This is a genomic window from Psychrobacter sp. H25 (assembly GCF_059076335.1).
The window spans coordinates 3056590-3114260 of record NZ_JCACRV010000001.1; the positions used below are offsets into that span (position 1 = coordinate 3056590).

Here is a 57671-nt window from a genome sequence, read left to right on the forward strand (position 1 = left end):
TTTTGTCACTTAAGTCATCTTTTGCCGTTAAAAACAGCACGGGAGTACGCTTACCTGCCGCTCGGTAATTGCGCACCAGCTCAAAGCCACTAACATCAGGTAGCATGACATCCATCAGTATCACGCTAAACTCTTCCGTCATCAATGCGTGATAGCCATCTAAACCTGTTATGTGATGATCCACAATAAACCCAGCTTCCGTTAAGCCTTTTTTTATGTACTCGCCAAGCTTCAACTCATCTTCTACCAGCAGTACTTTCATGGTAATTCCTCAGTACGATTATAATTATTTAACGTTTTAACCCACACAGATGACAAAATTGACTGCTAGCTGACAAAGATGTCATCTGTTCGTAATCAGATTGTCAGTCTTCATTTGCTAATCTGTATGAATGAAACATAGTTGTTCATACCTAGCGACTATGAATTATTTTCACAGGTAATCAATTCAAATATCTAACAACTTACAAAAGAGGTTTTACATGAAAACATATGGTTCATTCAAAAAAGCAGTACTGCTATCGGCTTCTGTACTTATTGGTATTACTGCGGCTAATGCGCACACTACCGAGCTAAGTACTTCAGTCATCAATAACTGTGATGCGGTTACTGACTTTGCAAAAAACTTGGATCACAACGATGCTCAAGTTTCTAGTACGCAAATGAAGCGCTATAATGATGCACGAGTGGCTTGTGAGATCGAACACAAAGATCAGCATCTACAGTCTGAAAAGTATTTCGTAGATAAGTATGGACGTGATCGTGATTCTAATGCTGCCTCAATACTAAATGAATACAAGCAACATTAAAAACTAAAAACAGCAAGATGACAATATTGTAATCTTGCTGTCATCTCTCTGTCAGAATCAATGAAGTATGCTTTAAAATAACTTAACACCCCAAAGATTTTTTGACTTTATACCAAATCAAATAAGGATTTACCATGTCATTATTCAAATCAATGCCACTATCTAAATCAATCGTAGCCACTGCTATAGCCTTAGTTGTTTCAACGTCAGCTTTGGCACATGACCCAAAAATGCATGCGCAGAAAGATCAGATGAACTGCGAAAAGATGGAAAAACACATGGATATGATGGGAAAAATGGATCATAGCAAAATGGATATGAACGATCCTGCTATGAAAGCCATGATGACCAACATGAGCAAAATGAAAGCGATGTATCAAAAGCACTGTGTTACTAGTAAAAGTGACTCTTAGGCATTGATCTTATAGAAGTGGATCGTAGAAATTCAATATTATTGTTAGATGGTTTTGTCGAGCAGTAATTGGATATTAACAAAAATGGATTTTTAGGACAAACCTATGAAGTTTTTACTAGGAATACTGTTTACCGTCTTTGTCGCGATTGTGGGTATTTTTATTGTAGTGACTAGTGGTGTGATAAATATCGGCGCTGATCAAGCCCATAGTCCGCTAGTTTACAATTTTTTAGAGACTGCCCGCACGCGTTCAATAGCGAATGCTAGTAAGGACATTACGGTTCCCAACTTAGAAAAGACAGAAATGATCAGCTCGGGCGGTGCCGATTACAAAGATATGTGTGCAGGGTGTCACTTGTCTCCTGGGGTGGAAAGCACTGATTTTAGCGCCAGTTTATATCCTAAGCCGCCAAGTTTTACCAATGTTGACTTGGTTAAACGCTATAAGACCGATGCCGGTGCTCAGCAAGCTTTTTGGGCCATCAAACACGGCATTATGGCATCAGGTATGCCAGCATGGGGCGCTTCGCACGATGACGATAGAATGTGGGCAATGGTTGCTTTTATCAGATCGTTACCTGACTTAGATGAAAATCAGTACACCATGCTAACGACTAGGATAGACGATGATGTGTTGGACATGTCATTTGATGGTGAGATGGATATGTCTGGTGATGGATCCGGCATGCAACATTGATTATTCGTAAGAAATGCAGTACTCAAGAGTGCTGCCTTTTGCGATTTGAGTTTTAAGCTTTACCAATACCACTTTGGTCAGTGTTACGGCTTTAATTTTTATAAATTTGATCGTCAGATAAATGCTCAGGAGTGATTTTATGAGACGCTATACCAATATATTTTCTAGTGAACACAACCGGTTATCTGGTCGTGTTCTTTTAGTGATGATGACATCTTCACTATTATTAGCGGCTTGTAGTCAACCTAACGCTGCTGCTGACTCAACACCAGCGACTGAGCCAACTACCGCTACGCAAACCGCGCAAACAGAGCAACCAAAAGCGGAAATAATGCCTGTCAGTGCTCATTCAGACACCCAGCCAACTATCCTAAAAAATATCTCAGTCACCGTTTATAAAGATGCCAATTGTGGCTGCTGTAAAGAATGGGTCGGTTATGCCGAAGGTCATGGCCTAAATGCAACCGCACAGAACGTCGAAGATTTGTCCTTGTTTAAAGAGCGCTACAGCGTACCGCAGCAGATGCGCTCTTGTCATACCGCTGTCACTACTGACGGCTACGTATTTGAAGGTCATGTCCCTGCCAAATATATGGCACAGTTCCTAAAAAACCCACCAAGTGATGCGATCGGTCTTGCCGTACCTGGGATGCCAGTTGGTAGCCCTGGTATGGAATATCAAGATAAATTTATGCCGTATAAAGTGATGCAGCTTAACAAAGATGGCTCAACAGCCATTTATGCAACCATTGAGTCACCGCAGCAGCAATTATAGTTTGAGTGACGTTTAAATAGCTTATCCAGCTCTACTAATGGGCTGTCGAAGACATAAGCTTGACTGATAAATATATAGACTCAACTCCCATTTCATGGATTAAGTTAGGTAAATAATTATGAACAAGAATATGCTTAACCGCAGGCGTTTTTTGACAGGGTCCTCTACTCTATTAGGGGCATCCATGCTATCCACACTGCCATCTATTGCCAATAGTGCGCTCGGTAAAGGTCAACAAAACGTAGCCGTCAACAGTGATAAATCTGACCATATCGTACCTATCCTAACCGGTAATGAGTTTGACCTGTATGTCAGCAAAAAGCCCGTTACTGTCAATGGCAAGTCGAGTATGGCAACCCTCATCAATGACTCACTGCCAGCGCCAACGCTAAAGATGCAAGAAGGCGATACCGTGACCATCCGTGTCCATAACCAGATGAATGAGTCGACCTCTATTCACTGGCATGGCTTGCTCGTCCCATTTGAAATGGATGGTGTGCCAGGTATCAGCTTTGATGGTATTCCTGCGAACAGTACCTTTACCTATAAATTCAAACTGATTCAATCGGGTACGTATTGGTATCACTCCCATACTGGCTTTCAAGAGCAAACTGGAATGCGCGGCGCTATCGTCATTGAGCCTAAAGGCCGCGAACGCCATCCAGTCGCCGAAGATCACGTGATTTTATTGAGTGATTGGACACACCGCGATCCGCATAACTTGCTAAAGCTATTGAAGCAGCGTGCTGACTTTGATAACTACCACTTGCCAGATTTTAAAAAGCTGCTGTCTGATATTGCCGCAACAGATCTAGAAGCCGCTTATGACAAGCGCAAAATGTGGAATAAGATGCGCATGATGCCGACAGATTTCACCGATCTGTCTGGTGAAAAAACCTTTACCTACCTTATGAATGGTAAAACCACCGCAGCCAATTGGACACAGCTAGTGAAAGCGGGACAGCCCGTCAAACTGCGCTTTATCAATGGCTCAGCACAGACGATATTCGATGTGCGTATACCGGGTCTGAAAATGACCGTCGTCTCAACGGATGGCAATGATGTCGCGCCCGTTGCGATTGATGATTTCCGTATTGGGGTGGCTGAGACTTATGATGTCATCGTCACGCCGACCAAAGATGCACATACGATATTTGCCCAAAACATCGATCGTTCGGGCTATGTCGCGACCACGCTTGCGACCAAAAAAGGCGCTCGTGCTGCAATACCTGCTATGGATAAGATCGAGTGGCTGACCATGGCTGATATGATGGGTGCGATGGGTGATAAAGGCTACAAAGCAAAGCACGCCAAGACCGAGTATGACTTTAAATCTGATATGCGTGTCGACAGCCCACGTATGAACCTCGATGACCCCGGTATTAACCTGCGTGAGATTGATAGAAAGGTTTTAACTTATGACCAATTACGCTCCGTGGATGAGCAAGTATTGGCAGAGCAGCGCAAGCCTACTAGAGAGATCGAATTACATCTGACTGGCAATATGGAACGCTATATTTGGGCGTTAGATGGTGTGATGTTTAAGGATGCAACGCCTGTTAATATTAAACCTAACGAGCGCGTGCGCATCACCTTAGTCAATGACACCATGATGAACCATCCGATGCATTTGCATGGTATGTGGAGTGATTTGCGCACCCCATCTGGAGACTTTCAGGTACGTAAACATACGATTGTGGTGCAGCCAGCGCAAAAGATTAGCTTCGATGTGACGGGTGAAGTTGGACGATGGGCGTGGCATTGCCATCTGCTTTATCACATGGAAGCCGGTATGTTCAGAGAAGTTGCCGTCGTTTAACAAACCTTCGAATATGAGGCTTATTATGAAAGTATCTAAGAAAAATCTGCCATTCATTGGTTTGTCATCGCTAGTCTTGCTCACATCATCGTTTGCAACGGCTGCTGATATGTCTGGTATGGATCATAGCGGTATGGATATGTCAGGCGATATGTCTGGTATGGACCACAGTGGCATTGACATGTCAGGCGATATGTCTGATATGGATCACAGCGGCATGGATATGTCGGGCGATATGTCTGGTATGGATCACAGTGGCATGGACATGTCGGGCGATATGTCTGATATGGATCATAGCGGTATGAGTATGTCGGGCGACATGTCTGGTATGGATCACAGTGGCATGGACATGTCGGGCGATATGTCTGGTATGGATCACAGCGGTATGGATATGTCAGGCATGGATCACAGCGGTATGGATATGTCAGGCATGGATCACAGCGGCATGGATATGTCAGGCATGGATCACAGCGGTATGGATATGTCAGGCATGGATCACAGCGGCATGGATATGTCTGGGATGCAAGGCGGGCAGCCGCCAGCCGATGCTCGTAGTCCAGACTATTCAAATGGGGTTCCCTACGGGCAGTATGGTAAGCCAATGATGATGGGCAGCATGCCATTATGGGGAGTATCAGTAGACGACTTGGGCTATCAGTTTGATGAGGATCAAATCAACTTCGAGGCGACGGGTTGGTATGGTACTGACAGTAATCGTATCAGGCTACGCACGGAAGGTAGTGCTCAGACTAAAGATGATAAAGAAATCGATAGCTTGAGCTCGCTTGCTTATTGGAAACCACTGAGCATTTTCTGGAATGGTGAAGCTGGTGTCGCTTACGATACTGAAAACGATAACGCTGCCCTTATGGCAGGTATTGTCGGTACCGCGCCGTATTTTATCGAAACAGATGCGAGAGCCTATTTATATACCGATGGTCAACTTCGTCTTGATTTAGGCGCAGAGTACGAATGGCGTTTGGATCAGCATTGGGTGGTCATACCGGAGGTGGGACTGACTGCCTTTAGTAAAGATGACCATGATAATGGCATTACCAAGGGCTTTAATGAAATGGAAGCCGAGGTTAGGCTGACTTATGAGACGTTCAGTCGCCAGCTAGCCCCTTATGTGGGTGTGAGTTATGAGACAGCGCTTGGCAAGGCTCGTGGTCAACGACGTCAAGAAAATGAATCGGTTGATAGCAGTAGTTTGACTGCGGGGGTCAAATTCTGGTTCTAATATTATTAAAATAATAGGGGATATACTATGAATGCTTCAGATCAAAACACCATGGATCATCAACAGGGCATGAACCCTTATGTAAAGTTCACTCTGATGATTGTGACGTCTACGATTGTGATGTACATCATGATGTATTTCAATACTTATGAATGGGATCATATTTATTTTAGTGAAACCCGAGCTTATATGGCGCTATACATGGGTGCCGGTATGGCAGTCGTCATGTTGGCATTTATGACCACTATGTATAAGAAGACCAAGATTAACTTGATGATTTACGGTCTGAGCGTATTGATGTTTGCTGTCGGCATTTGGGGCGTGAGGTCGCAAGCAACGGTTAATCAAGTTGATTGGATGCAAGCCATGATACCGCATCACTCGATTGCCATTCTCACCAGTAGTCGTGCTGATATTGAAGATCCGCGTGTACAACAGCTTGCTGACGATATTATAAAAGCACAAGAGCGTGAAATCGCTGAGATGCAAGCGCTCATTCAAGAGCTTGAATGAAGCATAAAGGGTTTAAAAGGTAGGATTTAGAGGTTAGAAATTAGGTAGGAGTGTGTATTATGAAAACAGCCGTGGTTTATCGTATGGTCAAACCTGATCATGTTTGTCCATTTGGTTTAAAAGCACTCGATCTTTTAGAGCGTCATAGTTATCAGATCGAAGACAAGCATTTGACTAATGATACTGAAACTCAAGCGCTTAAAGATAAGTTTAATGTCAAAACTACACCACAGATTTTTATCGATGGCGAGCGCATAGGCGGGTATGACGATCTGCAAGCGTTTTTTGGCAAAGAGGTTTCTCAGAGTACTGAGGTCAGCTATACGCCAGTGATCGCAATATTCGCAACTACAGCACTCGCTAGTATTGCACTGACTTGGAGGTTTAGCAGCACATTATTTTCGGTACAAACTATCATCTGGTTTGTTGCCTTATCTATGATTGTACTCGCTATTCAAAAGTTGCAAGATTTAGAGAGTTTTACCAATCAATTTTTGGGATATGATTTGTTAGCACGTAAGGTGGTCCGTTACGCCTACGTTTATCCTTTCGCCGAGGCGTTTGTCGGTATCGCAATGTTGGCTAGTATTGCATGGCTTAATGTCATAGCGGCTATCGTGGCTATATTTATAGGTGGTATCAATGGCCTCTCAGTGTTTAAGGCCGTCTATATAGACAAGCGTGAGCTGAAATGTGCCTGTGTTGGTGGTAACTCAAATGTACCGCTTGGTTTTGTATCTTTGACCGAAAACATTATGATGGTCGGTATGGGAATATATATGCTGATTAGATTTTCAGGCGCATCATAGTTCTTACGGTGATTAAGCTTGGGCCTGACTCTAAAAATCTGTGAATAATTTAGAAAAATCAACTCACAATAGATAGTTTCTCATCTGTGATTAGCATCATATGCACAAAAAACCGTAGTAGCGGTGAGTATTGCCACTTGTTAGTCCGTTCCCTATGGTCTTGACTAGCAATACCGATATGGAGAGCATTTTTCGACTCATTAGATTGCTGCTTAATGTCTTGATAGTCAGTAGATGACATAGTTTTCATCAACAAATCTTCGTTGCTACTCACCAGCCAACGCTTCAAAGGCAGTAGTTTTTCAGCAATATCAATGAAACGCTGCAACTCCTTCTCATTTTCTTTTCTAAATGGTAGGTATGCTCGGCTATTAGACAGTCTTTCACGACATATCTCAATAAACCAAATCCAGTCAGCCCCTGAATTTTCTCGTAGACGATAGGCACTACTTAACAAAAACGATAGCAACCTTAAATCACTTTGGTATTGAATGTTCAGTGGACTCAGTACAGGGGTGTTTGAATCTGATAGCTTAACAAAGCGAGGTTTGCTGCGTTTGGTAGTGATGTTGGCAACCTCGCTCGCACGTTCTATTAGAACCTTTGCATCGTGAATAGAAATATTTGCCAACTGGGCTGCTTTACTTAAAGGCATCTTTTTATCATAGGTCTGTAATAGCAGTTGTACTCGGTTTAGACCATAACGACCAAACAGCTCATTATTGGCTTGCGTATTGGTACTCAAGAGAAAATGTTTATCACAGCTCTCGATCGTAAATTTCGGTGACTTGCGTTTGCCCTCTACGATATTTTTAAATAACAGCGTACGAATACTAGGTATGCTGACGCTACTATTATGGACAGTCGCATTATTCTCCTTAAGCTTTTTATTCGTAAAACCTGTTACGTTATACAGCGTCCGCTCTAGCAATGTTATATCTGCTTTACTAAGCGCGTAGGTCGCCATCAACGTGGCAAAATGGTTGTAATACTCAAAGCTACGCTCAGGCGATAAGTGCCCCATAATACCTGATAGAGCGTACCAGCGATCTTGTGCATCGATATGCTCGCCGAGTAGGCCTTCCTTTATACGCAGTATGTCGCTTTCATCATAATCGGTGAGGGCTTCTACGAGATCTGAATGTCCTACTAGCGCCAGAGATAGGTTACTCACTGCCGTATGCCTAAACCCATGAAAGGTATGCTCTGTAACATTATCATCTACCGAAATGTCTTTTAAGACTCGTTTGAGTAATTGTAAAGGAACATGGTCATCAATAGGACGTTGATCCGATGATAAGGTAAAGATAAATTTGTTTGAACTATCACCCATATTACTCTGCACAAAGTTAATAAAAAAATTCAGCTCATCAGGTTTGAGGAGGGCAAATAAGGGAACGCGGCGAATACTACTTTGAGTCTTGGTTGGACGATAGCTATTCGGCCTTATTACCACTGAGGGGGTAGCTGCCTTTAGACCTTCGATATCATTATACTTAAGCCCCAACAGCTCTTTTTTGCGCATCCCAGTACGATAGACTAAGATAAATAAAAGTGCGAACATCTCTCGCTCCAATATATCTACAGAACCCAGTATCTGTATGATAATGGCTTGGTACGCTTGCGGTGATATCAGCTCTGCACGTACACGCCGACCATTTTTGGTATGTTGGAAGTTCACGGAGGGTAGGTTGTATTTGCTCTTAGCAAAGTTGTGCATACTCTTCAATAAATTGGCAGAATATACAATGTCAGTATTATTACGTACGACAGCTTTATACTCTAAAATATCTTCATAGAGCTCTTCAAACTCTTCCTCTGACCAAATATCAAGCGGCTGCGCTGTTGTGAAATATAACCATTCATAGCCTATAGTTCTAATATATTTCAAAATAGTCACGTTGTTCGGTGGTCCTTCTCGGCTTAGCAGACTTAATACCCAATCTAATAAAATCTTTTCACTTAAGTCATCGTATTGTTTATAACGTTTTTGTACTCTTTCGATAAGGGTAGGTGGCTTTTTACTGGTTTTTTGATTTTTCTGTTTTTCATCCATTTTGAAGTCTTTAGTGAGATTTACAATCAAATCAGACTTTCTAACCTCTATATTTTTGGTAGAAATGTCAGTCTTTTCTTTTTGATTAGTAGAGTTTTTGCTGATAGACAGCGTTAAAATATGTTCTAGATTATAAGGTTCATTTGTATGTTGATATTTCTGATTCAGAAACCGATCAAAGTTCTGAGTACTCAGTCCTGCAGTGTTATGCATACCTCGCAGCACTCCAACTGAAGCATGATCAATATCAGAGCCATCGAGACCCTCCCAGTAATAACTGGCGTAACGTAAAAACTTTGAAAAGGGAAGTGGCTTAATACCCAAAGGCTTGATCACGTCAGACAAAACCATGGTCAAGTATTGTTTGATCTTATCTTCTGACAGCTTGGTAATGATATGTGTGGTCTCTGCTTGACTGCTGTTTCTATGGTAATGCATCAGCCAACACTGACTGACCATATCTACAACAATTTGCTTGGTGTTATAAAGCTGGTCACTTTCTTCTTCGCGCTCGTTACCAAAGCGCTTTTGCACAAAACGCGGCGAGACCATTATCCTGTCTTTGATGAATGGCTGATACTCTTTTGCAAGCAATGAGGTAAGCCACCCTTCAAGCATTTGAACCTCATTGATACCGCCATATACAATTCCTGAGAATATCAGCCAACCTATAATCTGATCTTGGCTGTAATCGGCTGTTTGCTCCCAATTATGCTCTACTGCGCGAACAATTTTGACCAGTACCTTACCGTTTTTAACCCAGCTTTTATTAGTAACTAATGGGTTGAACTTTATGGGCTGCGGCGCGATTATCTTGGGATAGTGATGCTCAGCAAGCATGTAACACTGATTTTGATAATCGATAAACTGACTAACGGTTTGCCATGCTTGTTTTAGTGTTTTGGTAGTTTTATAGGCTTGAGAAATTTTATTCTGAACAATCGCTTGAAACTTATCGAACCCTTCGCCCGATAAAGGCTTTCGCTTATTAGTAAAATTACGCTGAAACTGACCTAGCATTTGACTTTCTGGCAACCATAACTCATCAGTAAAACTTACAGGCCTCGGCATAGCTAAAAAGGTGCGATTATCTGGCCAAAGCATTTGCTTGTAATGTTTATTAAAAGATTGGACGAACCTAACGTTGCCAGGATATATCTCAAGTAGGAGTTCCCATTCGGTCTGTAAGTCGGCGAGTAGCTGTATCTCACGTGTTCTTGCTGTGTCACTGTCCTTGAGTATAGATGAGTAAGGCACGTAGCGCTTTTTCCTACCATCAAATTTTGCTAAACCATCAATAATTTTTGGCAGATGGATATTATCTATTAGCATGATCTACCCCTATATGTCTTCTCTGTATACGACTGAGTTTAGAATAGCTTTTTATTTCTACAAGGTTTAACCCTAAATACTCAGCCATCTGCTCAAATATAGGTGAAACACGTCTGATATCTGCTTTACTACTTGATGAGAAACGTCCCAGTACTTCTTGACGAGCTTTTTCATGACCAATAATGGTGTTGATGAGTGGAAGCTGAACGCCACGTTTCTCAAGCTGAGTACGTACGAAATGACGTGTCCAATAAGGGTTGGCATCAATAATATCTTTTGTCATATGATAGGCATCGCCTCGCTTGATATCTTTTAGATTATTTACACTTGCAGATAAGAGCTTCAACAGTGCTTCATCGTTACCTAAGCCGATTTTCTTGATAGTCTCACTGATTTTTTGGTTTGATGGATATCTAGTTTTATAGTCACTCAAATAGTCTCTATATTCTATTAGAAGGCGTACAACAGTAGGGCACAATGGAATTAGTCGATCAGTTTGCACTTTTTTAACGGGTTTATCATTGATAACAAGCCAGCCCATATCGAGATCGATATCGCACATTTTTCCAAGACCGTTATTTGGTCGCACGCCGGTTAAAAGGCAAAATACAAACCATACAAAGATACTGGTTCTATTAAAGTGCTTTTCATCGTTTGAACTTTGATCGGTCCAGTACCTCATCTCATTCAAGATGTCGCAAACTGTTTCAATCTTCAGCGCAAACGCTGAGCCCACCATATATTTGTGCCAAGGGGTGATATAAGTTAAGTCAAAGTCACTATGACTATTAAATACGCTCAGTGCTGATTTATAGTGTGTAAGAACTTCCTCACTGGTATGGCTGCTATAGTACATTGCTGGAGCGTGAGGCGCGGCCGTGCGGCAAATAATATCGGCGATATGTGCATGGCAATTTGGCGTATAGCGAGAGAGTACGACGTGTAATGCCGTTTCTATTCGATTGATTGAAAGGTAAGACAAACCAAGACTACTACGTAAGTCAGCGAGATAAGCTATAAAGTCCGCTTTCACAGGCAATTTGCAAGCAATCAGGTTATCAATTAGCCATAAAGGTAGTGGGATTTTGATGTCATCAGAGTGGTTTTCGTAATCTTGCTTCGTTAATGTCTGACTAACAGAGCGTTTAGTAATACCAAGGCTGTGTTTGATGTAAGCTCTTTTATCGTAGATACCAAAAATACTAGGATGACCGATATAACCTGATATGAGTAACGATTTAACTGGGAGACCAGTCAGCATTGAGAGCAATAGAATACCAGCGCAGACTTTATTCGTTTCTGCTTCTGGTAAAGATTTGGCATCTTGGTGTAGAGCGGCAAATAACGATTGGTAACCGACAAGAGGGAGCAGTCGTGTATTAGAATTGAGCGCAAGATTGCGCTGGGACATATAGTTTTGCTGCAGTGACAAATCAATAGTTTGTAGTGGTATAGACTGTTGTATGAGAGGGTCAGGATAGTTGTCGTAGCTAATATATGGTGCTCCATTGTGATCGACATACTCTTCGAAACTCGTCGTCAACCCTTCGTGAGTTTCGGTATGGGCGTCCAAAAATTCCAGATCTACAGCAGTAGTATTATGCTCGATATCATCCGGTGTACTGCTCCAGTTGTTATCGCTATGTGTACTACCCCAGTTATGAGTCAATGTATTGGGACCAGCCAAATATATCGGAGTATCATCGGATAATTTTATAGGCTTGATACTGTTGTTTTTTGGTGGTTTTTTACGCTTAGGTTTTGCTGCCTGTAAATTGTATGCGTGCTGGTAGGCAATTGTTATCTTATCTATTTGGCCAAGCTTAGCCTTTGCTATAGATTCTTCGTTTTTTGCTTTGACTGAGTCACTAATAGGGTTGTTAGTTAATGCTTCAAGCTCACTTTTTTTCTGCTCTAATAGATTATTGAGAAGGGTAGATATGTACTCCACACTTATGATCATCTGAGACAAGTCGGGTAGTTCACGCCAAATCCACGTTCGTCTTATAGAGCTTGAAAACTGAGCCTGCTTAAACTGCATTAATATATTATCAGTGTGCTTTTTTATACCATTCGGCATCAGCAGTACGCTGGTGTGCATTGCTATAGCTAGCCAAATCAGATTTCTTCTTAGAAAATCATGGGGGACTCTGTTTATAGGGTTCTGCATGAGAATGAGTAGCTGCATCATCAGCGGCTTTTGTGCCAGTGCTGATTTGCTAGTCTCCATATAGCGGCGAGCCACTGGTTCTGTTTGTAATATCTGTACGATACGCTCGAACAAATTTTGAACAGAGTCATCCGGATATACATAGCTATCATTTACGGCAATAACAATGGCAGATATGGCAGCTAAAACTTCTTCTGGATATGTAAATGTCTCATCATCGTTAAGTGTATTAACAATATCTGTCATTGCTTGAGTGCTAAGACACTCTAGCTGTTTATCAATACTTTCAGTATTTTCCATCATAAAACACTCTCAGAAGGACGTCTATGATAGGTTTGCTCATTGATGTTTATGAGTTGACAAAATGTAGTGATGGGAAAGGTATTCTTGTTAAATAATTCTTGATTGATACTCGTAGTTAAAATCTCGTTTAAGCAACTATAGATAAGTTTTATATCTAAGCTCTTTTTATACCGTGCGATGATGTCAATTAATTCATAAAAAGGTATGCCAAACACCAACTGATCTTCACTTATACTACCTATACTCACATCCTTTCTGGCTGTTTCCTGATCTATTTTAAACGGTTTTAAGAAGTGGAGTTCGAAATTATTGACCATCGACCATACTGTCTTTTCTTTAATAAATAATGTAGGTCTGAAGAAGACTCGGTTCTGCTCCATTTCTATATTATGGCTACTCATTGAAGGTCGAATATGATTAACGTAAATATCGAACAAACTAACGATATCTGGATGTATCGTCACTGTGTTTTTTTGAAGCTTAGCTATTGATATCCTATCCATATCTTCCTCAATTATTCAGTGTCTTGTAAATGAACTACTCTTTACATATACCTTTCAAATGACCTCCACTAATACTTTACGAGGACCAACTAATAATTGAAAGCCAATTTATGAGGTTTTAAGTCAAACACTTGAATTAAGCGACAGCTGATGACGCCTTGCTGCGCTCTGAGCTTTTGTAGACAAAGCTGATGACAACTCTGTTAATAGACCGAAAATCTCAATGTTAAGAATCTAAAAGGTGCTTATGATGAGATAAGAAAGCTAGGAGGTTTTACTAAACTGGTAAGAAAAGTGTGTTATGTGGCTTTGAGACAACATGTATCTTTGATTTTTGTGATGCTATTTGCCAGCTATCAAGTGATAGTGCGTGCTATTCATTAGTACTTATTGATAGAGCTTTATCGAAAAGAGCAGTTGTAGCTAAGACGTATGGTAAACGTCCATAGATACAGCACGAACGAAATATGACTAATACAACTGCTATAACAATGTGATGTGCGAACACCGACGGGCTAGCCACTGTTTAAATACAGCTATATATAAAATGATACATTATGTATCGAGTTAAAATCTAACAGAGATGTAAACAAATATCAACTGTTAAACTTAACAGTCATTAGAGAGTCTCAGTGGTTTACGCTGAAAAAGAAGACGGTACTATATTGAAGCGATCGTAGAGACAAATTCAATCTTTTGAGCAATTACAAACTTGCTTTGATAAACTAAAGGCCCAATATCCTCATGTAGATACGTTGTCAATGGGTATGAGTGGAGATGTTGAAGCTGCCATCAGTGCAGGTTCGATTATGGTGAGGATCGGCACAGACATTTTTGGAACGCGAACTTAAAAGGTAATAACAGACATATGTCATATAAAAAAATCGCATTTATAGGCACAGGCAACATGAGCTATGCCATTATTGGTGGCATGATAAAAAACGGTTTTAATGCAAACAACATCATTGCTACAAACCGCAACCAAGAAAAGCTTGCAAAGGTAGCAGACGATTTTAAGGTAAAAACCACCAGTGACAATAACGAAGCCCTACGCGATGCTGATGTTATTGTATTATCTGTTAAGCCTCAAATGATGGGCGATTTATGTAAATCGTTTCAAGAATCAGGCGTAGATTTTAGTGATAAATTATTTATATCGGTTGCCGCAGGTTTAACCGTTAAGCGTTTACGTGAAATGCTCGGCCAAGACGTTAAGATGGTGCGTTGCATGCCAAACACACCATCGCTACTAGGGCGTGGCGTGTCAGGTTTATTTGGTGCAAACGAAACAGCCGATGAACACGAGTTTGTACAACAAGTCTTTGAATGTACTGGTATTGCTGTATGGGTTGAGCAAGAGTCGCAAATAAACGATATTATTGCTGTGACTGGCTCATCGCCAGCTTACTTTTTCTTATTTATGGAAGCCATTGAAGAAAAAGCGAAAGCACTTGGTTTTAACGATGAAGATGCCCGTCGCTTAGTACAACAAACAGCACTTGGCGCTACCGAAATGGCACTTAGCCAGCCTGATATTAGTATTTCGCAATTACGCTCAAACGTAACAACTAAAGGCGGTCCTACTCACGAAGCTGTTGAGCACTTAAAAGATGAAGGCTTAACTAAAACCGTTGGCGATGCTATGGATGCGTGTATTGCACGTGCGGAGCAAATGGAAAAAGAACTTTAAAATTATACTGTATGCATCAGATAATGCTTCTTATAAACAGAATTTAGTCTGGTTATTATTAAATAACACTTTCTAGAGTCTTCTCAGTATTTGATATTTAGACGGTGAAATATCGTCATGAATGTCGAATAAATAAAAGTAGCTTATGTCATCGCGTAAAGGGTCACTGATAGCTAACCATTTCGTAGATAGAGTATTAGAGTTAATGCCTAGTATTTTCAGTGCCGCCGCTTTGATAAAGTCTAATAATTAAAAGCCCATCATTTTAAGATATCGACTATATACCCTTATATCATTACCTCACTATAACAACCAGCAATTTTCCAGCGCGTTAAGGAATAATAAATGCCTGCCAGTACCACTAATAATATTAGCAAAATCAATCAAGACGACATCAATAAAGCAGTATGGAATGCCTGTGACACGTTTCGCGGGGTCATCAGCGCCGATACCTATAAAGACTTTATCTTAACCATGCTGTTCCTAAAGTACCTATCTGATGTATATCGCGATGAGTACAACAAACTGGTTGAGCAGTTTGGCGACAACCCTGAGCTGATCCACGCGATGATGTCCAAGCAGCGTTTTGTGTTGCCTGAAGGCGCAAGCTTCTGGGACTTGTACGAGCAGCGTCATCAGCCGGGTAATGGTCAACGTATTGACGAGGCGCTACACGCTATCGAAGAAGCCAACGGCACCAAGCTCAAAAACGTCTTCCAAGACATTAGCTTCAACACTGATAAACTTGGTCAAGAAAAGCAAAAGAATGAGCTACTACGCCATTTGTTAGAAGATTTTGGCAAAGACATCCTTAATTTAAGCGCTGAGCGTGTCGGTAGCTTGGACGTAATTGGTAATGCTTACGAGTATTTGATCAAGCATTTTGCTGCCAGTAGTGGGGCGACAGCTGGTGAGTTCTATACACCGCCTGAAGTATCGAATTTGTTAGCGACTATCCTTGAGCCTGTCGAAGGCGATGAAATCTGTGATCCAGCCTGTGGTTCAGGGTCGCTCCTCATTAAATGTGGGGCGATGGTACGCAAAAACTCAAATTCTAAGAAGTATGCGCTATACGGTCAAGAAGCCATTGGCTCGACATGGGCACTGGCCAAGATGAATATGTTCCTCCACGGTGAGGACAACCACCGTATCGAGTGGGGCGATACCATCCGTAATCCGCTGCTACTCGATAAGGACGGCAAGCACTTATTACAGTTCGATGTGGTGACCGCCAATCCGCCGTTTTCACTGGATAAATGGGGTCATGAAGATGCCAGTAGCGATCCCTATGGTCGCTTCCATCGCGGTGTACCGCCCAAGACTAAGGGCGACTATGCGTTTATCAGTCATATGATCGAAACGCTTAAACCAAGCACTGGTCGCATGGGTGTGGTCGTGCCACATGGCGTGCTGTTCCGTGCGTCAAGTGAAGGTAAAATCCGTCAACAACTTATTGAAGAAAACTTACTTGATACGGTGATTGGCTTGCCAGAAAAACTGTTCTTTGGGACGGGTATTCCAGCGGCTATTTTGCTGTTTAAGAAGAACAAAAATGATGACACGGTGTTATTTATCGATGCCAGCAATGAGTTTAAATCAGGTAAGAACCAAAACCAGCTGACTGAAGACAATATTGCTAAAGTCATTGAGACCTATAAAGCGCGGGAAAGCGTCGATAAATACGCGTATCTAGCCACCTTTGATGAAATTAAAGAAAACGACTTTAACCTAAACATTCCGCGCTATGTCGATACCTTTGAGGAAGAGGCAGAGATTGATCTGGACGCGGTACGTGCTGAGCGTCTTGAGTTAAAAGCTGAATTGGATACGCTAGAAGCTGAGATGGCAGGGTTTTTAAAGGAGTTGGGTTATGGTGCCTAAGGGATGGGAGCGTAAGCCTATAAAGGAACTTTGCGAGTCTATAATTGATTGTGTTAATAAAACTGCCAAGCATGTGGACTATATAACTCCTTATAAGATGATAAGGACTACTAATGTTCGGCACGGTAAAGTTGATACAGAAAATGTGCGCTATGTAGATGAAGACGTTTATCAACAGTGGATTCGTAGAGGTGCGCCACAAGACGGAGATATTATCTTTACCCGTGAAGCACCTGTTGGTGAGGCTGGCATATTAGAAAATAGCGGAGGGATTTTTTTAGGTCAACGTACAATGATGTATAGAGTAAATCCTAAAGTCGCTAACAACAGGTTTGTTTTCTACTCATTAATGAGTGGGTATTGCCAAAAGCAAATAGAAGATCTCAGCAATGGTGGAACAGTTGCTCATATGAGGGTTCCAGACTGTGGAGAAATAATAATAAACTCTCCACCTTTCCCAGAACAACAAAAAATCGCCAAAATTCTATCCACGTGGGATAAAGCGATTGGCGCGACTGAGCGTTTGATTGAGAATAGTACCCAGCAGAAAAAAGCGTTGATGCAGCAATTGCTGACGGGTAAAAAGCGTTTGCTTGATGAGTCGGGGAAAAGGTTTGAGAGTGAATGGAAGGAAAGAGCAGTTTCAAGCTTGGGCAAGATTTATTCAGGAGGTACGCCTAGTACATCCAATACTGAATATTGGGATGGTGATATAAACTGGATTACACCCACTGATATTACCAAACAAGATAGTCGTTATATAAACTCTAGTCTAAGAAAAATCACGCTAGAAGGGCTAAAAAATAGCTCAGCTAAACTAGTGCCAGCAGGTTCGTTGCTTATTTGTACCCGTGCAACAATTGGTGCAATGGCAATTACTTCTCATGAGATGTGTACGAACCAAGGCTTTAAAAATATCGTTCCTAATAGCAAAACCAATATTGAGTTTGTGTATTACCTCCTAACGTATAACAAACACAGAATGATAAGCAAAGCGAGTGGCTCAACCTTCTTAGAGCTTTCAAAAACTTCATTCGAAAGTATGAAATTTAGAATGCCACCTCTCAAAGAACAACAAAAAATCGCCACCGTGTTAACCAATGCTGATAAAGAGATTGAACTGCTTGAGCAGCAATTGGCTGATTTACAGCAAGAGAAGAAGGCGCTCATGCAGGTGTTGTTGACGGGTAAGAAAAGGGTGGTGGTTGATGAATGCTAAAAATACAGGAAAAGTATCGCCTTCGATTATCTCGGAAAGCTTAGAAAAATCTATGTATTTAGGACTGAATGGTATTCCATTAGAAACCATGCCAACTGATCATACTAACTTCCTGTTCCATAATCCCACAGGTTATTGGTCATTTCCAAATCAAACCATTATTAATTCTCTAGAGTCTCAGTATTTACTGCTATATGAGCTAGTCGTAACAAAGTTGTGGGGTAGTTCTCAAGCGTATGTGGATGCAGAAGGCTCAATTAATGCGGATTGGAAAGATATGCTTACTGATACAGGTCTTAACGCTGAAAGTACACTAAGTAAAAGCGACTTTGACAAAATATTAGGAAAGATAACTGATGCCGATGATAAGAAATTTTTACATAAATATCTTTATACCATAGATGTTTTTAGCTTAATTTCTAATATTCAAGAATTATCCAAAGAACTAATTTATTTGAGCGGGGATTTTTATTACATTCTAAACTTTGAATCAGAGTTTTCAGGCTTACCTAATAGCAATAAGCAGAATTTTAGGACTACCAAGTCTCCCGTAGCTAATAAGCTAATTGGTTTAATGGCATTGATTTACATAAGACTTCATAGCTTGCTAGATTATTATACGAAGCTTGCATACGAGATTGAGAAAATCAAAACTAGCTTTGAGAAATATCCTAAATTAGCATCAAATAATAAACTTTACAGTGATAAGAAAAAGCTTAAGATTAACGAAAGCATAGGAACTCTTTTTGAAAAGGATGCTTTTATTAATGCGATAGAGTCTTATCGCAACGAGTTAATTCACAACAGTTTATTAGATGATACTCCAAGAATATATGAAAAATATGAAAATTATGAGTTAGTTGAGCGATATATTCTTCTGCCTGACACAGATAAAAACGGTAGGATAGAAGGTTATGTTAATCGAAAGTTCTTTTATTCTCAGGAAGTGAAGTTTAATCTAATTTTACCAGACATACTTCGAACTTTCCAAGCAAGACAGCTTAAAACTTTAGAGGTATTATCGCAAAGTGCGTAGCCGTAGGGAACGTTTCATAAACCTATAAATCACTATAGAAAACTGATTATAAGAAGATATAGCCTCATGTTGAAAAAAGCTTTAGTGCTATTTTCCATACTACCTGTGACGGCGATGGCTGCTCCTGTAATGGAAGGTGTCTATGTTAGCGGTACGAATAAACGAATACATCTAAGCAGTTTTGAATATGAGGGCGCTAAACACTACGAGCTGTTTCTCGCCAATATGATTGGCGACTCTAGCTTTGTCACTGCTAGTAAAGCCAAGCCCATTCAAGACAATAGCACTGTTGTTTTTACGGTACCGGAGAGTGGTTATCTAGACTATCAGTCTAACTTAGGTTGCCAAGTTGAAGCGAGATTTTCACCCAATGAAATTCAGTTAAAGAACTTAAGCAATTGCACTTCTACTGAAAGGGCATTTAATGGCTCTTACGTCTATTCCCAGCAATCCAGTGTTGTTCCTAAAAAGTACCAAGGCGCTTGGGGAGACTGCGATCTCCCTAAAAAAATTCGTGAGCCAGCATTTTTGAGTGCAAATAGAGGCTCTTCAAATGGTGTTCAACGATTCGACGTTATCAAAGTAGACCCCATATCTTCAACCGAATTGAATGTCATGGGTGCCTTTTATTATGAAGCAGATCCTGTCGTATCCACGATAAATTATAAATATCTACCAGATAAAAGTGTACGCATTAAAGCTGATTGGAACGATGCTTCATTAACTTATAAAAAGTGTCGTGACTAGTTTCACACTTATTACGCAATAATGATAAGAATACTAATATGACCAACCACAGCATCAATTTCGCTGAAGAATTCAGCTCAAAGATTCCTGCCTTAACCTTACTTACTACACTCGGCTATGAGTTTATTCCGCCAAGCCAATGCAACGCCATGCGTAGCAATAAGCTAATAGCTAATCAGGCTAACGCTAACAAAGCCACTAACCAAGTGGTGTTATTGCCTATCATGCGAGCGTTCTTAGCTAAGCAAACCTTTATGTTTGAAGGCACGCAGCATCATTTATCCGACAGTGCCATTGATAAGATCATGCATGAGCTAAACCCAGCTATGAACTTAGGCTTGCAGCTCGCCAATGAAAAGCTCTATAACGCCATGCTATATGGCGTGACCGTGACCGAATTTATCGATGGTAAAAAAACCTCGCAAACCATCAATCTGATAGATTGGAATCATATCGATAATAATAGCTTTCACTTTACCGAAGAGCTGGTAGTACAGAATGCTGAAGGGACAGGTAATATCATTCCTGATATCGTCTGCTTCGTAAATGGTCTACCGTTGGCAGTGATTGAAGCCAAACGTCCTGACTCGAGTAGAGAGTGGCAATCAACCAACACGCAAGCCGTCTCCCAGCATATTCGCAATCAAAAGCCAAAAGAAATCCCGCATCTGTTTGCCTACAGCCAGTTATTGCTCGCGGTCAATGGTAATGACGGTTTATACGGGACTTGCAAAACGCCTGAGAAGTTTTGGGCAAAATGGGTCGAAGAAGACATACAAGAGGCTGAGTTTAATCGTCTAAAAAACCAAAGGCTCAGTGATGAGCAGCTTAGTCGTCTATTTGATCATCGTCCTGCCTCTGCTAAAAAAGAATACTTATCACTGATTAATGCTGGTGATTTAGTGATCACCGATCAAGACCGCTTAATCATTAGCTTATTGCAACCTGAGCGTTTGCTTGAGATGACGCGCATGTTTACCTTGTTTGATAAAAAGGCGGGGAAAATTGTTGCCCGTTATCAGCAAGTATTTGGTATCAAAGCCTTGATTGAACGTATCAGTACCTTTGATGAAAGGGGTAGTCGTGAGGGCGGTGTGATTTGGCATACCACAGGTAGTGGTAAATCCTTTACGATGGTGTTTTTCTCTAAAGCACTTATTTGGTTAGAGGAGCTCGCTAAGTGTCGCATTATTGTCGTCACGGATCGTGTTGATCTTGAAACCCAGTTGAGCAATACCTTTAAGTCGGGTGGTGTAATAACTAGTAAACGTGATAGTCGTGACGCCATGGCAACTTCTGGTCGCCGTCTGGCGCAGCAAATCGGTCATGGTAACGAACGCGTTATTTTCTCCATTATTAATAAGTTTGGTTCAGCCGTTAAGTATGATGAATGTTATAACGACAGCCCAAACATCATCGTCATGGTCGATGAAGGTCACCGTAGCCAAAACGGTGAGAATAATATCCGTATGGCGCAAGCCCTGCCAAACGCTGCCTTTATTGCCTTTACGGGTACGCCACTGCTCAAGGATGACAAGACTGAGAATAAATTTGGTAGGATCATTCACTCTTATACCATGCAGCAAGCGGTCAAAGACAAAACGGTCACGCCACTCTTATACGAAGAGCGTATCCCTGAATTGAATACCAATGATCAAGCCATTGATGCATGGTTTGACCGTATCACCCAAAAGCTCACCGATGATCAAAAGACTGATCTCAAGCGTAAGTTCTCACAAAAAGGTCAAATCTATCAGGTTGAAGGTCGTATTGAGCTGATCGCTCATGACATCTCTGATCACTTCCAAAACTTTAAACAGCAGCACCTTAAAGGTCAACTGGCCTGTGACTCTAAAGCCTCAGCTATCCGCTATAAGATGGCCTTAGACAAGATTGGCAAAGTGACCTCAGTGGTTGCCATGTCGCCACCTGATACCCGTGAGGGGCATGACACTGTTGATGGTGAATCAAAAGACATCGTACAAAACTGGTGGCAAGATAATGTCGCCAATCAATATGGTGGTGATGAAAAAGCCTATACCAAAGCTATCATAGAAGCCTTTAGTCAGGATGATGGTCCTGACATTATGATTGTCGTTGATAAGCTACTAACGGGCTTTGATGAACCAAAAAATACCGTACTGTATATTGATAAGCCTTTAAAACAGCATAACCTGATTCAGGCGATTGCTCGCGTTAACCGCTTGCATGAGAAAAAGCGTTTTGGTTATCTGATTGATTATCGTGGCATCTTAAAAGAGCTGGATATCACCATTGAGAAATATCAAGACTTAGCAGAACGTACGCAAGGTGGCTTTGATATCGAAGATCTTAAGGGTCTGTATAACGCGATGGATACCGAGTATAAGCAGCTACCAAGACTGCATAGTGATTTATGGGCTATCTTCTCATCAGTGAAGAACAAACAGGATGGTCAAGCGTTAAGACAAGTACTTGCACCAAAAATGCAGGAAATAGAAGGTAGGGTAGTCGATACCAAGCTCAAAGAACGTGACGACTTTTATGCAGCTTTGACTACGTTTTCTAATGCTATGAAAATTGCGTTGCAATCAGCGTCTTTCTTTGAAGACAAATCATTCGATAGTAAACGTGATCGCTACAAAGCCGATCTAAAAGCCTTTATCAATCTACGTAAGCAAGTACGCGAAGATGCTGATGAAACCATTGATTACGATGAGTATGAAGCGGACATTCGTAGCTTACTTGATAAGCATATCGCAGGGCTTGAAGTTCGTGAGGCAAAAGGTGCTTACTTGGTTGGTAACTTAGGTAAGGATGTTAAGCCTGAAGAATTAAGCGATGATGAAGCGCGCAACCAAACCGATAAAATCACTGGTCGTGTCACCAAGATGATTGAACAAGATTTGGCTGATGACCCTTATGCCCAAGAGTATTTTTCTAAATTGCTCAAGCAAGCTATTGCGGATGCCAAGGCAATGTTCGATGCACCCGTGAAGCAGTACATGATGTTTGCTGATTTTGAGCAAGCTGTCAAAGACCGCGATGTCGCTGATGTACCGAATGCGTTTATCGATGATAGTGGTAAATTGAACAAACATGCTCAGGCGTACTTTGGTTTGTTTAAACACTTATTTGATATTGATTTCTTAGCGGATAAAGAGCTAGATAATGACAAGCTGGTCGCTTACGCCTTTGAGATTGATAGTATCGTTAAGACAGCAGTTGCTGAGTATTCTATTAACCCAGCAGAGATCGAAAATGCTATTAGTGTCAAATTGCTACCGATGTTATTTATGGATTTGGGTATCGACAAAGCGCAACAGCTCATCGAGGAAGTGCTAAAGATTACCCGTCTTGGACTTTCAAGAGACAAGTAGCCTAAGAGCAGCAAGAGGGTAGTAGGTAATGACTGAGAATGGCGTATTTTATTATGGTCAATATAAGATTGACTATGAAGTCGTGCGTAAAGAAGTAACTTATAAAGAGAAGATAAAGAAACCTGAAAGCGACAAGCTGATTGCTAAAAAGACCAAGCCTCGAAAAGTGGTTATCAAAGTACATCCTGATCAGCGTGTGGTTGCCACCGCACCTGTCGATGCCAGCGAAGAAGCAATCCATGATGCGGTGATGAAGCGTGCTCGCTGGATATGGCAAAGCCTACAGGACTTTGCCAAGCAACAAGATCATGTATTGCCCAAGCGCTATGTCAGCGGTGAGACCCAGTTTTATCTAGGCCGTCGTTATGTGTTAAAAGTGATAGCCGATGCAGCTGCTGATGAGATACACAGAAGGGTGAAGCTTAGTCGCGGTAAGCTGAATGTAGAATTATCTCAAAGTGATTCTGAGTTGGACGCTGAAAAACGAGCTGTCTTAGTTAAACGTCTTATTGATGAATGGTATAAAAATAAATTTAGGTCGATCTCTAGAGAGAGGCTTGAAGCCTTGATATATAAGGCTTCATGGGTTAAAAATAGTCCTTCAATAAAATTAATGACTATGAAAAAGCAGTGGGGAAGCTGCTCAACTAAAGGCAATTTAATACTCAATCCGCATTTAGCAAAAGCACCAAAGGAATGCATTGATTACGTGATACTGCATGAGCTGTGTCATATTGCAGAGCATAATCACAGTGAGCGTTTTTGGCGCTTATTAACGCAGGTGATGCCGAACTGGAAAGAGGTAAAAGCCAAACTTGATGGGATGGCTGAGCTTTATTTGAATGAGTAAATCATAATACCTTTATCGCAATTAACATAAAAACCACCTTCAAAAAGTAGCTAGCTATTAACTAAAACAACCCGCATCAGGCGGGTTGTTTTAAGTTCAGTTCTGAGAAGCTTTTTAATTATGGCGTACCTGCATGCCCTACTTCAACCTGTACAGCTAGCATACGTCCTTTGGTTTCTGCCTTACGAGAGGCCTCATCCCAGTCTGGTGCCGCGCACATAAATAGTGTCTTGCCATCTTGTCCGCCAAGTGCAACTGCAAAGATACCATCAGGTGCAGTATCGATAGTTTCTAAAATCTCACCACCCTCTGCTATACGTACAGCTCGCTGATTTAAAGTATCTGCGATCCACACGGCACCTTCTGCATCCAAGGCTAAACCATCCGGTAATATGCTGGCATTCTCTATACATAGACCAAGATTTGGCTCATCACCTAATTCTCCAAAATTAGCAAAGTCACGCTTTCCTCCAAGGCTACCATCTTCTTTGATATCAAATTGCGTGATTTTATTGCCAAACAGCTCGTTAACGATTAATGTTTTCTGATCCGCAGAGATAACCATGCCATTTGGAAATGCCAATCCTTCAGCGACAACCTGTGAGGTTCCATCAGGCTTGACCAATATAAGCCCTGTGTTTTCATGGTCAGCGCCACTCATCAAGTCAAAACCAAAGTTCCCTACATAAGCGTTGCCATTAGATGAAACAACCATGTCATTGGCATGACCACCGCAATGCTCCCAGATATCAGCGTGAACGACCAAGTTACCGTCATTTTCTAGTCGTAAGACTTTGCGGTCTTTCATCGATACAACCAGCAAACGCCCATCAGGCAACCATCCTAAACCGGAAGGTTGCTGTTCAACATGGATGATTTTCTCCGCTACTCCTTCGTCGTTAACTCGATAAACGCCTTGAGTATAGAAATCGACAAACCATAGCGCATTTTGATACCAGCGAGGCCCTTCTAAATAGTGAAAGCCATCAACGACAACTTCTAATTCATATTTCGACATAATCATCTTCCTTGATTGATAGACAAAATTATTTAAACAATATTTATTATCAGGCTATTTCTTCATATATTGCAGTGACTTCCTCTAAAGTCATATCTTTGGGATTGGTTGCGATTAGTCGTGCATAGGTATTGATAACTATGTCGGCTAGGGCAGGAATATCGTTCTTTGTAATATCCAATTCACTCAAACGGTATTTAAGACCACTGTTTTCCAAAAACATTTTTAGTTGACTAATAAATGAATTCGCTGCGTCTAAATCTGTCATTCCAGCTGTTTGAGTAGGCATGACAGCACGAGCAAGCTCTGCGTATAGAGGAGCAGCTTCTGATAAGTTAAATGTAAAAACACCGCACATGACGAGTGCATTAGCATGTCCATGTGGAATGTGGAAGTTAATACTAAGGGGATAGGAGAGTCCATGAACGGCGGCTACAGAGGCATTGACGAAGGCTATGCCTGCCAGTGTGGAACCTAACAGCATATCGGCACGAGCATCAATATTGTCACCTTGGTTTAATACTTTTCCAAAATTACTCCAAAGCATCTGTAAGCCTTTTAGTGCTAGCGCATCTGAAATAGGATTCTTTTTAGTGCGACTCGTGTAGGCTTCAATACAATGCACCATGGCATCAAGCGCGGTTGCTGCAGTGATATGACGAGGTAGTTTTAGTGTTAATGTTGCATCTAAAATGGCGACGTCAGGTAGGATTTTAGGAGTATAAATAGCCTTTTTACTGCCATCCTTTGCGGTAATCACGGAGACAAAAGTAGACTCTGCGCCCGTACCAGCAGTGGTCGGTATCGCAAACAGTGGTAGTTTTTTGAAACCGCTAATATCTTTATCCAAAATATCGTTAACGGACTGAAAGTCGTTTGGATATAAGGCGACAATCTTTGCTGTATCAATAGAGCTTCCACCACCTAAGCCAATGATCAAGTCACATTGATTGTCTCTTGCACGCTCAATAGCGCTTTCAACAATTTCAATGGGCGGGTCTGCAACGACACTATCGAACACAACGACATTAATACCGGCTTCCTGTAAGGATTGCTGGGCGATATCGACATAGCCTAGTTCGGAGATACCAGCATCTGTAATAATGATGGCTGATGTTGCAGAATATTGTTTCGCTAAGACCCCTAGCTTTTGGCGCATGCTGTCAGCTTCGCTGACAATATGACCGTTAGTATAAAATTCAATCCCTGTCATTCTGTTCTTCCTTGTATATATATACTCACTTGTTGAGATCAAACGATGCAAAAGTAAGAGTGCTTTTATATCGATTAGACTCTTATAAGGCGTCAATGCTTTTCAAGAGTATTAGGTAACTACTTATCTTATTAACATTTTTACTTTCAATACATTTTTACAAAATCATTGCGGACAGTGAGCTGCAAAAAAAACGTATTAAAAAATTCTAGGTACCAGAAAAGCAAGCAATATCTGAATTTCTTAGCATGCTTAACTAGCCGATGTTTGTAAGGTGTTACATTATCACAAACGTTAGAGAATAGTCATTAAATGATTTGACAGATATCATTTTAGTTGCTAATTTCAGATGAATGTTTAGGCGTACGTTAAGTATATATTGACCTAGTTATCTATAACTACTGCTAATGGCGTATTTAACTTACCTGTCAAATATTATACAAACATAAATTAAATTAATGAACTTATGACTACTATCAAAAGGAATTGATAATGAAATTAGCACCCATTTTTTCGATAAGTGTGCTAGCCGCGATGAGCCTTTTAGGTTGTTCAAACCAATCCAGTAATGGTACGACTTCCTCAGAAGAAGCCACTGTTTTACGTTTCTCACATTTCTATCCTGCAACATCTGATATTAATAAAGAGATTTTTGAACCTTGGGCAAAGAAAGTCGAAGCTGATTCGGGCGGGCGTCTTAAAGTTGAGGTATATCCTTCGGCCACTATCAGTAAAGCGGATACAGCTTATGAGTCTGCTGTAAAAGGAACCATTGATATTGGCTCACAAGTACAAGGTTATACAAGTGGTCGATTCCCACTATCTCAGATTGCAGAGCTTCCAGGGTTATCTAACTCATCAACACAAACAGGCTGTATGCTACAAACCTTATATGACAATGGTACGATTGCTAACGAGTATGAAGATTCACACTTGCTCTTTATGTTTGCCACAGGACCTGGAACCTTGCACAGTACTAACAAATTAATCAGAACTCCTGAGGATATGAGAGGTATGCGTATTCGTAGGCCCTCAGCAGTTGCAGGTGACATCATCGAGAGTATGGGAGCTTCTCCCGTTGGGCTACCTGCCAATGATATATATACTTCTTTACAGCGTGGTGTCGTTGATGGATTAAGCTTTCCATGGGAAGCCATGGAGACTTTTAAACTAAATGAGTTGACGAAGTATCATACCAATATGCCATTTTATAGTTCTGCTTTAATGGTAACTATGAATAAAGATAAGTATGAAGGTCTGCCAGAGGACTTGAAACAAGTTATTGATGACAATTCAGGTATGGCGCTTAGCAAAAAAGTAGGGGCTATGTGGGATAAGACTTATTCAACGCAGTTACAAGCAGCTATCGATCAAGGAGACGAAGTTGTCGATATCTTAGACCCACTCAATGACCCAGACTGGAAAGGCCCACTTGAAAAAGGTACAAAGAAATATCTTGATGATGTAGAGTCTTTAGGACTAGATGCTTACGGGGTCTATGATAAGGCTAAAGAAGCTAGTGTGGTCTGTAAAGTGTAATCTTATAAAATTTTTAGCTAAAATATGGCTGAACTGACTAAACTGAAAAAGCCCCAACTTTAAGCTGAGGCTTTTTTGTTTTTCTGATTCTAACTATTTTAAGGTTTACCTACCTAAGACAAGCTGTCCACCAGAAAAACCGATACACCCCTCACAAAACCAAGAGTTCAATCTCTTTGCATGAGGTATATCTGCTGGGACATCTAATTGATAGGGACGACCACAGTACTCACAGTGTACGTCATCTAAATAAACCTGACATTTTGCAAGTGTAGTAAATAATGCATCAATCTCCGTGTTGTGGTCACAACAAAGCAGTTCTAAATGCGCTATATAATCACTGGGCGACACATAGGACCAATACTCATGACACAAACGCTTCGCTGTATCATCAAAAGCTGAATCAAAGACGAAGTTCATGCTCATAACATTCTCCTTAGTATCCATAGCCAGTTTGAGGTAGTAGCTCGTAAAGCTCACTCTGTAGCTGACTACACATATCATCAACGACATAGTCAGGATTGGCCTCTAAGCGCATTTGAACCCATATGCGCAGCGCCGTATGATTATCAAAGCAACTATCAATACTTAGGAACCTAGCCAAACCAGTACCTGACTGAATACAGAGCTCACAAATGAGGTAGTTAGCAATATTATCTGCGCCATTACTGACATAGCCACTAGGTTTAAACGTCGCATGCAATTTATCGTAATCAATCATTTTCATTGTGAGGCCCCTTATCGGTAGATACCTGAGCAATCTGACTGCGATTGACCAATGCTTCAAATGCACTACCATCCTGCCGAGTCATATTCGGTACGTAACGGCTATATGTGTTGAATAGCATCTTAGTTGTAGAGTGTCCCATTTGACTGGCAATCCACTCAGGACTTTCGCCAGCAGCCAACCATAGCGTTGCTGCGGTATGACGAGTCTGATAAGCATTACGCTTTTTGAGACCCAAAATCTTAAGAGTAGGGTGCCAAACACGTTTATTCACGTTGTTGTAGTCAAGTGGCTCACCCGTATGCGCGCAAAATACATAGTCAGATCGCTTATAAGTGATGGTCTGCTGTTCCTTCAGAGCATCGTAGACCCAAGGTGACATTTGAATCGCACGGTAAGACTCTTGAGTCTTAGGAGGAACAATTTTGCCTTTGACATAAGCTTGTTTGATCACAATCTCACGTCGGTCAAAGTCAATGTTCTCCCAAGTCAATCCATCAATTTCACTCGTACGCATACCTGTGAAAAAACGTACCAGATAATAATTGCGATAGTCTGCTCTTACACCATTAATAAACGTCCAGACCTCACTTAGTGTGAATGGTTGAATATCTGTTTTGGGTTGTTTGAGCGCATTGATATCGTAGTAAGGATTATCAAATTTATAGCGTTTAGCCGCTTCTTTTAGTATCATACCCAAAGGTACCATTATCGAATTGATGCGTGCCGCTGACAGATGTTTGTTAGCTTTTCCGTACGTTACTTTGGCGAGCGATGAACGGAAGGCTAATACATCTGTCTTTTTTATGAGATGAATGGGCTTAGTCCCAAACTTAGCAATCAAGTACATATCAATAATCTCCTTTATTTTGCGCTTATAGGTATCGCGCCATTCAATTTCTTTTTCAGAGAACCATAATTCTGCAAACTGTTCAAAAGAGGGCGTATCGGTACTAATGCATTCCTTGCGATCGTTTAACGCTACCATCTGTGCCGCTTTGTCACTTTTTGGAAAGTACTTAGCGTAATTGAACAGTCCTAAGATGATTTCTGCTTTCATTTTCTCAGCCACTTTCTCAAGCTTCTTGCGATTCGCTGGTGTGTCTGTTAGGTTTGTCGTCTCCCGACAGCGTATACCCATATAATAAAAATCGACAAATAGCATATTGCTCCCTTTGCGCCTTCTGATACTAGCCATCCTATTTCTCCTTATTGTAGTGCCATGGCATTGATGCTACCGGCGATACCAGTGCGCATATCTTTTTCAATCTCTTCCCAAATGTACAAAATCTTACGACCACCGAACGGGCGTATATAATGAATACCCTCGATAAGCACACTATCCTTTAGCTCATTACGGATAGTACGAGGGTTATATTTGATGAGCTCAGAAAGCTCTTGGGTAGTTAGGTAGGTATGTGACATAATAAATTCCTTGTAAGCCAATTAAATAACTAGGTTGTTTTATCGAGATAACAAATAATTCTATAAAAGTAATTTGTTGTTCGATAGAAGTACTTTACTAGCTACCGTTAGTCGATGCAAGTACTTTTTTAGTCTATTAAGGAATTATTAATGATTTTATGTAATCTACCAGTGCTACTAGCTGAACGACGTATGAAGGTGGCAGATCTAATAAGAATGACAGGAATTAGCAAGTCGACAGTGCACAAGATCTATAACGAACAGACTTCAAGAATAGATTTTGACACTATGGATAAAATTTGTGAGGCACTAGATATTGAAGTAGGTGATTTATTTACTTATGTACCTAACGAGTCGCTAGATAAAGAGAAGTAAATTAATCTTGAGAGCGCTTTAGATGATTCAGGGTAGAGGTCAAAAGTGCTACTCTGGAAGGAATGCTAAATAGAGAGCAGGCACAACTTAGGCACAATTTGGGCACACACGTTTTTTGATGACATTTGCTGAAAGTGAGAAAAGAGGAAATTTGCATCGACGTATAGTTTCCTTTTCCGCTACAGCCCATATTTCACGGACAAAAAAAAGCCCCAATCTTAAGATTGGGGCTTTTCGAATCTGGTAGGCGTAATCGGATTCGAACCAACGACCTCTACCATGTCAAGGTAGCGCTCTAACCAACTGAGCTATACGCCTATTTAGGTTGAGCATTTTAGCAAGTTTCTCAGACTTTGCAAGCCTTTTCTATCACTATCTGCAGTTATTATCAAAATATTAGAGATTTTACCTTTATAGGGTTCTATATGTTCAGCATAAGGAACAGATAACATCTTAGATAAGCAATACATCTATAACCATACCAATCTTGCAACGAAGATTTGAGGAAGGACAATACAGAGATGTTAATATAAACGCTAAATAGCATAGCTAAGCGCAACTAAACGTTTTTTAATATAAATCAAAAAATATAAGGCAACGATATGGGTTTATTAGTCGATGGTAAATGGCAGGACAAGTGGTACGACACAGAAGGTAGTGGTGGTCGATTTGAGCGTGAAGATTCTGGTTTTAGAAGCTGGGTAACGGTCGATGGCAGTGCAGGACCAACAGGGGTGGGCGGATTCAAGGCTGAGACTGATCGTTATCATTTGTATGTGTCGTTGGCATGTCCTTGGGCACACCGCACACTCATCTATCGTAAGCTCAAAGGTTTGGAGGATATCATTCCGATATCTGTGGTTCATCCATATATGGGTGAGAATGGTTGGACTTTTGCAGAGGGTAAAGGCGTGATTGCCGACCCAGTGATTAATGCAGACTATGCCTATGAGCTTTATACCAAAGCAAAGTCAGACTATACAGGCCGTGTCACTGTACCCATTTTATGGGACAAAAAAACAAATACGATCGTGAGTAATGAGTCATCAGAAATCATTCGGATGTTTAACTCTGCCTTTGATGACGTTGGTGCACTAGCAGGTGATTTTGTACCAGCAGAGCTATTGCAAGAAATTGATGATATCAATGCATTTGTCTACACTGCTATCAACAATGGAGTATACAAGGCTGGGTTTTCTACTACTCAAGAAGCTTATGAAGAGGCGGTGAATGAGCTGTTTTCAGCATTAGAGACACTTGAGACACGCCTTGCCCAGCAGCGCTATCTGATAGGTGACACCATTACCGAGGCTGATTGGCGACTGTTTACGACGTTGGTTCGTTTTGATGCCGTTTACGTTGGACATTTTAAATGCAACTTGCATCGTATCGTCGATTATCCAAACCTTTGGGGTTATCTACGTGAATTGTATCAGGTGCCCGGTATTGCTGAGACCGTCAACATGGAGCACATCAAGCAGCATTATTACACCAGTCATGCCAATATAAACCCTACGCGTATTATCCCTGCTGGGCCTGTTATTGATTTTACGGCAGCGCACAATCGTGAATCCTTATAAATACGTCTGACTCATAAAGGTGGTCAAAGGCTATCTGCTCTAGAATAGCACTGTTCTAGAAGAGTACCGTTCTAGAAGAGCACAAACGCAAAAAGCCCCAACTGTTATGAGGCAGCTGGGGCTTTTATGCTATCAAGAGCTGTTTAGCTCATACTACGCATTATTTAACTGACGGGCAGCTTCTAGCGCAAAGTACGTCAAGATACCATCTGCACCAGCACGGCGGAACCCAATCAAAGACTCTAAAATTACAGCATCACTGAGCCAGCCGTTCTGGATAGCGGCCATATGCATGGCATACTCACCCGATACTTGATAGGCAAAGGTCGGTACCCCAAAAGTGTCTTTAACTTCACGGATAAGGTCTAGATAAGGCTGTCCAGGTTTAATCATAACCATGTCAGCGCCTTCGTTGATATCCATAGCAACTTCATGCAATGCTTCAGCGCGATTACCAAAGTCCATCTGGTATTGTTTTTTGTGGCCACCTTTTAGATTACCAGCACTACCGACAGCATCACGGAATGGACCGTAGTAAGCAGACGCATATTTGGCTGAGTAGGCCATAATAGCGGTATTAAAAAACCCTTCAGCTTCAAACGTATCACGCATAGCCTTGATACGTCCATCCATCATGTCACTCGGAGAGATGATATCAGCGCCAGCGCGGGCATGTACGAGCGCTTGCTTGACCAATACCTCAATAGTGGCATCATTGATGACGTAGCCGCTATCATCAAGCAGGCCATCTTGGCCGTGTGAGGTATAAGGGTCTAATGCCACATCAGTCATGACGACCATTTCTGGTACAGCATCTTTGACTGCTTTTATCGTACGTGCAGTCAGGGCGTTTTCGTCATAAGCAGCTCTACCATCTGGTGTTTTCAAAGCGTTATCGATCACAGGGAAAAGATCGATGGTTGTCACACCCTCTGCTAACAATTCTTTGGCATAGTTAATTAGCAAATCAATTGATAAGCGTTCAACGCCCGGCATACTAGCGATGGTTTCGCGCTGGTTTTCACCTTCTAATACAAATACAGGGGCAATAAAGTGCTTAGGATGCAGCTCCACTTCACGAATCATTGAGCGTACATTATCGTTATAACGCAGACGACGTAAGCGAGTGGCAGGGTATTGACGGTTAAAGGTGTAGCTCATAATAGTTCCTTATGATTGTTCTAATAGTTATCATGTTACATGGTTAAAATAATATCACTATAAGCGGTATTTTATAGAATTGGCTTATCAAAATCTGTTCTTTATCAGTGGCTACAGATAAAAAGAGCTTGTATAAAGCGAGCCTACTATAACCAAAAGATGTCAGTAAAAGCAAAAAGCCCCACCACGTTAAGTCGGTAGGGCTGATGGTACTTATCGACTGTCGATATGATGATAGTGCTGCATCATCACATTATGAGTATGTCATTTAAGGCTCAACAATCTGTGTGACAGGAACTTGCTCCACGCTATTGTCGCTAAAGTGAGTCTCTTCTGTGATCACACCCACAGCGGCATCTTTCTTGCCATCATCATTAACATCGACGATAGCTGTAGGATTAAAGGTAGTGGTTTCTGTCGCTTGCGACTGCTTAATAGCGATAGCCTCTTGAGGAGAGGTTACGCGTGCTGAGCTGGCAGCTTGTATGGCATCCGCAGCTTTGGCTTTTGCAGTATTGCTAGGCAGTGACGCTATTTGAGCTAGATTGGTATATTGCGGTACAGGAATCACGGTTGGTACATCCAAGTTAGCACCGCCACCAAGTGCTTGGTACAACTCAACTTGACTAATGATTTTCTGTAGCTCTAAGTCTAATATACCTTGCTGAGTAGAAAACAATGAACGCTGTGCATCGAGTACATCTAGATAGTTATCAAGACCAGCTTTGAAACGGGCATCAGCAATCTGATAGGTTTGCTCAAAATTGTCTTGCAAGCGATACTGTGATTCGAGCTGTTCGCCAAGTGTGGCACGCGTGGCAAGTACATCTGATACTTCACGGAATGCGGTTTGAATAGAGTCTTCATAGCTTGCGAGAGTCTGATCACGCTCGATTTGCGCGACTTCATAATTTGCATCTAAAAGACCACCATCGAAGACAGGCACGCTGATATTAGGACCAAACGACCAACTAAAGCCATTATTGTCAAACAAATCCCCCAAGTTATCGCTACGAAGACCGACGCTACTGGCCAAACTGATGGTTGGGAAATAAGCTGCACGTGCTACCGCTATATTTGCACCAGCCGCTTTAAGGTTGTATTCCGCTTGCAGTACATCTGGACGATAGCGTAGCAAATCACTTGGCAGGCCTGCACTAAATATCTGCTGGCTGGTGATATTGCTAACGGCAGGCGTCGGGATAAGCTCGTTTGGAATCGTCCCGCCCACTAAGTACTGTAAAGCATTACGCGACTGCAAAATACTACTCTGCGCACGTAGGACAGCGAGCTTAGCATTTTCAAGTGAGGCGCTGGCCTGTAGTGAGGGAAGCTTAGGATCGATACCGGCTTCAAAACGCTTACTGGCGATAAACAATGACTGCTCACGACTTTGCACCGTTGCTTCTGCCAGTTGTAGCTGTGCCAAGCTGTAGCTCAAATTAGCATAGCTTTGAGCAATGTTACTGATTAGACTGATCTGGGTAGCATCTGTGGCAGCAGTGGTCGCCAAAAAGCTTTGTAACGCTTGATCTTTTAGGCTGGATATTCTGCCCCAAAAATCTAACTCGTAGCTGGCAAGTCCTAGTTGTACCGTATAGTCACTACCTGGTCTACTACTGATATTGTTTTGAGCGCCACGCGAGTAGCCACCACTTGCGTTAATCGCTGGTAAGTTATTGATATCGGTTATTTGATATTGCGCGCGCGCGCGTTCAATTGCTAGGCGCGCACTTTCAAAGTTCTTGTTGTTATCAAGACCTAGAGCGATTAAGCCTTTTAGACGCTCATCGCTATAAAAGTTCTGCCAGCGTTGACCTGCCACACTTGCTTGCTCAGGGGTGCTGATCGTTTCTTTATCGAACGCACCATAAGCTTGTTCTATAGGAAGGTTTGGCTCTGCCAAAACAGGACTCATATCAGCTTTTGGAATCGTATTACAAGCGGTCATACTTATTGCCAAGGCAGTAAGGCCGAGCAAGCGACTGCTATTTTTACGTAAGCGCGACAGAGTTGGCTGTGCCACGGTAGCAGAAGCTGCCACCGCCACTGAGTTAGTAGTAAACATGTTGTGAGCACTCATTATCTGTTGTCTCCAAGACTTGCAGGCTGGCCTGCAGGCTGATAGTTATCAGCAGGCATTGGGGTATGCGAGTCAGGCGTACCGTTGCCATCGTCTCTATCGTTTGGTTTGTTGTTCTCATATTTATGCGGAAATGCACTACGCACCCAGATATAGAACATCGGAATAAAGAAGATACCTAGTAGTGTCGCAGTTATCACACCACCGACAACACTAGTACCGATCGCATTCTGACTGCCCGAACCTGGACCGCTCGCCAAGAATAATGGCACAACACCGAGACCAAAGGCAAGCGAGGTCATAATAATCGGGCGCAGACGTTGACGTGCTGCTGTCATGACCGCTTCTCTTAGACTGTAGCCTTCCTCTTGGTGTTCTTTGGCAAATTCAATAATCAAAATAGCGTTCTTGGCGGATAGACCAACGACCGTGAGTAGACCCACCTGCAAGTAAATATCGTTGGCAAAACCGCGTAGCCATGTAAAGATTACGGCGCCTAAGACCCCAAGTGGTATGACCAATAGGACTGAGACAGGAATAGACCAGCTCTCATACAATGCCGCCAAGCATAAGAATACCACTAGGATTGAAAGCGCATACAGCATAGGTGCCTGTGCACCTGACTTCTGCTCTTCCAATGACATACCAGTCCACTCATAACTGATACCTTCAGGCAGCTGTTCTATCATTGCCTCCATCGAGCTCATTGCCTCACCAGTGCTGAGTCCTGGTGCTGCACTACCTTGGATGTTCATTGACGGTAGGCTGTTGTAGCGAGTCAGACGCGGTGAGCCTGATTGCCATTCACTATTAGAGAAGGCATCGAACGAAATCATATCGTTCATGTCGTTTCGTACATACCATTTGCCGATGTCATCAGGGTTGGTACGGCTGCTCGCTTCACCTTGGACATACACACGCTTAATACGACCACGGTCGATAAAATCGTTGACGTAGCTTGAGCCCCACGCAGTAGAGATAACACTGTTAATACTACTCAATGACAAGCCATAAGCTGCGGCCTGTTCTTGATTGATATTGACTTTTAATTGCGGTGAGTCTTCTTGACCATTAGGACGTACGCCTGAGACTTGGTCATTCTGCGCGGCCATACCTAAGAGCATATTACGGGCTTCAAGCAGCCCCTCATGTCCCAAGTTACTACTATCTTGGAGCATCAAGTCAAAACCACTGGCATTACCAAGCTCAGTGATGGCTGGTGGTACAATGGCAAATACTTGTGCTTCATTTAACTGAGTGAAGAAATATCCCATTGCTCGACCAGCAACTGCCTGTGCGGTGTTTTCATCGCCAGAGCGTTCCTCCCAATCTGACAAACGAACAAATGCCAGCCCCATGTTTTGACCTTGACCTGCAAAACTAAAGCCAGCAATGGTAAACACAGACTCGATATTATCAGTCTCTTGGGTATCATAATAGGTTCTGACTTTATCCAGTACGTCTTGCGTCTCATCTAACGTCGACCCAGCAGGGAGCTGAACCAAGGTAAACATAATACCTTGATCTTCTTCTGGTAAGAATGAGCCAGGAATACGTAAGAACACAACCGCCATGATACCGATAATGGCGGCATAGCCAATCATATAAAGCCATTTAAAACGTATGCTTTTACCGACGAACTTTTCGTAAGAACGGCTAAGTTTAAAGAAGCCGCGATTGAACCAACCAAAGAAACCTTTTTGCGTCTCAGTACTGCTTTTGTCGTGGCTCTTACCACGTTTGAGCAGTGTCACACATAGGGCAGGGGTGAATATCAATGCCACCATGGCAGAGAGCACCATGCTCGTAATCAGTGTGATAGAGAACTGACGATAGATCACACCAGTTGAACCGCCAAAGAAGGCCATCGGTACGAATACTGCGGACAAAATAAGCGCAATACCAATAACGATCTTACTGATTTCCCCCATCGATTGAGTGGTCGCGTCTTTGATAGAGATATGTGGATCTTCTTCTAGTATTCGCTCAACGTTCTCTACCACGACAATCGCATCATCGACCAGCAGACCGATGGAGAGAACCATAGCAAACATGGTCAAGACGTTGATACTAAAGCCTGCAATATACAACACTGCAAAGGTACCCAAGAGTACGACAGGTACGGCAAGGGTCGGGATAATCGTTGCACGCCAGTTCTGTAAAAAAATAAACATAACGATAAATACCAACACAATCGCTTCAATGAGGGTCATAACGACTTGTTCGATAGACAAGCGTACAAAGGGTGTGGTGTCATACGGAACGACTGAGGCTAGACCAATTGGGAAGTTTTGCTCCAGCTCAGTCATACGCGCGCTGACCGCTTCGCGAGTTTCTAATGCGTTGGCACCGCCAGCAAGTGAGATACCCAGACCTGCAGCTTCTTGTCCATTATATTGCGATAAAACACTATAGTTTTCGCTACCGATTTCGACATCAGCGACGTCACCCAAACGCACCTGAGCACCAGACGTGTCTGTTTTTAACAGAATGTTTTGGAACTCTTCAGGTGTTTGTAAATAGCTTTGAACGGTCACTGTCGCGTTAATAACTTGTTGATCTGCATCAGCGGGCGCTTGTCCTAACTGACCAGCAGATACCTGAGCGTTCTGCGCTTGTATCGCACTGACAACATCGGATGGCACCATGTTGTAGCTACGCAGGCGTGAAGGGTCAAGCCAAACACGCATCGCATAAGTAGAGCCGAAGACCTGAACCTCACCAACCCCTTCAACACGACTGATCGAGTCGAGGACATTGGAGTTAATATAATCGGCAATATCGCTACGATCCATGCTGCCGTCTTCAGAAATAAATGCCTGCACCATCATAAAGCTGCTAGACGATTTATTGACGTTGACGCCTTGTCGCTGTACCGATTCAGGTAGGGCGCTCATCGCAGCCTGCAGCTTATTCTGTACCTGTACCTGAGCGGTATCAGAATCAGTGCCGTTTTCAAACGTTAGCGTCACTGAGGCACTACCATTTGATGAGCTCGATGACGACATGTACATGAGGCCATCTAGGCCTTTCATACGTTGTTCGATAACCTGTACTACGGAGTTTTCAACAGTTTGCGCATTAGCACCCGGATAGCTTGCACTGACCGAAATCGTCGGTGGTGCAATACGTGGATACTGTTCAATCGGTAGGTTGAGAACCGATAACACCCCGATGAGCATGACCAAAATAGCCAGCACCCAAGCAAAGATAGGGCGATTAATAAAAAAACGTGACATAGTATATCCCTAAGTCTTCTTGTCTCTGAATGGAATTAGTTAGCAGCAGCTTCTGTTGATGTCTCACTACTAGAAGCGGCAGTGCTAGCTGGCTTTTTATCCATCGTTTTTGCCGCTTGCTGCGGCGTTTTGGCATTAGGCGCGTTTTGTGCAGATGGCGCAGGATTTGCGCTCTCTAAGGGCTTGGCAACCACTTCTTGCTCAGGTTTTACCTTAGCACCGCCAATCACAACCACTTTGTCACCTACTTGCAAGCCATCAGTGACAACCCATTGACCATCATAAGTACCATTGATAGTGACGGGACGTACTTGTATCTTGTTGTTTTCATCAACGATATACACCTGAGTCTCACTCTTAGGCGTACGTGTCACCGCGCTCTGAGGGACCAAAGTGGCATTGGTAATGACGCTCTGTGTTAGACGCGCTGTGACATACATACCGGGTAGCAAGATATTGTTGCTGTTCGGGAAAATCGCACGTAAAGTGACCGCGCCTGTTGATTCATCAACTTTGGCCTCAGACAATGCAAGCTTACCGCGTACTGGATAGACTGAGCCATCCTCTAGTACTAATTCAACCGAGTTCATACCTGCTTGAGCAGAGCCGTCTGCTATTTGCTGACGCAGCTTGAGTAGCTCAGAAGAAGACTGGCTGATGTCGACATAGATAGGATCTAAGCGCGAGATCGTAACCAGAGGATCCGCTTGACCGGCGCTCACTAGCGTACCAGCAGTCACGCTTGAGCGGTCAGTACGACCGGTAAGAGGCGCGCGTACGATAGTACGGTTCAAATCCAACGTACTTGCATCGAGACCAGCTTGGGCAGTTTGGATACCTGCTTTTGCGCTTTCGATACCCGCTTGGGTCTGTCCGACAGCCGCCGCCGCACTTTGTACAGCAGCTTGTGCAGTACGTACCGCTGTCTGTGCTTGCTCATACTGCTGCTGTGAGATGGCATTGATACTGACAAGACCTTGCAGGCGTTGTAGATCGTTTTGTGCTTGTGCCAATGACGCTTGGCGACTCACCAGTTCAGCTTTTGCATTAGCATTGTTTGCTACAGCAGTCTGATAGTTGGCCTGTGATTGTTGTACGGCTGCTTGACCACTGCTGACAGACGACGCATAGTTATCGGTGTTAATGCGATACAGTGGCTGACCTTTTTTGACATTGCTTCCTTCACGGAACAACACTTCATCAATGACCCCATTGACCTGTGGGCGAACATCGGCAGTTTGGTAGGCGGCAGTACGTCCAGAAAAAGTCTGTACCTGTGGAATGGTATCGAACGTAACGGTTTGAACGTTGACAACCGCAGGCGGCATTTGCTGTTGTGCCGCTTGTTCGCCAGCAGCGTCGTCGCTTTTGTCACAGCCGACCAGTACAGCTCCAGATAGTACAGATGCTATTACAAGCGCAAGAGTAGAGTGCTTCATCAATGTCCTCGGCAATATATATAAATAATGACAGTATAAAAATTAAACAATAAATGTTGGCGTATGAGATATAAAGTGTTTACTAATCCTGCAAGTCTATTCCATCGCTATCGACCCAGCCTTTGATGATACTTATTAATTGAAAACTCACTAGTAGGACATCTGATAGTGAGAAACATAAAGTAGGGTTTTGGCGGATTTGGCATCAAAAATGTAGACAGATTACAAAGTGGACTAGTAAATTTAATGGGTTATTATAAACTATTGGGGTAACCCCACAGTCAAGTGATTTATAAAAGAGGCAGAGGCGAAAAGTAGTAATATTACGTTTTATGAATAAAAAAAATGGCGCTATAGTAAGCGTCACATTAGCTAACAGCTAATAGTCTGATATACAACCCGACACCAAAACATAATGTAATTTTTTGTTATAATTGTAAAGCCATATGAGCACTAGGGTATTTAAGACCCCAAAAACCATGTTTGTACTCAAAATAGAAAATTTAGCAACCCTTAATTACCGCTCAGAAAACTGTCGTCAATATGCCTTTATCTAACATCATATCTTTATCTAACATCATTTAACCATCAAAACCCTTGTCATGATTATAGTACTGCAAGGAGTTATGAAACTTAAAGAAAGGTAACGATTTGGCTGATACCGTCGTTTTTGAGAGGGTAACTTTTGAGAGAGTCGTTTTGAATTATCGGCGTTACGTTAACCGACTGTTAAAGAAAGCGGCTAAAGCGTTAAGAGAAGAGTCGTCTTTATCAGCTGGCTGTTTTAACTGGCTGGTCTTTTTAGTTGGCTGAAAGTAAAGACGACTCAGATTTGATTATACTAGTCGTGCGCTAGCAAGCTCAGTCAATTGATACAGTCCTTGACGATACTGGTTGTCAGGTAACGTGCTAAGCGCTTGTTGGGCGAGTCTAGTCTCTTCTAAAGCACGCTGCTTACAATAATCTAATGAGCCTGATTGTCTTACTAACTCAATGAGCTGCTCGGCGTTTGGCGTCTTGCCAGTCTGTACAGCGATACGAAGCTGCTCGTAGCCTTCGGTATCACTGTCTTTTAGCAGCTCAAGTGCTTTGATAGTGGGTAGAGTAGGCTTGCCTTCTGCAAGGTCATCGCCCAAGTTTTTACCCATTACGTCACTGTCGCCACTATAGTCCAGCACATCATCAATAATTTGGAACGCATTACCAAAATGTTGTCCAAATGCGCCCAATGCGGTCATATATTCGGTTTTGTCTTGCAAAATAGCAGCGCCTTGGGTCGCCATCATAAACAGCCGTGAGGTTTTACCATCGATGATTCGTAAGTAATCCTCTTCTGTCGCCGCAGGGTTGTGCTGATGCTGTAGCTGTAATACCTCACCCTCGGCAATATCACAAGTCCCATCTGAAAATATCTGCAATAGGGGCAAGCTCTGAAAACCGACCAAAAGATTGAAAGCGCGTGCAATCAAATAATCACCGACCAACACCGCAGTGGCATTATCCCAAGTGGCATTTGCAGTTGGTTTGCCGCGGCGTTGTCCTGACTCATCGATCACGTCATCATGGACTAAAGTTGCCGTATGCAGCATCTCAGTAATGGCCGCTAAGTGCATGGCTTTTTCTGATGGGTTATCATCAAACATACGAGCACATAAAAGCGTAATCAACGGGCGCATACGCTTGCCGCCAGCATTGATCACGTGTTGCGAGACACTCATCACTAGCTGTACTTTTGAATTTAGACTACCGAATACCTGCTTATCCATCACCTCAAAATCATTGGCGACGATACGTTGGATATCAGCATAGCTAGGCGTTGCTTGAGCAGTGGGTAGGGTATTATCTGTAGAGGTAATAGTCATAATAAATAGTCATATTAATAAGAATAAAGAGAGTTTTTATAACCTTGATGTCGTCCATCCATGGGTAAGGTATCGTTTGGCTTATAATAGCATAGCTGTCTGCGAAAATTGTGGGTTAAAGTAGATGACAGAAGAGGTCGGCATTACGCTACAAACGCATTACTGTATATAAAGAGTAGCTTGTAATTGATAAAAGGTATCGCATACTTGGATCATACAGTGGTTCACTTATTAAATGATGCTGTAGTCACATAATGGCTTGATAAAGGACTGTAAGTAACTGATTGTATAAGTTATAATAGCTCCCGTTAGGCTCAAACCATCGATCGAAATGATGACTTCTAGAGTCTGATTAGAATGGTCATCTACGGCGTTCTAATCATTTATAGAACTTGTCGTCACATAAGCGATGGTGATTTAGTGTAATCACCTTACAAAAACAAGAGGCGCGGCTTGCTTTTATGAGCAAAAAGCCGTAGAATCTTGCCTTTAATTTTTCCCTGTCGTGTTCGTCGTAAAAGCGTTGGTATAACATCAGCCACGGCACACGGGTTAAACGGAGTCATACAATGTACGCAGTAATTAAAACTGGTGGTAAACAGCACCGTGTAGTCGTCGATGAATTGCTTAAAGTTGAATTGCTAAAAGCAGAAAAAGGCGAAACAATCAAATTTGAAGACGTGTTGATGGTTGTTGACGGCGATAACGTCAAAATCGGTCAGCCTGTTGTTGATGGCGCTAGCGTAGAAGTTGAAGTTGTTGAGCATGGTCGCGGCGAAAAAATCCGTATCATCAAGCACAACCGCCGTAAGCATTACCACAAAGAGCAAGGTCACCGCCAATGGTATACCTTGTTAAAAATCAAAGCCATTAATGCCTAATTACCCATTTAGCAAACATTGCTAAATAGCGCACTAAATGCTTAAGAGTTGTCGCATAAGCGATAAGTCACATTAACAAGGAGATTTTCTCATGGCACATAAAAAAGCTGCCGGTTCGAGCCGTAACGGTCGTGATTCAAACCCAAAAATGCTAGGCGTAAAAATCTTTGGTGGCCAAGCTATCGTAGCTGGTAACATCATCGTTCGTCAACGTGGTACAGAATTCCACGCAGGCGAAGGCGTTGGCATGGGTCGTGATCATACTTTATTTGCACTAAATGACGGTGTTGTAAAGTTTGAGACCAAAGGTAAATTTAACCGTCGTTATGTTACGGTTGAAAACGCATAATTATCTATGTAGGTCGTTTTGTTCTTTGGATAGAATGATCAGATAATTAAAAAATCCCCTACTGCCTGATGGTAATAGGGGATTTTTGCGTTTATAGAGTCCTATCAACCGATACAAAAACGATATACTCAAGAATTAAGTCTTCACGAACTATCTACCATCAAACCGTCCCGATTCATCAAACAGTTCCAATGGTCTAAAATTCTATCCCAACTATTTTTTCAAAATAAGACTCATAGCTAATGACGATAAAGACATATTTCACTGTGTAACTGTATTGGTTACAAGCGTGTATGGCAGGCGTAGTAATGATTGCAAATCATGACTAGGCGCATAATAAAAAAACTGGCACACTGTTGCCATTGCTGATTGATACCGGTTCGATACTGGCAAACATAAGCATTTTTAGAAGATAAAAATTTTAATAAACTGTTTTATTTTAAGTAAATATTTTTAAAGCGACTATTTTTAAAGCAACTGTGCTTTTTTAGAGAGGATTTATGATGACTGTATCTACGAAACAAACGACCAAACAAAAAGTAATGAGTGGGGCTTTGGCAGGGGTATTGATGACCTCACTTGGTATCGCCGCCCCTATGATGGCATTGACTCAGTCTGCTACAGCGGCACCTGCTGACAATATGACGGCAGCCAAACGCTTGAACAAGTTGTTGACCAATACCAAGAGTATGACTGCGAATTTTAGCCAAACAACGAAAGGGGCTAGCAGCGGTACTTTCACAGGCTCTATGAGCGTCCAGCGTCCCAATAACTTCCGCTGGGAGACCAAGTCACCATCAGAGCAGCTGATCGTGGCCAACGGTAACTCTATGTGGATCTATGATAAAGATTTAGAACAAGCGACTAAGCAAAACGTCGACAGCCAAGTAGGTAATACGCCAGCGTTGTTATTATCAGGTGATCCAAGCAAGATTGATCAGAACTTCAAGATTACTCAGCCATACAGCAATAAAAACTACTATGTGCTGTATCCAAAATCAGACAGCGCTAGCTTTAAGAGCCTATCAATGAGCTTTAGCGGTGGTAAACCTGTCATGATGGTATTAAACGATACCCTAGGTCAAACGACTTCTATTAAGTTCAGTGGTATCAAAATGAACCCTAGCATCGGTAGCAGCCAGTTTAAATTCAACCCACCAAAAGGCGTTGATGTCATTAATCAGTAAAGACTAATCACCAAATACTAATAGGTGAGTGGCTCAATAGGTTTTACCTCAGTATAAGTAAGATTAAACATCTAATAAACAGGACAGATTCTACGGGGTCTGTCCTTTTTTATGAGAGTAGTTTGAGTTGTCTAATAGAAAAATTAAGACATCGCTCGTATGGTATCTATATCTGGCATCGGTGGTAGCTCATCTAGATGACTCAGCCCAAACGCATCTAAGAATTGCGCAGTAGTATGAAGCAGTGCTGGACGTCCCAAAGTATCTTTATAGCCTTTCTCTAAGATCCATCCTTTATCAAATAGCTGCCGCAGTATATTACTTGATAGCGTCACACCGCGTACTTGCTCGATATCATTGCGCGTTACAGGTTGCTTATAAGCAATGACGCTCAATGTCTCAAGTAGTGCTTGGCTTAGGCGTTCTTGACGCTGCGGAAAGACGCGCTGAATCAAACGACTGTAATCATCACCTATCTGTAAGCGATAGCCACTAGCTGTTTCGTGTAGTTTGAGCACACCTGTGTCTAGACGTTGTTGCAATACGTCTAGGGTTTGTTTTAGCTCTTTCGTGGATAACGACAAATGCTTCTTTAGCGCATGAGCTGTTAGCGGCGCTTCTGAAGCATGCAATAGTACCTCGATGTGTTTACTCGTTTCCTCAAGATGAGCACGATTTGCTTCAGTAGAAGCAGCAGTGCTTGTAAGTTCTGTTTTATCATGTGGCTTTGATTCGTCAATATCTACCATCTAAAATGCGCTCTTATTTCAATTTTTTGATAAACAATGTTCGTAAATAGCTTTAACGCGTATTAGGCTAGCCACTGCAATGTCAGTGTTGTGGACTCATCTGTATACCGCTGACCAGCAGTATGGGTAGCAGATGCTATCACCTCATCATCTAACTCAGAGCTAATCACACCGACCAGCTGCCGTTTTATCAGCTCAAGCACTGCGACAAAGCTGACGACAACACCTATCTTGCCCTGTGATTTGTCTAATAGCTCATAAAAGGAGCGCGCACCATCAGTGCTCAGTTGCCTGCTGATACTGGCAATACGGTCAGAGAGTGGTACGGCGTCAACCTTAATAGTATGCATGTGATAGTCTGGCTGCAGCTGCATCTTAAATAAGCTCTCAATCAATAATGTTGGTGAGTAGCTGGGTAATTCAGCGTTCATAACCTCTTGACCAGGCATGCTGACCATCGCTAAAAACACATCGCGCTCTAAACGTACCAGACCATCTAAGCGCTGACTGGCTACTTTAATTTGCGCATATTCCTCAAGACGCTCAATCAGTTCGGCTTTTGGGTCGCGTTCATCAGTAGGCGTATCAGGCGTCGGTAGGAGCAATTCTGTCTTTATGGCAATAAGCGTGGAGGCCATCAAGAGATAATCACCTGCCAATTCAAAGTGCTCAGTATCCAACTCACTGATATACGCAAGGTACTGCTCAGTGATTGGTAATATTGGCATTTGGGTCAAATCGACATTGTTCTTTTTGACCAAATACAATAAGAAATCTAAAGGGCCCGCAAACTGCTCCAACCAAATCGCAAACGCTTGTGGCGGGACATAAAGATCGTCTGGTAGATGCTGTACTGGTGTCTGATAAATACGCAAAGCAGTATCATGACTGACTGATTCAGCATAGTCACTTTGACTATACATAGACTGGGACATTCTATTGGTAGATATTTTATCCACTGGTGGGAACAAAGCGGCTTTTGATAAAGCCGCTTGTTTGGTGTTTGGCTTAGTCTGCACGTTTGGTATCCGCTCTAGTAGTGATAAATGGCGACAATCAAACGACTACTTGAGTTTGGCAAGAGGGCGGATACCAATAGCGCGACGAGTCTTGTCTAATTGCTTACGGCTATGACGACGGGCTTTATTTGCACCCATCTGCAAGATTTCTTCTAGCTCTTTTGGATTGGCCATGAGCTCTTCGTAACGCGCGCGGAAAGGCGCAATCTCATCATTGATCTTATCAAATAGCGCTTGCTTGGCATCGCCCCAGCCAATACCGGCTGCATATTGTGCACGCATGTCAGCAATTTCTTCAGGAGTAGAAAATGCTTTATAAATCTCAAACAGAGCAGAGTCATCAGGGTCTTTTGGCTCATCAGGTAGTTGTGAGTTGGTCACGATTTTCATGATGGCTTTGTGCATTTGTTTCTCTGAGCTGACCTGCGGGTTTGACTCACCAAACAAGGGGATAGTGTTGTTGTAACTTTTACTCATCTTACGACCATCCAAGCCAGTGAGTAGTGGTATATCATTGTCTACAACCGCTGTCGGTAGCGTAAAGAGTGTTTTGTATCGATGGTTGAACGTACCTGCGATATCGCGTGCCATCTCGATATGTTGAACCTGGTCACGGCCAACAGGTACATGGGTCGCATTGAACATCAAGATATCAGCTGCCATTAGTACAGGATAACCAAACAGCCCCATCGTGACTCCCTGATCAGGATCGACATCGGCTTTTTCTGTATTGATATCCACTGCTGCCTTATAGGCATGGGCACGGTTCATGAGACCCTTAGCACATGAGCAGTTCAAAACCCAAGCGAGCTCTGGAATTTCAGGCACATCTGACTGACGATAGAACGTCACACGCTCAGGATCGAGACCACAAGCAATCCAAGTGGCCGCAATCGCTCTCGTCGATTCATGGATGATAGCAGGGTCGTAGCAACCAATAATACCGTGATAGTCTGCCAAAAAGAAAAACGCTTCGTGATCACTATTTTGGATGGATTCAATTGCGGGACGAATCGCACCAACGTAATTGCCTAAATGTGGAATGCCAGTCGGTTTAATCCCAGTTAGGATGCGTTTTTTTTCAGTTGAATGGTCAGAAGCTTGGCTGCCAGAGGTGCTGTTATTACTCATGAAAAATCCATTATTTTGTTTATCAAGTTATTATAAATATAGGGTCAAAGAAGCGAAATATCAGCCGTAAAGTATAGCAAATTTATTGGGGCCTGTTGAGCATTCAACTATTAAGTCTACCAAATACTAAGTCTACTTGTAGATGTCCGTACGACCATTCGGCCCATGTTTAAAACGGCGATGGAACCACATCCACTGGGTAGGATCGATACGAATGAGCCCTTCTAACGTCTCGTTGACTCGAGTGGCGTCAGCGACCTCGTCATGACTTGGGTAGTTGTCCAACTCTGGGGTGATAGTCAGATGATAATGTGGACGCTTACCACGCGGCAGACTGTCTGGTGTCTGTCGATAAGTGTGCAGCGCCATAACCGCAGGTGGCGTGGCTTTGTTACCCATTTTTGCCATACGGCGTGACGCCGTAATCGTCGCTGCTGGCACGCCAAAGAATGGTGCCATAACGCCTTGCTTGAGACCATAGTCTTGATCAGGGGAATACCAAATAACGTGTCCTGCTTTGATTGATGTGACCAAGCTGCGCATATCTCGGCTAGAGATTTGCTTACCAAATATATTGGTACGACCATTATAAATAAACCAGTCTAATAAAGAATTGTTTTGCGTACGGTACATGCAGTCCACAGGGAAAAACTGCGCGCTCAGCAAACCACCCAAATCGAGCATGGTGTAATGTGCACCTAATAAGATGACGGGCCGCTGCTCGTTTTGAGCATTCACCAGATGCTGTAGTCCTGAGATAGATACTGTTCTAGTAAACACATTGGGGCGAAACCAAGCGCACAAGGTTTCAAATACACCAATGCCTTGATTGACAAAAACTTGCTTGGCCATCAATTCGCGTTCAGCTTCTGGTTTTTCAGGGAATGCCAGTTTGAGATTGATTAGGGTGTCACGCCGGCGTGAGCCCGCAGCATTATAAATCAAACGACCAAGCTGACGTCCGAGCCAAAATTGCCAGCGTAGCGGTAGATACATCATTGGCAACATAATCAAGAATAATAACCAGATGCCCCAGTATTTTGGTGCTAAAAACTGCCACTGAAATGGCTTTTTATCTGCTTGCGCCGTACGCTTATGATTCTGCGTAATCGTTGGGGTACCAGCAGGTATGTTAGGCGACTTGTTTGACTGCTGCATACTTGGTGACGGTACGCTGCTATTGCTAGAGGGTTTACTGTGATCGTATTGTTCAGGCGCTTTCATAATATCCTTCTACAGCACTGTCTATGACATCGCGGCTAATGATAAAAAGTTATTGATATGATGGGGTAGCGTCAAACGCTTTGCAAGTTAGAATTTTTAGAAGGTGTCTACTATGCAGTACTGATATGCAGTATTTTTCTCTAAGAATATCTTAAAGAATAATAGTGACAATAAGCGTCATTATGGGGAGAGTCTTACAGTAAACGTAGTTACATAGACAGAGTCACGTGAGTCATACGCCTCTAATAGACATAAAAAAACCTTATAAGCTGTAAACAGCTTATAAGGTTTTGCAAAACTATTCTCTTATTGAATATTGCTACTATCGCTCCGAGAAAAAGACAATAGCAACAAAAATATAAGAGAGCGCTTTGATTAACGTTTTGAGAACTGTGGACGTTTACGTGCTTTACGTAGACCAAGTTTCTTACGTTCAACTTGACGTGAGTCACGAGTAACAAAACCAGCTGCTTTTAGGGCAGGCTTCAAAGTTTCGTCAGCTTCGATCAATGCACGTGTGATGCCGTGGCGGATTGCGCCAGCTTGACCACTAATACCGCCGCCTGCAACAGTGACATACAAGTCATATGCATTAGCTGAGTCTAATAGTTCTAATGGCTGGCGAACAACCATGCGTGAAGTTTCACGGCTGAAGTATTCGTCTAGTGGCTTACCGTTAACAACGATACTACCAGTACCTTTTGATAAAAAGACACGAGCGGTAGACGTCTTGCGGCGACCAGTTCCGTAATTGCGTTCCATAAGTATATCCTTAGATGTCTAGTTCTTTAGGTTGCTGTGCAGTATGTGGATGATCAGTACCCGCATATAGCTTCAGCTTCTTGATCATTGCATAGCCAAGAGGGCCTTTTGGAAGCATACCCTTAACTGCTTTATGTAGAACATCTTCAGGCTTATGTGCAAGCAACTTATTGAAGTTGGTTTCTTTGATACCACCTGGGTAGCCACTGTGACGATAGTACTTTTTGTCTTGTGCTTTTTTACCCGTTACCGTGATTTTGTCAGCATTGATGACAACAATAAAGTCACCAGTATCAACGTGCGGAGTAAAAGAAGGCTTGTGCTTGCCACGTAAGCGAGTTGCGATTTGAGTGGCTAAGCGACCAAGGGTTTTGCCGTCAGCATCTACGACATACCAGTCATGGGTCACTTCAGCTGGTTTTGCACTAAGTGTTTTCATGATAAAACCTTAAAATTAGAATTCGTTGAGAGTTTAGCTGGGAACGGGGCTCTCAAAAAACAGACTGCACATTATAAGCAGTAGCGCCTACGCTTGCAAGCTGCATTGGGGTTTATTTTCGCCTTTATACATTAAACTGCAGCGTTAGGCCAGTTTTTAAGCGGTTTTAAACATTTTTTACAGGTATTGATTGATTTTGCTAAAGGATCTTAACAAATAATCGCTAATGATGCGCTTAGCAATTACCGTACAATTATGACAATGACAGCTGATAAAGTCCAGCAACAACTTGACCGACTTTGGTTTGTTTCAAACAATTAAAGCTTATTATTTGCTGAGTATTAGATAAATGAATATCTGGGTTTTCACTAAGTGTCTCTTCCAACTGCTTAAGCTGAGCGCTTAAATCCTTATCTGCCTCTAAATAAATAAGCGTCTTTGTATCGACCAAATCATTTGTAATGAGCGTGGTCAAAATAGGCTGCCACAGATCTTGAGCATACGGTGGATCGATGAATACAATATCGAAAGGTCGCTGAGCCGGTTGGTCTTGCTTCAGTTGGGCTTGACCCAGTACTTGCTCAGCAGTGCCAGTGATGACGCTATAAGTGGCGGTATCAAGGCGTAGCTGCTCGGCACTCTGACGTAGCATGTTGCTCTGGGCGCTATTCACTTCGATAAAAGTAGTATGTGCCGCGCCGCGAGACAAGGCTTCAAACCCTAACACGCCGCTGCCCGCACAGCTGTCGAGCACCTGTGCACCATGAATATCAGCCAGTAACCAGTTAAACAGAGTCTCACGCAAGCGATCTGGGGTGGGGCGTAACCCCTCTGCATCGATAAAGCTCACAATACGGCGCTTAAACTGTCCACCAATGATACGTACATCGCCTGCCGCTGCGTTTTTTGTTTTGTGGGTTTTTTTTGATACGCGTCCGTTTGCGGGTTTTTTCATTATGGGGTCTCGTATACTCTGTTTTGCTTAAGCGTTTTATGTAGATGGGTGTACCTAGCAGTATCTACTCAGTAATAGTTTTTTAGCAATAACGGTCAAATACTACTATTCAGAGGTTGCCGCTGCTGCCTGTGTTTCTACCTCTGCTTCTGCCGCTTCCTGCGCTTCTAAAGCTTTTGCTTCTTTTTCACGCAGTGCGTCTTGCAATGCTTTTTCAAATGCCTTTTGTCGCTTGATGACTTTTAGCTCATCGGGTGACGGCGGTAGTACAGGATCAGTTTTGCGTTGTACCATCCAATAGTCAAATAACGCACGGCCAATAGGAGCGGCTGTAGTACTACCACCGCCACCATTTTCGACCAGCACGGCAAGCGCAATTTGTGGATCTTCTACTGGCGCAAAGCCATTAAACCAAGCATGATCCCAGTGGCGCTTATCTATCGCAGACTTATCATAGCGTTTGCCCTGAGCGATAGACTTTACCTGCGCGGTACCTGTTTTACCAGCGATACGGTAGCGCGGGGTGTAGATACCGCGTCCTGTTCCGTCTTCTATCACACTCTCCATGGCATCGTGCATACGTAACCAGTCAGAAGGCTTACCGTTATAATCAATTTTGCCATCTGGTTTGGTGATTACTTTTACCTTTGCGGCACCATCGCTGCTTTTTAGCAAGTGCGGGGTAATATGTTGCCCTTTACTGGCGGTCATGGCAGTAGCGTTGGCAATCTGTAGCGGTGTGGCTAAGAAATAGCCTTGGCCAATACTGACAGAGATGGTTTCGCCTGGTAGCCAGTTCTTATCATAAGTGTCTTGCTTCCATTTTGGTGAGGGCATGATGCCTGATTTTTCATTAGGAAGGTCGATACCCGTGTCCTGCCCAAAACCAAAACGTACCATCCAGTCGTGCAAGCGCTGGATACCCATCTCATATGCTAGCTTGTAGTAATAGGTGTCGACTGACATCGCGATAGATTTTTTTAAATCAACCGTACCATGCCCCCCGCGTTTCCAGTCACGGAACCGATGTGAGTCGCCAGGTAGGCTGAAGTAACCAGGGTCGTAAATAGTAGTGTCCCAGTCTCGCAAGCCATAATGTATACCGCCCAAACCTTCGAACGGTTTGATAGTAGAGCCGGGTGGGTAGGTGCCTTGTAAGGCGCGGTTGTATAACGGCTGATCCAGGTCCTCACGCAGGGCGTCGTAGTCTTTAAATGAGATGCCCGATATGAACGGGTTAGGGTCGTAGCTTGGGTTACTGACAAACGCCAATACGTCACCATTTTTGGGATCTATCGCTACAATTGCACCGCGGCGACCATCAAGTTGCTTTTGTGCGATGGTCTGTAAGCCATAGTCCAAGCTCAGGGTTAAATCATTACCAGAGGTTGGCGGTTTGGTGTCCAATTGGCGCAAGATATTGCCATGAGCATCTGTTTCTACTGACTGGTAGCCTGGTTGCCCGAGCAAAATATCTTCGTAATAGTCTTCGATGCCAATTTTGCCAATCAGGTCAGTACCTGCATAGCGGTCTTTGTCTATACGCTTAGATTCTTTATCATTTATACGGCCAACATAACCGATAACATGAGCAAACAGCTCATCATAAGGGTAGTCGCGTGTCAGCTTACTCTGAATAGAAACCCCGCGAAAAAAAGGCTTGCGCTCGCTAAACTGAGCCAGCTGCGCTTCCGTTAAGTCGATTTTGATGGTGACAGGATCGTTTTTGTTTTTGCTTAAACGCGCCAGAATATCCGTAATGTCTTCTGCTGTTAAGTCAAAGATAGGCGCGAGCAACTTCAAGGTGCGCTCAGGATTGTCGACTTCATCGGGGCTTAACATGGCAGTAAAGACGGGTTGGTTGTCTGCCAAAATGATCCCATTACGATCATAAATATAACCACGGCTAGGCGGTGCAGATATGAGCTTGATACGATTGTTATCAGCCTGCGTGGTGTATTTATCATGAGCATAGACTTGCAGATAACCATAACGCGTTATCAAGCCGCCCAAACCAATCAATATCAAAATCCCAAAGATAATAATACGGTTAGTAAAGGTGCTATTGACCTGCTCAGTATTGGGAGTTAGCGGTTTATTCATAGAAAATCAGAGCCCAATTGGTCAGTGAGTCAGTAAAAGAGGAATAAATGGGCGGCTTGGTCAACCAAAGTGCGGTGAGTCTAAAGGATAATGCAAATGGTTTCAATCACATAGCGTGGTACGAGAGAAATTTATGAGGCGTTGATTGGTACGATCGACTGTTACGTAGGGAGTCTTTGTTGTTTCACTACAAATTATAACAGAACAAATGAAAGGGTGCAGTATTTGGCTGCTCATTTTGTTCTGACCATACGTTCTATAAGCGATGGGCCATGGTGATATCTTTGCTAATAAAGATACCGTATAAAAGATGTCATCTTTAGTCACAACTTGCTGAGGGTCTATATGTGCTAATAAATGGCAAGTATGCTAAAATCAGGCGATTTATTTTATCGTAATTGTTACGGGCAGAGCGTCTTTTGAAACGTTCTAATTTGCTAATCACTTGTTATCAGTAACGACAATAGTAGCAACGACAATTAACCTGTCAGGGACTAGAGAAGTCATGGACGTAAATTCATTGTGGCAGACAATCGCTGAACACCCAGAGTTTTTTGCCATGCTGACCATTCCACCAGTGACGGCATTCGTCACTTGGGTACATGTGTGGATGGCACTCAAGATGCTGTTTTACCCGATTAAGTTTCGGGGTATTCGTATTCCGAATTTCCCGTTTTTTGGGTTGCCAGGTATCGGTTGGCAAGGTATCGTGCCGCGCAAAGCAGGCAAGATATCGGGCGTCATCGTTGATCAGACGCTATCAAAACTCGGTTCGCTTGATGAATTTTTTAAGGCGATGGAACCGGAGCAAATGGCGCTATTTGTCACTGACACGGTGGACAAAAATCTTGAGCCGTTGATTGATGAGATTATGCTCGATCATTCGCCCGCCCTATGGGGTAATCTGCCTTACGCCCTAAAGCGCCGTGTCTATGCCCAAGCACACAAAGAGCTGCCCAGTATCATGCAGTCGCTGGTGACAGATTTGACTTATCATGTCGAAGATCTAGTCGATATGCGTAAGATGATCGTTAACACGATGGAGAACGACCGTCGTCTGATGGTTAACATGTTCCTAAGGGTCGGTCAAAAAGAGATCGATTTTATCTGGCATATCAGCGCACTGATCGGTTTGGTGTTTGGTATTATTCAGATGTTTATATTTTTGGTGGTGCCGCAGCATTGGACCGTACCGTTTTTTGCCGCGATTTGGGGATTTTTGACCAACTGGATTGCCATTTGGATGGTATTCAATCCAGTAGAGCCCCGTTTTATACCTTACTTAAAGCTATTCACGGTACAGAGCGGCTTCCCGTTTATCAAGCCAGTGATGCCGCATATCGCAAGGTATCGTTTGCAAGGCGGCTTTATGAAGCGCCAAGAGGAAGTGTCTGAAGTTTTCGCTGAGATTGTGGTAAAAGACTTGGTCACTCTTGAGAACATCATGAATGAGATGATGTATGGTGATCGTTCAGCGCAAACTCGTGAATTGATGAAGTCACATCTATATACAGTACTAGAGTCACCCGTAATCAGCACGACATTACGTGTGGGGTTGGGTCGCCGTGATTATGGGCAGCTCAAAAACACCATTATCGATAAGTCAATTGTAGCGACGATGGTACCACTGCGTGATCCTGAGCTCAATGAAAGTCGCGCCAGTAAGATATTTGGTCTGTTTCGCGATAGGATACGGGCGCTAACGCCAAATGAGTTTCAGAATCTACTGCGTCCTGCCTTTCGAGAAGACGAGATGACCTTGATTGTATTGGGCGGTCTGACGGGATTCCTGGCGGGGTGGTTACATCTGGTGCTGGTGTTTTTCCCCTCAATGCCATGATATTGATACCATAACTTCGATGCTGTAATTTAGACGCTATGATTTTGATGCAATTATTCTATCGTGAGCGCACTGCGAGCAAGAATACGATAATAAGTATTTTTAAATAGTCACACACCGCAATATCTAATACAGTTTGAATCAATAAACTAATGTAAGACCAGTGACAGATAAGCATTTTGTATCAACCATTCACGTTGATACCTCTCAATGATAGTAGCGGGTTTTAGGTGCGTCTATAGCCACTAAAACCTCAGTTTTTGACCGTAAACTATGACCGCATAAAGGACTATTTAGCGTTTGCCAGTGGCTAGCAATGCCATCGGTGAACCCTTAATTGTATCCAAGGTAAACAAGGTTAGACCGTATGTTAATCACAGAATTGGGTTATTTTGCCTTGCTGGCCGCTTTTATACTGGCGATTTTGCAGGTGGTACTACCAACTATTGGCGTTATGCGTGACCATGTCGCTTGGCAGCGTCTAGCACCAAGTCTTGCATGGGCGCAATTTGCGGCCATGATCACATCATTTGCAGCATTAATGGCAGGCTTTTATTACAATGATTTTAGTCTTGTCTACGTCACGCAGCACTCCAATACGTTGTTGCCTTGGTACTATAAGCTATCTGCGACGTGGGGCGGTCATGAAGGGTCCTTGCTACTGTGGATGACCATTATGGCCACCTGGTGTGCACTGGTCTCTTATTTTAGCCGCGGTTTACCTCTCACGATGCGTGCACGTGTACTTGTCATATTGGCTGGTGTGCAGATGATGATGCTGGCGATGCTTATCTTCACCTCATCACCATTTGATCGTACCTTGCCCAATCTGCCCGTCGATGGCGCGGATCTAAATCCTGTTTTGCAAGATTTTGGTTTGATCATTCATCCACCGATGCTCTATATGGGTTATGTGGGTTTGGTTGTGCCATTTGCTTTTTGTATGGCAGCACTGTGGGAAGGTCGCTTGGACGCGGTGTGGACACGTTGGTCACGTCCGTGGGCGCTGGCGGCTTGGGGTTTCTTAACGGTTGGTATCGCGCTTGGTTCATGGTGGGCATATTATGAGCTTGGCTGGGGCGGCTGGTGGTTCTGGGATCCTGTGGAGAACGCATCACTGATGCCATGGTTGGCAGGTACGGCGTTACTACACTCGCTTGCAGTGACTGAAAAGCGCGGCGTATTCAAGGCATGGACAATCATGCTAGCGATCTTCGCCTTTGCGCTCAGTTTATTAGGTACATTCCTTGTCCGTTCAGGTGTCATCACTTCAGTGCATTCATTTGCCGCTGATCCGACCCGTGGTTTGGTGATTCTAGCCATTCTTGGGGTGATTATTGGCGGTGGTCTTTTGATGTTTGCGGTACGTGGGTGGCGTCTGACAGTTGAGAGCCAGTATCGTCTGGTTTCGCGTGAGTCCTTCTTAGTGATTAACAACGTTATCATTTTAATTTCGACCTTGGTCGTATTGCTAGGGACGTTGTATCCCATAATCGCTGATTCGTTTAATCTGGGTCAGGTTTCTGTTGGTCCTCCGTACTTCAACGCGCTATTTGTGCCATTAACCTGGCTACTGTTAGTGGCAATGGGTATGGGCTCTAATATCCGCTGGAAACAAGACAGCCGTCCATTACTGGGTGCTGGTATGGTTATCGCCGTAAGTAGTCTGGTGTTGGCCGCGATCATTGCTTATTTCACCAGTCCATCAGCGATACTAAATATTGGTGTTACGTTGGCAGTCAGCTTTTGGGTGCTGTTCTGGATGGTGGTCGACTTTAAAGACAAGACCAAAAACGCACCAAGTCGTCTAAGTGGACTGCGTCAGTTGCGCCTAAGTTATTGGGGTCAACAAACTGCTCATATTGGGGTGCTCGTTGCAGTTATTGGTGTGGCATTTACCACTACGCTCAGTATTGAACGTGATGTGGCGCTCGGACCGAACGATAGTGTCAATGTCCAAGGCTATGATTTTACGGTACAAGGGTTTAGCGAAGTAAAAGGCAGTAACTTTGATGCTACTCAAGCTGAGGTTGCGGTAAGTAAAGACGGTAAAGAAGTGACCACGTTATACCCTGAAAAACGCAACTATATTATCAGTATGATGCCGATGACAGAGGCAGCAATTGATGCCAGCCTGATGCGTGATGTGTATGTAGCACTTGGTGAGCCAATTGCTGAGGACAGCAACGAGTGGGCGTTCCGTATCTATGTCAAACCGCTCATTCGCTGGATATGGCTGGGTGCGCTTATTATGGCGTTCGGTGGCCTACTCAGTATGCTAGACAATCGTTACCGTATCAAAAAAACCAGAACACCTGCACAGATCGCTGCCAAAAAGTCAGGGTTTACGACGGTTGCAGATTTGGATGCGTCAGTTACAAAGACAGGGGATCATTGATATGACAGCCTCAAACAACACACCTGACAACAATAAGCAGCACAGTACTGCTCAACAAGGCAACAGAAAAGCCAAAAGTAAAAAATCACTAAAAATAGGGTTTTTAATACCTTTAGTAATTTTTGTTGGCTTGCTTGCCATGCTATATATGCGTCTGGGAAAACCGACCGATATTGTGACTAATACCGCGCTTGAGCGTCCTGTGCCTGCTTTTGAGCTGCCATTGTTGTCAGATACCAGTCGTATCATGACCAATGACAACCTGCCAGATCAGCCATTCCTCATGAATATTTGGGGCTCTTGGTGTCCGACTTGTATCATTGAACATCCTTTTTTGATGACACTAGAAGAGCGCGGTGTCAACTTAGTAGGTATTAATTACAAAGATGATATCGGTGATGCATTGGGCTATCTAAATAGGGGCGGCGATCCATTCTCGATGTCTATTCAGGATCTATCAGGGCAATTTGCTTTAGATTTGGGTTTGACGGGTGCACCTGAGACCTTCGTTGTAGATGGTGAGGGGATCATTCGTCAGCATATTATCGGTGAGATCAATGAGAGCAATTGGCAAAGTCGTATCACGCCTTGTTTGATGGTGCTAAACGAAGCCAATAATAACGGTACCAGTCCAGATCCGAATCAGGTTGCGGAGGCATGTAAATGATGGCCTATCAAATAAAAACCCTGGTTATAAAACTAACAAGCGTTCTCATTGCTTGTTTATTGAGTATGACCAGCTTTGCTGCT

Annotated in this window: 47 protein-coding genes and 1 tRNA gene (2 of these 48 only partly in view); 25 read left to right on the forward strand and 23 right to left on the reverse strand. The window is 42.8% G+C overall.

What is annotated here, in order from left to right:
• Positions 1-262, reverse strand: partial view of a heavy metal response regulator transcription factor gene (locus AC5JPO_RS12495; protein ID WP_413190034.1) — the 5' portion only. The gene continues 458 nt to the left of window position 1, outside the view; the window shows 262 of its 720 coding nt (coding positions 1-262); its start codon is at positions 260-262; its stop codon lies beyond the left edge, outside the window.
• Between the two features lie 220 nt (positions 263-482).
• Between AC5JPO_RS12495 and AC5JPO_RS12500 the strand changes: the two genes are divergently transcribed.
• The 8 genes from AC5JPO_RS12500 (at position 483) to AC5JPO_RS12535 (ending at position 7077) form a co-directional block, all read left to right on the forward strand.
• On the forward strand, positions 483-809 hold the full coding sequence (locus tag AC5JPO_RS12500) for a hypothetical protein (RefSeq protein ID WP_189585232.1): 327 nt from the start codon (positions 483-485) through the stop codon (positions 807-809).
• A 134-nt stretch (positions 810-943) separates the two neighbouring features.
• A complete protein-coding gene (locus AC5JPO_RS12505) occupies positions 944-1222 on the forward strand; it encodes a hypothetical protein (protein ID WP_201588556.1) in 279 nt (92 codons plus the stop codon).
• A 105-nt stretch (positions 1223-1327) separates the two neighbouring features.
• Positions 1328-1921: a c-type cytochrome gene (locus tag AC5JPO_RS12510; protein ID WP_371532719.1), complete on the forward strand. Its 594-nt coding sequence runs from the start codon at positions 1328-1330 to the stop codon at positions 1919-1921.
• 139 nt (positions 1922-2060) lie between these two features.
• Positions 2061-2696: a DUF411 domain-containing protein gene (locus tag AC5JPO_RS12515; RefSeq protein WP_371532718.1), complete on the forward strand. Its 636-nt coding sequence runs from the start codon at positions 2061-2063 to the stop codon at positions 2694-2696.
• Between the two features lie 118 nt (positions 2697-2814).
• The gene (locus AC5JPO_RS12520; RefSeq protein ID WP_493853540.1) at positions 2815-4515 is read left to right on the forward strand and encodes a copper resistance system multicopper oxidase; all 1701 of its coding nucleotides are present in this window, start codon (positions 2815-2817) and stop codon (positions 4513-4515) included.
• Positions 4516-4540: 25 nt separating this feature from the next.
• Positions 4541-5755: a copper resistance protein B gene (locus tag AC5JPO_RS12525; RefSeq protein ID WP_493853992.1), complete on the forward strand. Its 1215-nt coding sequence runs from the start codon at positions 4541-4543 to the stop codon at positions 5753-5755.
• A gap of 27 nt (positions 5756-5782) precedes the next feature.
• Complete coding sequence (locus AC5JPO_RS12530; protein ID WP_493853993.1) at positions 5783-6268, forward strand: DUF305 domain-containing protein; 486 nt, start codon at positions 5783-5785, stop codon at positions 6266-6268.
• Positions 6269-6327: 59 nt separating this feature from the next.
• On the forward strand, positions 6328-7077 hold the full coding sequence (locus AC5JPO_RS12535; RefSeq protein ID WP_443527275.1) for a MauE/DoxX family redox-associated membrane protein: 750 nt from the start codon (positions 6328-6330) through the stop codon (positions 7075-7077).
• A gap of 58 nt (positions 7078-7135) precedes the next feature.
• Here AC5JPO_RS12535 and AC5JPO_RS12540 read toward each other — a convergent pair whose 3' ends face one another.
• Positions 7136-10465 carry a tyrosine-type recombinase/integrase gene (locus AC5JPO_RS12540; RefSeq protein ID WP_493853994.1) on the reverse strand — a complete coding sequence of 1110 codons (3330 nt, stop codon included), beginning with the start codon at positions 10463-10465 and terminating at the stop codon, positions 7136-7138.
• Positions 10452-12938, reverse strand: coding sequence for a site-specific integrase (locus AC5JPO_RS12545; protein WP_493853995.1), 2487 nt, complete (start codon positions 12936-12938; stop codon positions 10452-10454). The genes AC5JPO_RS12540 and AC5JPO_RS12545 overlap by 14 nt, the downstream gene beginning before the upstream one ends.
• 1371 nt (positions 12939-14309) lie before the next feature.
• Between AC5JPO_RS12545 and proC the strand changes: the two genes are divergently transcribed.
• The 7 genes from proC (at position 14310) to AC5JPO_RS12580 (ending at position 24223) form a co-directional block, all read left to right on the forward strand.
• Positions 14310-15131, forward strand: coding sequence for a pyrroline-5-carboxylate reductase (gene proC / locus AC5JPO_RS12550; protein ID WP_493853996.1), 822 nt, complete (start codon positions 14310-14312; stop codon positions 15129-15131).
• Positions 15132-15476: 345 nt separating this feature from the next.
• Complete coding sequence (locus tag AC5JPO_RS12555; RefSeq protein WP_443527280.1) at positions 15477-17012, forward strand: type I restriction-modification system subunit M; 1536 nt, start codon at positions 15477-15479, stop codon at positions 17010-17012.
• Entirely contained in the window at positions 17002-18231 is a 1230-nt protein-coding gene (locus AC5JPO_RS12560) for a restriction endonuclease subunit S (protein ID WP_443527281.1), read from the forward strand. Before AC5JPO_RS12555 ends, AC5JPO_RS12560 begins: the two co-directional genes overlap by 11 nt.
• Entirely contained in the window at positions 18221-19267 is a 1047-nt protein-coding gene (locus AC5JPO_RS12565; RefSeq protein ID WP_443527282.1) for a hypothetical protein, read from the forward strand. The genes AC5JPO_RS12560 and AC5JPO_RS12565 overlap by 11 nt, the downstream gene beginning before the upstream one ends.
• Positions 19268-19333: 66 nt before the next feature.
• Positions 19334-20014, forward strand: coding sequence for a hypothetical protein (locus tag AC5JPO_RS12570; RefSeq protein ID WP_427609273.1), 681 nt, complete (start codon positions 19334-19336; stop codon positions 20012-20014).
• A 38-nt stretch (positions 20015-20052) separates the two neighbouring features.
• Entirely contained in the window at positions 20053-23373 is a 3321-nt protein-coding gene (locus AC5JPO_RS12575) for a type I restriction endonuclease subunit R (RefSeq protein ID WP_443527283.1), read from the forward strand.
• A 28-nt stretch (positions 23374-23401) separates the two neighbouring features.
• Positions 23402-24223 carry a M48 family metallopeptidase gene (locus AC5JPO_RS12580; protein ID WP_493853997.1) on the forward strand — a complete coding sequence of 274 codons (822 nt, stop codon included), beginning with the start codon at positions 23402-23404 and terminating at the stop codon, positions 24221-24223.
• Between the two features lie 118 nt (positions 24224-24341).
• On the opposite strand, the gene AC5JPO_RS12585 is transcribed toward AC5JPO_RS12580, so the two are convergent.
• Together AC5JPO_RS12585 and AC5JPO_RS12590 are read right to left on the reverse strand one after the other, a co-directional pair.
• The gene (locus tag AC5JPO_RS12585) at positions 24342-25241 is read right to left on the reverse strand and encodes an SMP-30/gluconolactonase/LRE family protein (RefSeq protein WP_443527285.1); all 900 of its coding nucleotides are present in this window, start codon (positions 25239-25241) and stop codon (positions 24342-24344) included.
• A gap of 49 nt (positions 25242-25290) precedes the next feature.
• Positions 25291-26454, reverse strand: coding sequence for an iron-containing alcohol dehydrogenase (locus AC5JPO_RS12590; RefSeq protein WP_443527286.1), 1164 nt, complete (start codon positions 26452-26454; stop codon positions 25291-25293).
• 492 nt (positions 26455-26946) lie between these two features.
• Between AC5JPO_RS12590 and AC5JPO_RS12595 the strand changes: the two genes are divergently transcribed.
• Entirely contained in the window at positions 26947-27993 is a 1047-nt protein-coding gene (locus tag AC5JPO_RS12595) for a TRAP transporter substrate-binding protein (protein WP_443527287.1), read from the forward strand.
• Positions 27994-28098: 105 nt separating this feature from the next.
• Here the strand turns inward: AC5JPO_RS12595 and AC5JPO_RS12600 are convergent, their stop codons facing one another.
• The 4 genes from AC5JPO_RS12600 to AC5JPO_RS12615 are packed head-to-tail and all read right to left on the reverse strand — an operon-like array spanning position 28099 to position 30145.
• Positions 28099-28419 carry a hypothetical protein gene (locus AC5JPO_RS12600; RefSeq protein WP_443527288.1) on the reverse strand — a complete coding sequence of 107 codons (321 nt, stop codon included), beginning with the start codon at positions 28417-28419 and terminating at the stop codon, positions 28099-28101.
• Positions 28420-28429: 10 nt separating this feature from the next.
• Complete coding sequence (locus AC5JPO_RS12605) at positions 28430-28720, reverse strand: hypothetical protein (protein WP_443527289.1); 291 nt, start codon at positions 28718-28720, stop codon at positions 28430-28432.
• A complete protein-coding gene (locus AC5JPO_RS12610; protein ID WP_443527290.1) occupies positions 28707-29918 on the reverse strand; it encodes an Arm DNA-binding domain-containing protein in 1212 nt (403 codons plus the stop codon). Before AC5JPO_RS12610 ends, AC5JPO_RS12605 begins: the two co-directional genes overlap by 14 nt.
• Before the next feature lie 11 nt (positions 29919-29929).
• Complete coding sequence (locus tag AC5JPO_RS12615) at positions 29930-30145, reverse strand: hypothetical protein (protein WP_045447035.1); 216 nt, start codon at positions 30143-30145, stop codon at positions 29930-29932.
• A gap of 150 nt (positions 30146-30295) precedes the next feature.
• On the opposite strand from AC5JPO_RS12615, the gene AC5JPO_RS12620 reads away from it, so the two are divergent.
• On the forward strand, positions 30296-30520 hold the full coding sequence (locus AC5JPO_RS12620; protein ID WP_095570171.1) for a helix-turn-helix domain-containing protein: 225 nt from the start codon (positions 30296-30298) through the stop codon (positions 30518-30520).
• 241 nt (positions 30521-30761) lie between these two features.
• Here the strand turns inward: AC5JPO_RS12620 and AC5JPO_RS12625 are convergent.
• Positions 30762-30838, reverse strand: a tRNA-Val gene (locus AC5JPO_RS12625).
• Positions 30839-31122: 284 nt separating this feature from the next.
• Between AC5JPO_RS12625 and AC5JPO_RS12630 the strand changes: the two genes are divergently transcribed.
• The gene (locus AC5JPO_RS12630; protein ID WP_443526081.1) at positions 31123-32100 is read left to right on the forward strand and encodes a glutathione S-transferase family protein; all 978 of its coding nucleotides are present in this window, start codon (positions 31123-31125) and stop codon (positions 32098-32100) included.
• A gap of 153 nt (positions 32101-32253) precedes the next feature.
• On the opposite strand, the gene hemB is transcribed toward AC5JPO_RS12630, so the two are convergent.
• The 5 genes from hemB to AC5JPO_RS12655 form a co-directional block, all read right to left on the reverse strand.
• The gene (hemB, locus tag AC5JPO_RS12635) at positions 32254-33261 is read right to left on the reverse strand and encodes a porphobilinogen synthase (protein WP_319050658.1); all 1008 of its coding nucleotides are present in this window, start codon (positions 33259-33261) and stop codon (positions 32254-32256) included.
• A 268-nt stretch (positions 33262-33529) separates the two neighbouring features.
• Positions 33530-35344, reverse strand: a complete 1815-nt coding sequence (locus AC5JPO_RS12640) for an efflux transporter outer membrane subunit (RefSeq protein ID WP_443526083.1) — start codon at positions 35342-35344, stop codon at positions 33530-33532.
• The gene (locus AC5JPO_RS12645; protein WP_319050656.1) at positions 35344-38583 is read right to left on the reverse strand and encodes an efflux RND transporter permease subunit; all 3240 of its coding nucleotides are present in this window, start codon (positions 38581-38583) and stop codon (positions 35344-35346) included. The genes AC5JPO_RS12640 and AC5JPO_RS12645 overlap by 1 nt, the downstream gene beginning before the upstream one ends.
• A 35-nt stretch (positions 38584-38618) precedes the next feature.
• Positions 38619-40022, reverse strand: coding sequence for an efflux RND transporter periplasmic adaptor subunit (locus AC5JPO_RS12650; protein ID WP_319050655.1), 1404 nt, complete (start codon positions 40020-40022; stop codon positions 38619-38621).
• A gap of 836 nt (positions 40023-40858) precedes the next feature.
• A complete protein-coding gene (locus AC5JPO_RS12655; protein ID WP_319050654.1) occupies positions 40859-41884 on the reverse strand; it encodes a polyprenyl synthetase family protein in 1026 nt (341 codons plus the stop codon).
• A 569-nt stretch (positions 41885-42453) separates the two neighbouring features.
• On the opposite strand from AC5JPO_RS12655, the gene rplU reads away from it, so the two are divergent.
• From rplU to lolA, 3 genes are all read left to right on the forward strand, one after another.
• Positions 42454-42765, forward strand: coding sequence for a 50S ribosomal protein L21 (rplU, locus tag AC5JPO_RS12660; RefSeq protein WP_057761012.1), 312 nt, complete (start codon positions 42454-42456; stop codon positions 42763-42765).
• 91 nt (positions 42766-42856) lie between these two features.
• Positions 42857-43114 carry a 50S ribosomal protein L27 gene (gene rpmA / locus AC5JPO_RS12665; protein ID WP_319050653.1) on the forward strand — a complete coding sequence of 86 codons (258 nt, stop codon included), beginning with the start codon at positions 42857-42859 and terminating at the stop codon, positions 43112-43114.
• Positions 43115-43656: 542 nt separating this feature from the next.
• Positions 43657-44301 carry an outer membrane lipoprotein periplasmic chaperone LolA gene (gene lolA / locus AC5JPO_RS12670; RefSeq protein WP_493844410.1) on the forward strand — a complete coding sequence of 215 codons (645 nt, stop codon included), beginning with the start codon at positions 43657-43659 and terminating at the stop codon, positions 44299-44301.
• Positions 44302-44444: 143 nt separating this feature from the next.
• Here lolA and scpB read toward each other — a convergent pair whose 3' ends face one another.
• From scpB to mrdA, 8 genes are all read right to left on the reverse strand, one after another.
• Complete coding sequence (gene scpB / locus AC5JPO_RS12675) at positions 44445-45050, reverse strand: SMC-Scp complex subunit ScpB (protein ID WP_443526087.1); 606 nt, start codon at positions 45048-45050, stop codon at positions 44445-44447.
• 62 nt (positions 45051-45112) lie between these two features.
• Complete coding sequence (locus AC5JPO_RS12680) at positions 45113-45973, reverse strand: segregation and condensation protein A (RefSeq protein WP_443526396.1); 861 nt, start codon at positions 45971-45973, stop codon at positions 45113-45115.
• A 141-nt stretch (positions 45974-46114) separates the two neighbouring features.
• A complete protein-coding gene (gene trpS, locus AC5JPO_RS12685) occupies positions 46115-47200 on the reverse strand; it encodes a tryptophan--tRNA ligase (RefSeq protein WP_443526089.1) in 1086 nt (361 codons plus the stop codon).
• A gap of 132 nt (positions 47201-47332) precedes the next feature.
• Positions 47333-48424 carry an LpxL/LpxP family acyltransferase gene (locus AC5JPO_RS12690; RefSeq protein WP_443526090.1) on the reverse strand — a complete coding sequence of 364 codons (1092 nt, stop codon included), beginning with the start codon at positions 48422-48424 and terminating at the stop codon, positions 47333-47335.
• A 375-nt stretch (positions 48425-48799) separates the two neighbouring features.
• Positions 48800-49186 (reverse strand): 30S ribosomal protein S9, encoded by a 387-nt coding sequence (gene rpsI, locus AC5JPO_RS12695; protein ID WP_021813618.1) that lies wholly within the window; start codon positions 49184-49186, stop codon positions 48800-48802.
• A gap of 10 nt (positions 49187-49196) precedes the next feature.
• On the reverse strand, positions 49197-49625 hold the full coding sequence (gene rplM / locus AC5JPO_RS12700) for a 50S ribosomal protein L13 (protein WP_057761004.1): 429 nt from the start codon (positions 49623-49625) through the stop codon (positions 49197-49199).
• Between the two features lie 253 nt (positions 49626-49878).
• Positions 49879-50580, reverse strand: a complete 702-nt coding sequence (gene rsmD / locus AC5JPO_RS12705) for a 16S rRNA (guanine(966)-N(2))-methyltransferase RsmD (RefSeq protein ID WP_443526093.1) — start codon at positions 50578-50580, stop codon at positions 49879-49881.
• A 105-nt stretch (positions 50581-50685) separates the two neighbouring features.
• Positions 50686-52683, reverse strand: a complete 1998-nt coding sequence (gene mrdA / locus AC5JPO_RS12710; RefSeq protein ID WP_443526095.1) for a penicillin-binding protein 2 — start codon at positions 52681-52683, stop codon at positions 50686-50688.
• Between the two features lie 505 nt (positions 52684-53188).
• Here mrdA and AC5JPO_RS12715 point away from each other — a divergent pair.
• The 4 genes from AC5JPO_RS12715 to AC5JPO_RS12730 form a co-directional block, all read left to right on the forward strand.
• Positions 53189-54523 (forward strand): DUF445 domain-containing protein, encoded by a 1335-nt coding sequence (locus tag AC5JPO_RS12715; protein ID WP_319050646.1) that lies wholly within the window; start codon positions 53189-53191, stop codon positions 54521-54523.
• Between the two features lie 367 nt (positions 54524-54890).
• On the forward strand, positions 54891-56921 hold the full coding sequence (locus tag AC5JPO_RS12720) for a heme lyase CcmF/NrfE family subunit (protein ID WP_443526097.1): 2031 nt from the start codon (positions 54891-54893) through the stop codon (positions 56919-56921).
• A 1-nt stretch (position 56922) separates the two neighbouring features.
• Positions 56923-57588, forward strand: coding sequence for a DsbE family thiol:disulfide interchange protein (locus tag AC5JPO_RS12725; protein ID WP_319050644.1), 666 nt, complete (start codon positions 56923-56925; stop codon positions 57586-57588).
• 65 nt (positions 57589-57653) lie between these two features.
• Positions 57654-57671: the start of a cytochrome c-type biogenesis protein gene (locus AC5JPO_RS12730; RefSeq protein ID WP_442967645.1), read on the forward strand. 471 nt of this gene lie beyond the right edge of the window; the window shows 18 of its 489 coding nt (coding positions 1-18); its start codon is at positions 57654-57656; the stop codon falls past the right edge of the window.

Excerpts from the sequence above, each read along its gene's own strand:
- AC5JPO_RS12500 (WP_189585232.1), top strand. The coding sequence starts at position 483 with ATGAAAACATATGGTTCATTCAAAAAAGCAGTACTGCTATCGGCTTCT.
- AC5JPO_RS12505 (WP_201588556.1), top strand. The coding sequence starts at position 944 with ATGTCATTATTCAAATCAATGCCACTATCTAAATCAATCGTAGCCACT.
- AC5JPO_RS12510 (WP_371532719.1), top strand. The coding sequence starts at position 1,328 with ATGAAGTTTTTACTAGGAATACTGTTTACCGTCTTTGTCGCGATTGTG.
- AC5JPO_RS12515 (WP_371532718.1), top strand. The coding sequence starts at position 2,061 with ATGAGACGCTATACCAATATATTTTCTAGTGAACACAACCGGTTATCT.
- AC5JPO_RS12520 (WP_493853540.1), top strand. The coding sequence starts at position 2,815 with ATGAACAAGAATATGCTTAACCGCAGGCGTTTTTTGACAGGGTCCTCT.
- AC5JPO_RS12525 (WP_493853992.1), top strand. The coding sequence starts at position 4,541 with ATGAAAGTATCTAAGAAAAATCTGCCATTCATTGGTTTGTCATCGCTA.
- AC5JPO_RS12530 (WP_493853993.1), top strand. The coding sequence starts at position 5,783 with ATGAATGCTTCAGATCAAAACACCATGGATCATCAACAGGGCATGAAC.
- AC5JPO_RS12535 (WP_443527275.1), top strand. The coding sequence starts at position 6,328 with ATGAAAACAGCCGTGGTTTATCGTATGGTCAAACCTGATCATGTTTGT.
- AC5JPO_RS12540 (WP_493853994.1), bottom strand. The coding sequence starts at position 10,465 with ATGCTAATAGATAATATCCATCTGCCAAAAATTATTGATGGTTTAGCA.
- AC5JPO_RS12545 (WP_493853995.1), bottom strand. The coding sequence starts at position 12,938 with ATGATGGAAAATACTGAAAGTATTGATAAACAGCTAGAGTGTCTTAGC.
- proC (WP_493853996.1), top strand. The coding sequence starts at position 14,310 with ATGTCATATAAAAAAATCGCATTTATAGGCACAGGCAACATGAGCTAT.
- AC5JPO_RS12555 (WP_443527280.1), top strand. The coding sequence starts at position 15,477 with ATGCCTGCCAGTACCACTAATAATATTAGCAAAATCAATCAAGACGAC.
- AC5JPO_RS12560 (WP_443527281.1), top strand. The coding sequence starts at position 17,002 with ATGGTGCCTAAGGGATGGGAGCGTAAGCCTATAAAGGAACTTTGCGAG.
- AC5JPO_RS12565 (WP_443527282.1), top strand. The coding sequence starts at position 18,221 with ATGAATGCTAAAAATACAGGAAAAGTATCGCCTTCGATTATCTCGGAA.
- AC5JPO_RS12570 (WP_427609273.1), top strand. The coding sequence starts at position 19,334 with ATGTTGAAAAAAGCTTTAGTGCTATTTTCCATACTACCTGTGACGGCG.
- AC5JPO_RS12575 (WP_443527283.1), top strand. The coding sequence starts at position 20,053 with ATGACCAACCACAGCATCAATTTCGCTGAAGAATTCAGCTCAAAGATT.
- AC5JPO_RS12580 (WP_493853997.1), top strand. The coding sequence starts at position 23,402 with ATGACTGAGAATGGCGTATTTTATTATGGTCAATATAAGATTGACTAT.
- AC5JPO_RS12585 (WP_443527285.1), bottom strand. The coding sequence starts at position 25,241 with ATGTCGAAATATGAATTAGAAGTTGTCGTTGATGGCTTTCACTATTTA.
- AC5JPO_RS12590 (WP_443527286.1), bottom strand. The coding sequence starts at position 26,454 with ATGACAGGGATTGAATTTTATACTAACGGTCATATTGTCAGCGAAGCT.
- AC5JPO_RS12595 (WP_443527287.1), top strand. The coding sequence starts at position 26,947 with ATGAAATTAGCACCCATTTTTTCGATAAGTGTGCTAGCCGCGATGAGC.
- AC5JPO_RS12600 (WP_443527288.1), bottom strand. The coding sequence starts at position 28,419 with ATGAGCATGAACTTCGTCTTTGATTCAGCTTTTGATGATACAGCGAAG.
- AC5JPO_RS12605 (WP_443527289.1), bottom strand. The coding sequence starts at position 28,720 with ATGAAAATGATTGATTACGATAAATTGCATGCGACGTTTAAACCTAGT.
- AC5JPO_RS12610 (WP_443527290.1), bottom strand. The coding sequence starts at position 29,918 with ATGGCTAGTATCAGAAGGCGCAAAGGGAGCAATATGCTATTTGTCGAT.
- AC5JPO_RS12615 (WP_045447035.1), bottom strand. The coding sequence starts at position 30,145 with ATGTCACATACCTACCTAACTACCCAAGAGCTTTCTGAGCTCATCAAA.
- AC5JPO_RS12620 (WP_095570171.1), top strand. The coding sequence starts at position 30,296 with ATGATTTTATGTAATCTACCAGTGCTACTAGCTGAACGACGTATGAAG.
- AC5JPO_RS12630 (WP_443526081.1), top strand. The coding sequence starts at position 31,123 with ATGGGTTTATTAGTCGATGGTAAATGGCAGGACAAGTGGTACGACACA.
- hemB (WP_319050658.1), bottom strand. The coding sequence starts at position 33,261 with ATGAGCTACACCTTTAACCGTCAATACCCTGCCACTCGCTTACGTCGT.
- AC5JPO_RS12640 (WP_443526083.1), bottom strand. The coding sequence starts at position 35,344 with ATGAGTGCTCACAACATGTTTACTACTAACTCAGTGGCGGTGGCAGCT.
- AC5JPO_RS12645 (WP_319050656.1), bottom strand. The coding sequence starts at position 38,583 with ATGTCACGTTTTTTTATTAATCGCCCTATCTTTGCTTGGGTGCTGGCT.
- AC5JPO_RS12650 (WP_319050655.1), bottom strand. The coding sequence starts at position 40,022 with ATGAAGCACTCTACTCTTGCGCTTGTAATAGCATCTGTACTATCTGGA.
- AC5JPO_RS12655 (WP_319050654.1), bottom strand. The coding sequence starts at position 41,884 with ATGACTATTACCTCTACAGATAATACCCTACCCACTGCTCAAGCAACG.
- rplU (WP_057761012.1), top strand. The coding sequence starts at position 42,454 with ATGTACGCAGTAATTAAAACTGGTGGTAAACAGCACCGTGTAGTCGTC.
- rpmA (WP_319050653.1), top strand. The coding sequence starts at position 42,857 with ATGGCACATAAAAAAGCTGCCGGTTCGAGCCGTAACGGTCGTGATTCA.
- lolA (WP_493844410.1), top strand. The coding sequence starts at position 43,657 with ATGAGTGGGGCTTTGGCAGGGGTATTGATGACCTCACTTGGTATCGCC.
- scpB (WP_443526087.1), bottom strand. The coding sequence starts at position 45,050 with ATGGTAGATATTGACGAATCAAAGCCACATGATAAAACAGAACTTACA.
- AC5JPO_RS12680 (WP_443526396.1), bottom strand. The coding sequence starts at position 45,973 with ATGTATAGTCAAAGTGACTATGCTGAATCAGTCAGTCATGATACTGCT.
- trpS (WP_443526089.1), bottom strand. The coding sequence starts at position 47,200 with ATGAGTAATAACAGCACCTCTGGCAGCCAAGCTTCTGACCATTCAACT.
- AC5JPO_RS12690 (WP_443526090.1), bottom strand. The coding sequence starts at position 48,424 with ATGAAAGCGCCTGAACAATACGATCACAGTAAACCCTCTAGCAATAGC.
- rpsI (WP_021813618.1), bottom strand. The coding sequence starts at position 49,186 with ATGGAACGCAATTACGGAACTGGTCGCCGCAAGACGTCTACCGCTCGT.
- rplM (WP_057761004.1), bottom strand. The coding sequence starts at position 49,625 with ATGAAAACACTTAGTGCAAAACCAGCTGAAGTGACCCATGACTGGTAT.
- rsmD (WP_443526093.1), bottom strand. The coding sequence starts at position 50,580 with ATGAAAAAACCCGCAAACGGACGCGTATCAAAAAAAACCCACAAAACA.
- mrdA (WP_443526095.1), bottom strand. The coding sequence starts at position 52,683 with ATGAATAAACCGCTAACTCCCAATACTGAGCAGGTCAATAGCACCTTT.
- AC5JPO_RS12715 (WP_319050646.1), top strand. The coding sequence starts at position 53,189 with ATGGACGTAAATTCATTGTGGCAGACAATCGCTGAACACCCAGAGTTT.
- AC5JPO_RS12720 (WP_443526097.1), top strand. The coding sequence starts at position 54,891 with ATGTTAATCACAGAATTGGGTTATTTTGCCTTGCTGGCCGCTTTTATA.
- AC5JPO_RS12725 (WP_319050644.1), top strand. The coding sequence starts at position 56,923 with ATGACAGCCTCAAACAACACACCTGACAACAATAAGCAGCACAGTACT.